Raw genomic sequence first — 56,104 nt, forward strand, 5'->3', positions numbered from 1 at the left:
GTGAATTTTTTGCGGCGCGCCTCGGCTTGTTTTGAGGATGATTAACGCCCAGGGCGCCGCCGCGTAGCATCTCGTTGCAAAGGTTCTCTCATTTTGCCCTCGTGAAGACAGGGTCGGGTCACGCCTTTTCCAGAGCGTCATCCCGTTGCTTCCGCTGCGCAATCTTGCCGCTCGCCGACCTTGCCCACGCCTGCTGCTCAGGCCTTGTGCGACGCAAAAACCTTGCGTGCCGCTCTTGTAATTTGCCGGCCGGTTTGCGATGTCAGCCCGTGATTTATTTGATGCGAGGACGGCATGGGCAAACGGATCGAGAGCTTTCGCGACATCGGCGGACTTTATGATGTTGCGCTCTGCGATGTCTGGGGTGTGCTCCATAACGGCGTCACGGCCTACAAGGAGGCCTCGATCGCGCTCGAAGCGGCCCGCGGCGAAGGCCTTGCGGTCGTCCTCATCACCAATTCTCCGCGCGTCGCTCCGAAGGTCGTCGAGCAGCTGCGGGCGATCGGTGTTCCCGACAGCGTTTACGATCGCATCATCACCTCGGGCGATGTGACACGCAAGCTGATTGCCGAGGGGCCGAAGAAGGTGTTCCTGCTCGGCCCGGAGCGCGATATCGGCATCCTCGAAGGCTTGGACGTTCAGCGCGTCGAAGCCGGCGAAGCGGAAAGCATCGTCTGCACCGGCTTTTTCGATGACGAAACTGAAACGCCTGACGATTACACCGAAATGCTGACGGCCTGGTCGGCCCGCAAGGTGCCGCTGATCTGCGCCAATCCGGATCTCGTCGTCGAGCGTGGCCATCGCATGATCCCCTGCGCCGGCGCCATGGCCGCCTATTATGAGCGGCTCGGCGGCCAGACGCGCATCGCCGGCAAGCCGCACCAGCCGATCTACGATGCAGCGATCGCGGCGGCCCGCGAGGTGAAAAGCGAGTTTCCGCTGTCACGCGTGGTGGCAATCGGTGATGGTATGCCGACCGACGTGCGCGGCGCACTCGATTACGGCCTCGATCTTCTTTATATCAGCCATGGCATCCACGCCCGCGAATATGTCGTCGAAGGGCATACGGATGAGGCCGCTCTCGGCGCCTTCCTGGCGCGCGAACAGGCCTCGCCGAAATGGTGGATGCCGCGCCTTGTCTGAGGAGAGTGGCAGTCGATGACCGTTTTCCACCGCAACGAAACCCGCGAGCCGCTTCCCGATGCGTTGAAGGACGGCGTGGTCGCCATCGGCAATTTCGACGGCGTGCACCGTGGCCATCAATCGGTGCTGACGCGTGCGCTGGAGATCGCCAGGGAGCGCGGCATTCCGGCTCTGGTGCTGACTTTCGAGCCCCATCCGCGCACCGTCTTCAAGCCGGATCATCCCGTCTTCCGCCTGACGCCTGCGCCTTTGCGAGCGCGGCTGCTGGAAGCGCTCGGCTTCAACGCCGTCATCGAATATCCTTTCGATCGCACTTTCTCGCAGCGCTCGGCGGATGAATTCGTGCATTCGATCCTGATCGACTGGCTGCACGCGTCGGAAGTCGTCACTGGCTTCGATTTTCATTTTGGCCATGATCGTCAGGGAGGCCCCGCCTTCCTCATGAATGCTGGCAGCCATAACGGCTTCGGCGTGACGCTGATCGATGCCTTCCGCGACGAAAACACGGAGGTCATCTCGTCGAGCCGCATACGCACACTGCTTGCGGAAGGCGATGTCGCCCAAGCCGCCGGTCTGCTCGGCTATCGCTATACCGTCCAGGCCCCTGTCATCGGCGGTGAGAAGCTGGGCCGCACGCTCGGCTTCCCTACGGCAAACATGCAGTTGCCACCCGAGACATCGCTGAGGGCAGGCATCTATGCTGTTCGCTTCCGAACTGCAGATGGCATCATCCGGGATGGCGTCGCCAGTTATGGCCGGCGTCCGACGGTAACGGACAACGGGGCGCCGCTGCTGGAAACCTTCGTCTTCGATTTCAGCGGCGATCTCTACGGACAGGTCTGTTCGGTCTCCTTCTTCGGTTATCTCCGCCCCGAACTGAAGTTCGACGGTCTCGATCCGCTGGTCGCGCAGATCCGCAAGGATGAGGACGAGGCACGTGCGCTGCTTGCCGGTGTCCAGCCGCTTAGCGAGCTCGACCGGGTCATCGCCTTTTCCTGATTTCGTTGGAAACGATTACGTGCGGGGATTGCGGCGACGCAATATCTTTTTGCCTTGAGCGACTGGAAAGATGTTGCAATACCTACATCGTAGGGCGCGAGTCGCAGCGCCCGTTTTCCGAAAGGCGAATGGGATGGATAAACGTTTCGGAACGGCGGCCTGCTGGCTGCTCGTCATTCCTTATATTGGTTTGCTTTGGGTGCCCTTCTACAACAGCCACGATCCGGTGCTGTTGGGTTTCCCTTTCTTCTACTGGTATCAGCTGGCCTGGGTGCCGATCACCGCTGTTCTGACCTGGATCGCCTATCGGAGCATGCGCCATGATGACTGATATCGATCCGACAGCTCTTGCCGTCTTCATATTCTTCCTGGCCCTCGTGACCGTGATGGGCTTTGTCGCTGCCCGCTGGCGTAGGCCGAAGACCCTTGCCCATATCGACGAATGGGGCCTTGGCGGCCGCACCTTCGGTACCTGGATCACCTGGTTCCTCGTTGGCGGCGATTTTTATACGGCCTATACGGTCATTGCCGTCCCGGCGTTGGTCTACACGGTCGGCGCCTATGGCTTCTTCGCGCTGCCCTATACGATCGTCGTCTATCCGTTCGTCTTCATGGTCATGCCGCTTCTTTGGAGGCGAGCGAAGGATCATGGTTACGTCACGGCCGGCGATATCGTCCACGGCCAATACGGCTCGCGGGCGCTGGAACTGGCGGTCGCTCTGACGGGCGTTATCGCCACGATGCCCTATATCGCCCTACAGCTCGTCGGCATGACGGCGGTGTTCAAGGCCTTGGGGCTCCACGGCGAATTGCCGCTCGCTGTCGCCTTTATCATCCTGGCGCTTTATACCTATTCGGCCGGCCTTCGCGCTCCGGCGCTGATCGCCTTCGTCAAAGACATCATGATCTACATTGTGGTGATCGCGGCCATCGCGCTCATTCCGGCGAAACTCGGTGGCTATGCCAATGTCTTTGCCGCGGCTGATGCGGATTTCAAAGCCAAGGGGGCGGGTAGTCTGCTGCTTGGCGGCAACCAGTATGTCGCCTACGCGACGTTGGCGCTCGGCTCGGCGCTGGCGGCGTTCATGTATCCGCATACGCTGACCGGCATCTTCGCGTCCAACAGCGGCAATACCATCCGCAAGAATGCGGTGCTGCTGCCGGCCTACACTCTGCTGCTGGGCCTACTGGCGCTGCTCGGCTATATGGGCCACGCGGCAAATCTGAAGCTGGACAGCGCCAATGACGTGGTGCCTGCACTGTTCCAGACCCTATTCTCCAGCTGGTTTGCTGGCTTCGCCTTCGCGGCCATCGCTATCGGAGCGCTTGTCCCTGCAGCCGTGATGAGCATTGGCGCTGCCAATCTCTTCACCCGCAATTTCTGGAAGGCCTATGTCGATCCGCAGGTTTCCGATGCCGGCGAGGCGAAGGTCGCCAAGATGACCTCGCTTGTCGTCAAGGTCGGCGCGCTTCTCGTCATCATTTTCCTGCCGACGCAGTTCGCGCTCGATCTCCAGCTTTTGGGCGGCATCTGGATCCTGCAGACGCTGCCGGCTCTGGTCTTCGGTCTCTATACCAAGTGGTTCCGTGCACCGGCACTGCTCGCCGGCTGGTTCGTCGGCTTCTTTGGCGGCACCTATCTCGTATGGGATGCTGGCTGGAAGCCGCTGCACATGGTTCCGCTCGGCGAAGCCGGCTTCACCGTCTATACGGGGCTGCTGGCGCTTCTCGCCAATATCGTCGTGGCCGTTATCGTCAATGCGGTCGTGCCGGCACGGGCAGCAGCACGAGCCTGATTAGATAGACCCTCAAATTGGCCGCGGACGGAAACGTCCGCGGCTTTTCTATGGATTGGCGCAACTGTTTCCTCTTCCTTTCCCTGGAAAAAACGCCTATGAACCGGCGACCATGACCCAATTTCGGCTGAGCCACGCGATACGAATTATTGGCCCGGCCTTCCGCGCGCTTTAAGCTGCCGGAAGGTCCGGGTTTTTGGCGTCTCGCTCAAGAGATGCTTTCCGCCGCCGAAAAATCCCCGTATGGCTGCGCCAGTTGAGGCGCAAGACGCCCGAGACACCGAGGCAATTGTCACGACTATGACCGATACCGCTGAAAAGATGGATTACTCCAAGACCCTTTACCTGCCGGAAACTGATTTTCCGATGCGCGCCGGACTGCCGCAGAAGGAGCCGGAGCTGGTGAAGCGCTGGGAGGAGATGAGCCTCTATAAGAAGCTGCGCGCCTCCGCCGCTGGCCGTGAAAAGTTTGTGCTGCATGATGGCCCGCCCTATGCCAACGGCCACATCCACATCGGCCATGCGCTGAACAAGATCCTCAAGGACGTCATCACCCGCTCGTTCCAGATGCGCGGCTATGACAGCAATTACGTTCCGGGCTGGGACTGCCATGGCCTGCCGATCGAATGGAAGATCGAGGAGAAATATCGCGAGAAGGGCAAGAACAAGGACGAGGTCCCGGTGAACGAGTTTCGCCAGGAATGCCGCGACTTTGCCGCCGGCTGGATCAAGATCCAGTCCGAGGAATTCAAGCGCTTGGGCATCACGGGCGATTTCGACAATCCCTATCTGACCATGAACTTCCATGCGGAATCCCGCATCGCCGGCGAGCTTTTGAAGATCGCCCGTACCGGTCAGCTTTATCGTGGCTCCAAGCCGGTCATGTGGTCGGTGGTCGAGCGGACGGCGCTGGCCGAAGCCGAAGTCGAATATGCCGACGTCGAGAGCGATATGATCTGGGTAAAGTTCCCGGTGGCTGAAGGCCCGGCGCATCTCGCCGGCACCTTTGTGGTCATCTGGACGACCACCCCCTGGACGATCCCCGGCAATCGCGCGATCGCATACTCCTCGCGCGTGTCCTACGGACTCTATGAGGTCACGGAAGCTGCCAATGATTTCGGCCCGCGCCCGGGCGAGAAGCTGATCTTCGCCGACAAGCTCGCCGAGGAATCCTTCGCCAAGGCAAAGCTGCAATACAAGCGCCTCGGCGACGTGACCGCTGCCGATCTGGCCGCACTCACCTGTGCTCATCCGCTCGCCTCGCTCGGCTATGGTTTCAAGGTGCCACTGCTCGATGGTGACCACGTCACCGATGATGCCGGCACGGGTTTCGTGCACACGGCGCCCAGCCACGGCCGCGAAGACTTTGACGCCTGGACGTCGCATGCCCGCGATCTTGAAAAGCGCGGCATCTCCTCCGCTATCCCGTTCCCCGTTGATGACGCTGGCTTCTACACCGCGGACGCCCCCGGCTTCGAAGGCGGCCGCGTCATGGACGACAACGGCAAGAAGGGCAATGCCAACGACCTCGTCATCAAGGCGCTGATCGAGACGAACACGCTCTTTGCGCGCGGCAGGCTGAAGCATTCCTATCCGCACTCCTGGCGCTCGAAGAAGCCGGTCATCTTCCGCAACACGCCGCAATGGTTCGTCTACATGGACAAGGACTTTGCCGACGGTTCGACGCTGCGCTCGCGCGCCCTGAAGGCGATCGATGACACCCGCTTCGTGCCGGCTGCCGGCCAGAACCGCCTGCGCGCCATGATCGAGCAGCGCCCGGATTGGGTCCTGTCGCGCCAGCGCGCCTGGGGTGTGCCGATCGCGATCTTCGTCGACGAGCAGGGCAACATCCTACAGGACGATGGCGTCAACGCGCGCATCCTCGAAGCTTTCGAGCAGGAGGGCGCCGATGCCTGGTTCGCGGAAGGCGCGCGCGAGCGCTTCCTCGGCGAAAAGGCCAACGAGCCCTGGACACAGGTCATGGATATCCTCGACGTCTGGTTCGACTCGGGCTCGACGCATACCTTCACGCTGGAAGACCGCCCGGATCTGAAATGGCCGGCCGACGTCTATCTCGAGGGCTCCGACCAGCATCGTGGCTGGTTCCATTCGTCGCTGCTCGAAAGTGCTGCGACCCGTGGCCGCGCGCCTTATGACACCGTCGTCACGCACGGCTTCACCATGGATGAGCAGGGCCGCAAGCAGTCGAAGTCACTCGGCAACGTCGTTGCCCCGCAGGACGTCATGAAGGACGCCGGCGCCGATATCCTGCGCCTCTGGGTTATGACGACGGACTATTGGGAAGACCAGCGCCTGGGCAAGGCCATCATCCAGACCAATGTCGATGCCTATCGCAAGCTGCGCAACACCATCCGCTGGATGCTCGGCACGCTGGCGCACGACAAGGGCGAGGTGATCGCCTATGCCCACATGCCGGAGCTGGAGCGGCTGATGCTGCACCGTCTCGCCGAGCTCGACGAACTGGTACGGGAAAGCTACGACGCCTTCGACTTCAAGCGCATCGCCCGCGCCCTGATCGATTTCGCCAATGTCGAGCTTTCGGCCTTCTACTTCGACGTCCGCAAGGATGCGCTTTACTGCGATGCGCCGTCGAGCCTGCGGCGCCGCGCCTCGCTGGCCGTCATCCGCACGATCTTCGACTGCATGGTGACGTGGCTGGCGCCGATGCTGCCTTTCACCACGGAAGAGGCATGGCTGTCGCGCAATCCGTCTGCGGTCTCGGTTCATCTCGAGCAGTTCGTCACCATTCCCGTCGAGTGGAAGAACGAGGCGCTGGCCGAGAAGTGGAAGAAGATCCGCGCCGTGCGCAGCGTCGTCACCGGCGCGCTGGAAATCGAGCGCAAGGATAAGCGGATCGGCTCCTCTTTGGAAGCTGCTCCGGTCGTCTACGTCGCCGATCCCGAGCTGCTGAAGGTGCTCGAGGGCCAGGACTTCTCGGAAATCTGCATCACCTCCGATATCACCATCCTGGGTGAGCAGGGCCCTGCGGATGCCTTCCGCCTCGACGACGATGCCAAGGTCAGTGTCGTGCCGAAGCTCGCGGAGGGCCGAAAGTGCGCCCGTTCCTGGCGCATCACGACGGATGTCGGCTCCGATCCGGAATACCCGGATGTCTCGGCGCGTGACGCCGCGGCACTGCGCGAACTTGCCGCTGTCAACTGAAGAAAATTGCCGGATGAATTGCCTTTGCGGCGTTCATCCGGTAAAAGCTGCCTGAAAATGGCCAGAATTTTACGGCAGTTGCCGTTGAATGGGGTCATATTGCGTTTATTCCGGCATGGCTGGGAAGGGTTTTCATGAGAGCGATGCATAAGGTTCGTGTCGGCGTCAGCTTGGCGGCACTTGTGGTTGGCTGCGGCGCCATGTCCGGTTGCCTTAGCAGCCCGACTTACGGCACCGACAAGACGGCCGGCGTCCAGCTCCTGGATGACCTCGGCGACATCGCCTCCGTTTCGGCCGCAACGCCGAAGGACAAGGGTGTGAAGTATCCGAACCGCCCCGGTCTCGTTGTTGCCGGAAGCAAAGACACTCTGACCGCTCCACAGCAGTCCCTGGCAAGCAAGGACAACCCGGCCTGGCTCGAATCGCCGGAAGACGCCCGCAAGCGCCTTGCCGCGGAAGCCGACGAGAAGAAGAACGACGTCAACTATCGTTCGCCGCTGGCTCAGGCCGACAGCGCCAAGAATCACATGAGCGAAGCGCAGCAGACGGCAGCCTATCGGGCCGCGCGCCAGGATCAGGCCGGCAGCTATATCGATCAGCGCCGTTACCTCATCGACCCGCCGCAGCAATATCGTCAGGTTGCCGACCAGGCGGCCCTCAACGATCTCGGTACGCCCGAGTCGAAGAAGGAAAAGAAGCGCAAGAAGGACGCCGAGGCCGCGCAGCAGACCAGCAACAGCAGCTGGTGGAAGCCTTTCCAATAAAAGCCCTCGAGGCGGCGGCATCAAAACCGCCGCTTTTCAGTCTTCGAAGCGTTTCGCTTGAAAGAAACCTCTGAGGATGTCGGCGGATGCGGTCTCGCCGAGGCCGGAATAGACCTCCGGCGCATGATGGCAGGTAGGCTGGCGATAGAAGCGCACGCCATTGTCGACACCGCCGCCTTTGGGATCCTCGGCGCCATAGTAGAGACGTCGGATGCGCGCGAACGAAATGGCCGCCGCGCACATGGTGCAGGGTTCCAGCGTCACATAGAGATCGGCGCCCGCAAGACGTTCCTGGCCCAATTCCTCGCAGGCCAGGCGGATGGCGACGATTTCGGCGTGGGCGGTGATGTCGTTGAGCTCGCGGGTACGGTTGCCGGCAGTGGCGATGACCTTGCTGTCGAGCACGACAACGGCGCCGATCGGCACTTCGCCGCGCTCTCCGGCACCGCGCGCTTCGGTCAAAGCAAGCTCCATGAATTGATTTGTAGCCGCCATTCAAGTTTTTCCACTTAACCGCAAGGGCGTGACCTGATAGGAACACGCGTTAAAAATTCAGGCAAACAACAAATGACGATGAATGACAAGCCCAAGCGGCCTGGGTCTAAACCCTTCGCTGGCGACAAGAAGACGATAAAGCGCGATGGCGCGAAGCCTGCGAAGGTCGCAACCGTCAAGGCTGCGGATGAAACCGCAGTCGAGGATGGAAAGGCCGAGCGCATTTCCAAGGTGATGGCGCGCGCTGGTGTGGCCTCGCGCCGCGATATCGAGCGCATGATCCTCGATGGCCGCGTCAAGCTGAACGGCGTGCTCCTTGATACGCCGGTGGTCAACGTGACCCTGACTGATAAGATCGAGGTCGACGGCGTACCGATCCGCGGCATCGAGCGCACCCGCCTGTGGCTCTATCACAAGCCGGCCGGCCTGGTGACCACCAACGCCGATCCTGAAGGACGCCCGACCGTTTTCGATAATCTGCCGGAAGAGCTGCCGCGCGTCATGTCGATCGGCCGCCTCGATATCAACACCGAGGGCTTGCTGCTGCTGACCAATGACGGCGGCCTTGCCCGTGTTCTGGAATTGCCGACGACCGGCTGGCTGCGCCGTTATCGCGTGCGCGCCCATGGTGAGATCGATCAGGAAGCGCTCGACAAGCTGAAGGAAGGCATTGCCGTCGACGGCGTGCTCTATGGCTCGATCGACGCGACGCTCGACCGCACCCAGGGATCCAACGTCTGGATCACCATGGGCTTGCGCGAAGGCAAGAACCGCGAAATCAAGAACGTGCTCGGCGCGCTTGGCCTCGAGGTCAACCGCCTGATCCGCATCTCCTATGGCCCGTTCCAGCTCGGCGAGCTGCCGGAAGGCCATGTGCTCGAGGTACGCGGCCGCACGTTGCGCGACCAGCTCGGCCCGCGCCTGGTCGAGGATGCCAAGGCGAATTTCGATGCGCCGCTTTACAACGCCCCGGCCATCGCCGAGCCCGAAGAGGCGGATGCCAAGCCGGCGCGGACGGCCCCGGTTCGCGCGGGCAAGGAAGAGCGCCCGCGTCGGGAGCGCCCCGAGGATAAGCGCGAGCGTGCGCTCAGCCGTCTCGATACCAAACGCGATGCCAAGCGCGACGATCGTCGCGAGGGCGGCCGCGATGGTGGGCACAAGGACGATGACCGTCAGAAGCGCCAGCCGCTCGGCCCGCGCCGCAGCGCCAATGTCTGGATGGCGCCCGGCGCCCGCCCGCTCGGCGAAAAGGCAGCCGCGAAGGCGGCCAAGAATGCAAAGACCGCCTCCCGGCGCGGCGAGCCCGAACGCCCGCAGCGTAGCGGCTTCGACCGTCCGGACGAAGGCCCGCGCGTTCGCATCAATCGCGTCGACGAGGGCGATGGCGAGTGGATCCGTTCGAGCGAGGAAGCTCCGCGTCGCTCGCGTGGCGATGATGAAGGTTTTGATCGCAAGCGTTCGCGCGGCGACCGTCCGCAGGGTGACCGTCCCGCTCGTGGGGATCGTCCGTTTGGCGATCGTCCGCGTGGTGAACGTGGTTCGCGGCCAGAGGGTGGCGATCGTCCCCGTGGGAAATCTTTCCAGGGGGAAGCCCGCTCCGAGCGCTCCTTCGGAGATCGGCCCGCGCGTGGCGATCGGCCTTTCGGCGATAAGCCCCGTGGTGACCGGCGTCCGCGCGCCGAGGGAGACGAGCGTCCGCGCAGCAAGTCTTTCGGCGGCGAGCGCCCGCAGGGGGATCGTCCGCCGCGCGATCGGCCGTTTGGTGATCGTCCGTCCCGGGGCGACCGGCCCTTCGGTGACCGTCCGCAAGGCGAGCGTTCCTTCGGTGATCGTCCGGCCGGCAAGCCCTTTGGCAAGAAGCCAGGCGGCGGCAAATCCTTTGGCGGCAAGCCCGGCGGAAAGCCCGGTGGTTCGCGCGGCTTTGGCGGCAAGCCCAGCGGTGCAAGTCGCCCCTCTGGCGGTCCGCGCGGCGGTTCCGGTCGGGGTGGCCCCGGCAGGGGCGGTCCCAAGGGCGGCAGGGGCTGACGCGCGGTGAGGATCGTCGGCGGTGAGTTTCGCGGTCGCTCGCTTGCAACGCCGAAGTCGAACGACATTCGTCCGACGGCGGATCGCACGCGCGAAAGCCTGTTCAACATTCTGAACCATGCCTATCCCGAAGCTATCGACGGCACGCGGATGATGGATGTGTTTGCCGGCACCGGCGCCGTCGGGCTGGAGGCAGCCTCGCGCGGCTGCCGGCATGTGCTCTTCGTGGAAAGCAGCGTCGAGGGCAGGGGCCTCCTTTGGGAAAACATCGAGGCGCTCAGCCTGCACGGCCGCACGCGCATGCTGCGCCGTGACGCGACGGATCTCGGCAGTGTCGGCAATCTCGAGCCCTTCGATTTTCTCTTCGCCGACCCGCCATATGGCAAGGGGCTGGGCGAGAAGGCTTTCGCGGCCGCTGCCGCCGGTGGCTGGCTGGTGCCGGGCGCTTTGGCGATCCTCGAGGAGCGCGCCGATGTTACAGTTGCTGCGCCGTCGGATTTCCTGTTTCTGGAGGAGCGAACCTTCGGTGACAGCAAGATGCATTTCTTCCGTTACCAGCCGCTGGCGGCCTGACGGAGGAAGGAGAACAATATGGGCGATTATGCTGATTTCGTCGGCAGCGACTATCCGCTCGCCGCTTCCGGCACGCCGAGCGTCGCAGTCGCCTTCGGCTGCGGCGGTGCGCGCGGTCTCGCCCATATTCATATCATAGAGGCGCTGGACGAGCTCGGTATCCGCCCCGTCGCCATAGCAGGCTCCTCCATCGGCTCGATCATGGGCGCGGCCATGGCCGTCGGCATGAGTGGCGCTGAGATCCGCGACTATACGCTGGCAACCGTCGGCAATCGCCCGGCCGTTCTCAACAAGATCTGGAGCCTGCGGCCAGTCAGTATGCGTAGCATCCGCTTCGGTCAATTCAATCTCGAACGCATTCTGCGCACCTTCCTGCCGCCGGCCATTCCGGAAAGCTTTTCCGAGCTGCACATCCCGCTGAAGGTGGTCACGACCGATTATTACGACCAGGCGGAGGTTGTCATCGAGAAGGGCGAGCTTTTCCCCGTGCTCGCCGCCTCTGCCGCCATTCCCGCCGTGTTCATGCCGGTCAAGCTTGGAGACCGCGTGATGATCGACGGCGGCATTATGAATCCGGTTCCCTATGAACATCTGGCCGGGCTTGCCGATATCATCATCGGCATCGACGTCGTCGGCGGGCCGGAAGGCAGCGGCCGACAGGTTCCGAACCGCATCGAGAGCCTGTTCGGTGCCGGCCAGCTGACCATGCAGTCCAACATTGCCTTGAAGCTGCGCCTGCAGGCGCCGCAAATCTTCCTGCGCCCTGCCGTCGGCCGCACTGGCGTCCTCGATTTCCTGAAGGCACGCGATATCCTCGCCATGTCGGCCGGCGTGAAGGACGAGCTGAAATTCGCCCTCGACCGGGTGATGACAGCGAAGAACTAAGTATTCGCCGATAAGTTGATGCCAGTCCGTACAAACAAGACCGCTAAACCCGCTCCGGCTCCTCCTGCGGCAAGGCAACAAGATCGTCTGCATCGCTGTAGGTGTCGACTGCACGCTTCGGCTTGACCAACGGCTCCGGCTTGACGGGGCGCGAGTAGAGCATGTCGGTGCCGGCTTGCAGCCCCTCGCTGACCTGCAGCACGAGCCGTTGCTCATCGCGTTTGCGGATATCCTCGCCGATCTCATAGGCTTCCGCCTCGCTGACGCCGAGCGCCTCCAGCGTACGGCGGCCGAAGAGCAGGCCGGATTCCAGCGTCTCGCGCAGCTCATAATCCACGCCCTTGTGACGCAGTTCGATCGAATGAATGCGATCGTAGGAGCGCACGAAGATGCGCGCGTGCGGATAATCCGTCTGCACGAGTTCGACGATCTTGTCGGTCACCTCGCGCAGATGCGTGCTGACGACGACGATCTTGGCGCGATCGATGCCGGCGGAGCGCAGCACGTCCTTCCGTGTGCCGTCACCGAAATAGATCCGGAAGCCGAAGCTCGATGCCTGGCGGATGCGATCGGCGGAGAAATCGATGACGGTCACGTCGCGGCCGCTGGCAAGCAGGATCTGCGCGGCAATCTGGCCAAAACGCGAAAAGCCGATCATCAGCACGTCGGAGCCGGCACCCTCGAAATCCTCGTCCAGCTCTTCCTGCGTGTCGCCCTTCACCAGCCGCTTCGCCAGCGCGGAACTCAGCGGCGTCAGCGCCATCGACAGTGTCACGATGGCGATCAGCGTCGATGCCGTATTGGCGGAGAAAAGCCCGCCGCTGGCGCTGGCGGCGCTGAAGAGCACGAAGCCGAATTCGCCGCCCTGCGGCAAGAGGCCGGCAATACGCACGGCATCGTTATGCGGGGAGCCTGTGACGCGGCAGAGTGCATAGATCACGATCGCCTTGATGAACATCATCACCGGAACAGCGAGCACGATCAGCACCCAGTTGTCGAGGATCACGTCGAGTTTCAGCGACAGACCGACGGCGATGAAGAAAATCGCAAGCAGCACGCCACGGAAGGGCTCGATATCCGCTTCCAGCTCATGTCGATAGGAGGATTCGGCCAGCATTACGCCGGAGAGAAAGGCACCCATCGCCATGGAGAGGCCGGCAAGCTGCATCAGCGTTGCCGATCCCATGACCACAAAGAGGGCGGCTGCAATCATCGCCTCGCGGGCGCCGGTGCGAGCGATCACCTGGAACAGCGGCGTCAGCAGATAGCGGCCGGCGATAACCATTGGCGCCACCGCACCGACGGCGATTGCCAGGCTCGGCAGGGGATTGGCGGTTTCCTGCGCGCCGTCGAGCACGGTGATCAGCGCCAGCAGCGGCACGATGGCGAGATCCTGCAGCAGCAGCATCGAGAAGGAGCGCTGACCGTATTTCGTGTTGACGTCGCCTTGCTGTTCGAGGATCTGCATCGCGAAGGCAGTCGAGGAAAGCGCCAGGCCGAAGCCGATGATGATGCTGCCCTTCCAGCCCGCAATGCCGCCGAAATAGGCTGCCACCATCAGCGCAAGTCCGCTGAGAACTACCTGTGCCGTGCCGAGGCCGAAAATATCCCGGCGCATCTGCCAGAGGCGGGACGGCTTCAGTTCCAGCCCGATGATGAAGAGCAGGAAGACCACGCCGAGTTCGGCAACCGCAAGCACGGCCTCGCTGTCACTGATGCTGTGCAGGATCGGGCCGATCACCACGCCGGCGGCGAGATAGCCGAGCACCGTGCCAAGCCCCAGTTTCTTGAAGATGGGCGCCGTGACGACGGCGCCTCCGAGCAGCAGCAGGGTTTCGGTGAAAAGCGTATTGGGGGCGGACATCGTCTGTTTCTTTCCGTGGGGCAGGCGGTGTTGCGACGCGCGGCCATCATAAACAACCATGCGTGAAGAGATTAGAACAAGAATCGGCTTTGCCGCCCTTGATGCTTTATGTAGTGCACAATAAATGGAACGCGAAGGAAAGGCCAAGTCATGACCTCTGAAATCGATTCCGCCGCTCTGCTTTCCCGCGCCAGCCAGTTGATCGACCTCGCCCGGAAAGCCGGTGCGGATGCGGCCGATGCCGTTGTGGTGCGGTCGCGTGCCCATTCCGTCAGCGTCCGCCTCGGCAAGGTTGAGGGTACCGAATCCTCCGAGAGCGACGATTTTTCGCTGAGGGTCTTCGTCGGCAACCGCGTCGCCAGCGTTTCGGCCAATCCCGGCTTCGATCTGAATGCTCTTGCCGAGCGCGCGGTAGCCATGGCCAAGGTTTCGCCGGAAGATCCCTTCGCCTGCCTTGCCGATGAGGCGGATCTCGCCAAGAGCTATCCCGATCTCGAACTGTTCGATCCGACCGAAGTCTCCACGGAGCAGCTACGCGAAGCGGCGCTTGCGACCGAGGCGGCAGCTCTTGCCGTTTCCGGCGTCACCAACTCTTCCGGGGGCGGCGCCTCGGCCGGCATGGGCGGTCTTGTGCTCGTCACTTCGCATGGTTTTTCCGGCCACTATATGGGCTCGCGCTTCGGGCGTTCCGTCAGCGTCATTGCCGGCGAAGGCACAGGCATGGAGCGCGACTATGATTTCGACAGCCGTCTCTATTTTGCCGATCTCGATGCAGCTGAGGAGATCGGCCGCCGCGCCGGCGAGCGGGTGGTCAAACGCCTCAATCCGCGGCAGGTTCCGACCGGCAAGAATGTCACCGTCGTTTTCGATCCCCGTGTCGCCCGCGGCTTCGTCGGCCATATCGCCGGCGCCATCAATGGCGCGTCTGTCGCCCGCAAGACCAGCTTCCTGCGCGACAAGATGGGCCAGCAGGTGCTGAAATCAGGCCTTTCGATCACGGACGATCCGCTGATCGTGCGCGGGCCATCCTCGCGCCCCTTCGACGGCGAAGGCGTGTCTGGCAAGCGGCTCGTCATGATCGAGGACGGTGTGCTGAAGTCCTGGTTCCTGTCCACCGCGACGGCGCGAGAAATTGGCGGCGGGCTGAAGACCAATGGTCGCGGTGTCCGCGGCGGCACGTCCGTATCGCCTGCTTCCACCAACCTAGCGCTGGAACCCGGCGATATTTCGCCCGAGGAACTGATCCGCAACATCGGTACGGGCTTCTATGTCACCGAGCTAATCGGCCAGGGCGTCAATATGATCACCGGCGAGTATAGCCGTGGCGCCACCGGCTTCTGGATCGAAAACGGAGAATTGACCTTCGCGGTTTCGGAGGTAACCATCGCTTCCAACCTGAAGGACATGTTCATGCGCGTGACGCCGGCGAACGACATCGACCGAGATTTCGGCATCGCTGCTCCGACGCTTGCTATTGAGGGCATGACGCTCGCGGGCCGCTGAAAACGAGCGGAGATTGGAATTCGTCAATGATCGATAGCAAGGCCGGCCAATTGAGCGACGTGGACCTGATCGTGGGTGCCGCGCTCGAGGCGGGCAAGATCGCTCTCGGTTTCTTCCGGCAATCGCCGGAAGTCTGGTGGAAGAATAACGGCCAGTCCCCGGTCAGCGCCGCGGATTTTGCCGCGAACGAAAGCCTGGCCGCCACGCTTCGTACCGCAAGGCCCGATTATGGCTGGCTTTCCGAGGAAACCGATGATGACGCCGAGCGTCTGAAGCACGCGACCGTCTTCGTCGTCGATCCGATCGACGGCACCAGGGGTTTTCTCTCTGGCCTGGATCTATGGTGCGTCAGCGTTGCCGTCGTCACTGACGGTCGGCCGGTGGCGGGTGTCCTCTACGCGCCGGCGCTGGACGAGCTCTTCGTGGCGACGGCTGGCGGGCAGGCCTTGAAGAACGGCGAGCCGATCAGCGTTTCCCAGAGGGTCGGCGACGATATCAATCGTCTTGCGACCGGCGAGGAGATGCTGAAGGGCTTCGACCCGGATTTTCGCAAGACGGTCGAGCGGGTGAAGCACGTGCCGTCGCTCGCCTATCGCCTTGCCATGGTGGCGGACGGCAGGCTTGAGGGAACAATCGTCAAACGTAACTCCCACGACTGGGATCTCGCCGCCGCCGACCTTATTTTGGAGCGTGCCGGGGGCGCCCTTGTCGATCTTTCCGGCAAGGCATTGCGCTACAACCGCGCCGAAGTATCCCATGACGAACTTTGTGGTGCGTCGGCAGCACAATTACCGGAGTTTCTCCATCAACTATCGAACCGACGAGACGGTTGACCTTTCCGTCAAAATCCCGCAGATGAAGGACGGAGGGGGACGACAGTAGAAAGAGACGAAAATGACTGATACCAGCGGCAAAAAGCAGCTCCTGCACCTTGTCTTCGGCGGTGAATTGGAAAACCTCGAAGAGGTCCAGTTCCGCAATCTCAATGAGCTCGATATCGTCGGTATGTATCCCGATTATGCGAGCGCGCTGGTGGCGTGGAAGTCCAAGGCACAGCAGACTGTCGACAATGCCCATATGCGTTATTTCATTGTCCACCTGCATCGTTTGTTGGATCCGCAGGAAAAAGCGGCATCCTGAGGTCGCATTACTCCGAATTTTGCATTTGATATCTCCATCCGGGAAAGCGTTGTCGCTTTAAATCCGGCCATGAAGCAGTATCTTTGACACAATAAGAACGAAAATTCGGCTGCTTATTCGGCCGCGTGGTTATCGGGATTTGGCATAGATGATGATCAGCTGGGATGGGAGGCGGTCGAAATGAGTAGCCTCAGGGCGCGTCTTGCCTTGAGCGCCTATCGTTTCGGCGGAATTGCCGTTTATCCGTTCATCGGGCCTTATCTCGCCGTTCGCGCGGCGAAGGGCAAGGAAGATGGCTCCCGCAGGCTGGAGCGCTCGGGTTATGCTAGCGCCAACCGCCCGCAGGGACCGCTGGTCTGGTTCCATGCCGCAAGCGTCGGCGAAACCTCGGCCGTCATTCCGCTGATCCGAGAAATCCGTCGTCGCGATATCCATGTCATCCTGACGACGGGCACGATCACCTCTGCCAAGGTCGCGCATCAGCGGCTTGGCGACGAGGTAATCCATCAATACGTTCCGCTTGATCTCAAGCCTGCCATCAAGCGGTTCCTCGATTATTGGCAGCCCGATTGTGCCATTTTCGCCGAATCCGAGATCTGGCCGACAACGATCATGGAGCTTGGCCGCAAGCGCATTCCGCAGATCCTCGTCAACGCCCGCATGTCGGATCGATCCTTCGCGCGCTGGAGCCGGCATCCCTCGCTTGCCGAGGCGCTGTTCGAAAATCTGGCGCTGGTCGTGGCACAGTCCGACCTCGATGCCGAGCGCTTTCGTGATCTCGGCGCCCTGCAGGTTCTCAAATCAGGCAATCTCAAGGTGGATACGGACGCGCCGTCCTATGACGCGCCGACGCTTGCCGGTTACATGAAACAGGTCGGAGACCGCAAGACCTGGGCAGCTGTCTCCACCTTCGAGGGCGAGGAGGGTGCTGCCGCCTCCGTCCATTCGATGCTCAAGGAGCACAACGGCCAGCTCACCATCATCGTGCCGCGCCATCCCGAGCGCTGCGATGCGATCGAGGCGATGCTGGTCGAACAGGGCCTGAAAGTGGCGCGCCGCACCCGCAACGACATCCTTTCGCCCGATGTCGATGTCTTCCTCGGCGATACGATCGGCGAGATGGGGCTTTACCTGCGGATGACCGAAGTCGCTTTCATGGGCAAATCGCTATTCAACGAAGGCGGCCAGAACCCGCTTGAGCCGGCTATGCTCGGCTGCGCGATCCTGACGGGCGGCCATGTCCAGAATTTCCGTGACTCCTATCAATTGCTCGCCCGCCGCGGCAGCGCCCGCATGGTGCGCGATACCGAGATGCTGGCGCGCGGCGTGCATTATTTGCTCACTAACGACACGGCACGACGCGGTATGATCGACGCCGGCTTCGCAGCCGTGCATGAAATGCGAGGCGCGCTGGCCGCAACGGTCAAAGGCCTGGAGCCCTATATCAATCCGCTTTCGGTCAAGGCGCGGCTGATGCCGAAGACAATGGCGAACGGATAAGAAGGGAAGGATATGACAGCGGCGAAGCTGGGAGCGATTGCGGGTATTCTTTTCGACAAGGACGGCACGTTGCTCGACTATGATCAGAGCTGGTTGCCGGTCAATCGCGAGCTTGCCAGGATCGCTGCTCAGGACGATCCCATTCTTGCCGATCATCTTCTCTCCGCCTGCGGCATGGACCCGATCACCGGCCACATCGTGCCGGATAGCCTGCTTGCGGCAGGTAACACCCGGCAGATTTCCGAGGGCCTGGTGGCTGCCGGCTCGAAAGTGGATGTCGCGGAGCTGGTGGAAAAACTCGACGCGCTTTTTGCGCATGCGGCCGATTTCTCCTCGCCTGTCACCGATCTCGCTGCCTTCTTCCAGCGCCTGCATGAGCGTGGCTACAAGCTTGGCGTTGCCTCCAGCGACAATGAGCGCTCCATCCGTCAGACCGCGCGCCGCTTCGGCTTCATCGACTATATCGATTACATCGCCGGCTATGATAGCGGCTTCGGCACGAAGCCGGAGCCGGGCATGGTGCTCGGCTTCTACGCGGCGACCGGTCTTTCGCCGGCACAGGTCGCTGTCGTCGGCGACAACAATCACGACCTCCATATGGGGCGCAACGCCGGTGTCGGCCTGACTGTCGGCGTGCTGACAGGCACCGGCTCGCGCGAAACGCTGACAGCCGCATCGGATTATTGCCTCAACGACATTACCGAGCTTGAAAGCCTGCTCATGCCTGTGGCGCAATCGGCCTGATCCCGGCAATGGCTTGCTTTTTCATGCAATCTGCCCTTTCTTGCCGGTTGGTCGCAGGCACAGGAATAGGGCTGGATTAGACGCATGGTATCGGAAGCCCCACCTTTCTGGTGGCGAAAGCCGGATTGGCGTGCCTGGGGGCTCTCACCCTTTTCCTTCCTATATGGCCGTATCGCCGGGCATCGCATGGTGCATGGCAAACGCGCCCCCGTGCCAGTGCCGGTCATCTGCGTCGGCAATTTTACGGTCGGCGGTGCCGGCAAGACGCCGACGGCGCTTGCGCTTGCCCAGGCCGCGAAGGCGAAGGGGCTGAAGCCGGGGTTCCTCAGCCGCGGCTATGGCGGCTCGCTCGACGTCACGACGGTCGTCGATCCCTCGCATCATCATGCCACGGCCGTCGGCGATGAGCCGCTGCTGCTTGCCCGCGAGGCGCTGACAGTCATTGCCCGTCGCCGTGCCGATGGTGCAGAAAGGCTCGTACGCGAGGGGGCTGATCTCATCATCATGGATGACGGCTTCCAGAGCGCGCAGATTGCGATCGACTATGCCCTTGTGGTGGTCGATGCCGGCAGGGGCATCGGCAATGGCCACCTGGTTCCAGGCGGTCCCGTGCGTGCGCCGCTGCGCACGCAGCTCCTCTATGCATCCGGCCTGCTGAAAGTCGGTGAAGGCACCGCCGCCGATCGCGTTGTGCGTCTTGCGGCAAGGGCGGGGAAGCCTTTCTTTTCAGCGAGCGTCAGAGTGCGTGGGCATGAGGATTTGCGCGGACGTAAGGTACTTGCCTTCGCCGGCATCGCCGATCCCGCCAAGTTCTTCCGCACGGTCGAGACGCTGGGGGCTGAGATCGCCGTCCGGCGCAGCTTCGGAGATCACGAACATCCCGGCGAAGACGACGTCTCCGACATGCTCGACATAGCCGCGCGCGAAGGGCTGGAGATCGTCACCACGTCGAAGGACTACGTGCGCCTGATCGGCCATCATGGCCGCGCCGACGAACTGCTGCAGCGCTGTAGGGTGATCGAGATCGATATGGTCTTTGACGATCCCCAGGCCCCAGCCCTGATTATCGACAGGGCCATTGCAGCCGCACGAGAGCGGCGCTTGGGGGAAAAGCGCAATAGCAAAGCGGCCTAGGGCCATGTCTCGTTATTCAGCGAGAGAAATCAGCGCTTTTGATTGGGTAGTGCGCCGGCGCGCTTTTCGGCTTCGAGCGAAGTGATGACGTCGGCATAGGGCTCCTGCCGGGCAACGCTCCAATAGCGCAGCTCATCGAGTGCAATATGCTTGCCGGTCATGGCGCAGACGACATAGGAACCCGGCATCAGGATCTGGAAATCGCCGTCGAGGTAGCGAATCTTCGCCTCGCGATTTCCATGTCCCTCGAAAAGATTCATCTGGTGCCGTCCTTGATCTGTCCTATCCGTTTGCCATACCGCACTACAGCGCCATGCGTCAAATATGACGCGTAAAGATCGCTGCAGCAGGCGCGACTTCCAGCCTATTTCTCGGAAAAGTTCCTTTTGGAAATAGCTTAGGTCAGCTGCGCCCGAACAGCCGCTCGATGTCTGTGAGCTTCAATTCTATATAGGTCGGCCTGCCGTGATTGCATTGTCCGGAGCCCGGCGTCGCCTCCATCTGGCGCAAAAGCGCGTTCATCTCTTCCGGGCGCAGACGTCGGCCGGACCGTACCGAACCGTGGCAGGCCATGGTCGCGGCCACATATTCCAGCTTCGCGGCAAGGCCTGACGCCGTATCCCATTCGGCGATCTCGTCGGCCAGTTGCCGAACCAGGCCCTGCGCGTCGACCTCGCCGAGCATGGCCGGCGTCTCCCTAACGGCGACTGCGCCCGGCCCGAAGCGTTCGATGGCGAGGCCGAGTTCGCCGAGCTCTTCGGCAAACGCCATCAGCCGGTCGCAATCCTCCTCGGGCAGGTCGACGATCTCGGGAATGAGCAGCACCTGCGAGGGCAGCCGCTTCGAATGCAGGGCCTTGCGCATAGCTTCGAACACCAGCCGCTCGTGGGCGGCGTGCTGATCGACGATGACGAGCCCGTTTTCCGTCTGAGCGACGATGTAGTTCTCGTGCAATTGCGCTCGCGCGGCACCCAGCGGAAAGCGCGCCGGCTCCTGGGCTCGCATTGCTTCCACCGGGGGCGCCACTTCGGCGCGCGCGGTGGGCATGGCAAGGCCGTCGAAGGCGGCCTGCGGTCTTTCGGCAAATCCGTAGCCCGCCGGTGCCGCTGCTCGCTCATAGGGACGAGATGGCGAAGTTTCCGCCGTCCAAGGAGCCGCTGCCGGCGAGGGGCGCCAACCCGATTGGAAGCCGGAGCGGCCAGCGCTAAACGCCCGCAGCATGCCGTCCGCGCCGGTGGTGGCCGCACGATCGCCCTCGCGCGCCAGTGCCTCGCGCACAGCCCCGACGATCAGGCCGCGCACGAGACCGGGATCGCGGAAGCGCACATCGGATTTCGCCGGATGCACGTTGACGTCGACCAGCGCGGGATCGAGCCTCAAGGAAAGGACGGCGACGGGATAACGTCCGGAGGGAATGGTTTCGGCATAGGCGCCGCGGATTGCCGAAAGGATCAGTTTGTCCTGCACCGGCCGTCCGTTGACGAAGGCATATTGATGCGCGGAGTTGCCACGGTTGAAGGTGGGCACGCCGGCAAAACCGCTGAGGCTCACATCCTCTCGCACCGCATCGAGCGCGATGGCATTGTCCTTGAAATCGGCACCCAGTATCTGCGCCATGCGGGCGAGATGATCATCGCCGGTCGCTGGAAATTCGAGCGTCGAGCGGTCGCTGCCCGACAGCACGAAGCGCACGCGCGGAAAGGCGATCGCCATGCGCTTGACGACTTCGGTGATCGCGGCCGCTTCCGCCTTCTCCGTCTTCAGGAATTTGAGGCGCGCCGGCGTCGCGAAGAACAGGTCGCGTACCTCGACGATCGTGCCCGGATTGGCGGCGGCTGGGCGCAGGTGCAGAACCTTGCCGCCGGCAACTGCGATCTCGGCGCCACCGGCCGCACCCACCCTGCGGCTTGCGATCGAAAGCTTCGCCACCGAGCCGATGGAGGGCAGGGCCTCGCCGCGAAAGCCGAGGGTTCGAATGTCTTCCAGTGTCTCGGAAATCTTAGAGGTACAGTGGCGCCGGACCGCGAGTTCGAGGTCGGCTTCTTCCATGCCCGAGCCGTTGTCGGTCACTCTCAACAACGCCTTGCCGCCGCCTGCGGTGGCGATCTCGATGCGGGTCGCACCGGCATCGAGCGCATTTTCGATCAGCTCCTTGGCCGCGCTTGCCGGGCGCTCGATGACTTCGCCGGCGGCGATCTGGTTGATCAGGGTCTCGGAAAGTTGCTTGATGGCCATGGCTGCATTCTCGTGGATTCGCGCCGGTGTGGAAAGAGGAAAGGCGATCCGCACGCGCTTACCCACTCGTTTCCCACCCGTGCTTTGTTGAGAAATTTAATCAATGTTTAAGGGAATGATGACAGGTTGCCGAGACAGAACTTGAAATGACCGCAGGTGGCGCGTTTCGTGCATGCTGACGGCTCTCGATGGCAGGTTGGTGGCCATCAGTCAAAATGGAGCCAGGTGCCATCTGCTTCAAGTGTCAAGGCCAGCATGCAACTTCCATGAATTTGCCTTGCAGAGCGAATGCCGCTTTGTCGATTTGCCGTGTTGTGAAACTGGTTGAGTGTAGGAATCCGACGAATGACTGCCGAGATTGAAAAGGCAGCTTTGGCAATGACGACGGCTGATGCGCCTTTCGGCGGCAGTCTGCAGACGATGTTCTTCGATGCCCTTTGCGATGGTCTTTCCAGCGCCTTTTTCGCCTATGACAAGAACGACCTATTGCTGTTTGCCAGCCGTCAGGTTCTGAACTTTTTCCCGATTGCCCCTGATTTCCTGCAACCCTCGACGCGACTGCGCGATTTTCTGGGTGCCGTCTTTGATAGCGGTGTACGTTATCAACGCAACCAGAGCAAAATGGCTGCCAGCCGTGACGATTGGATATCGCAGCGCATAGCTTCGCATTGGCGTGAGCGCTTCGAGACCACCGAGCATTTTGCCGACGACCGCTGGGTGCGCGTCCTCAACCGGCGGCTATCCTCGGGTATCGGTTTCTGCATTATCGCCGATGTGTCCGAAGCCAGGAAACGGGAAGAGCAATGGCGCGTTGATATGGAGCGCGTGCAGCTGACCGAGGATATTCTCGACAATCTGCCCTTTCCGGTTTTCGTCAAGGACCAGAATCTCGTCTATGTCGCGGTCAACCGGGCATTCTGCGACAAGTACCAGACGGCGGCGGACGAAGTGCGCGGCCGCAAGAGCATCGATATCTTCTCCACCGACCTCGCCAATCGCTTTCATGAGAGCGACCGGCATGTGATCGAGACCGGCGAAATGTCGATTTCCCGGCAGCGCCAGATTGCGCGTGACGGCGTCGAGCGCGACATCGTCACCCGCAAGCAGCGCATCGGCAAGCCCGGCCGCTATTTCCTGGTCAGCACCATGCAGGACCTGCCCAAGGATGGCGGCGACTTCGACGAGTTCGCGCTGGCATCGAGCATCCGGGAAAACAGCGATCGCTCCTATCGCCGCGCCTATGTTCCGATGGTTGCGCTGCAGACCATTTCTCGCCGTCCGGCCGCCATGGAAACCTTCGTTCCGGAGAATTTCAACGGCCGCAAGGTGCTCGTCGTCACACCGGATTTCGCTGCCGAAACGGCGGCTCTGAAGACGCTCGAGAAATATGGCTTCGAAGCCTGCGTCGTTCACAACGAGAATGAAGAGGCGGCTTTTCTGGACGTGGCGAGCGCGCATGGCGTCAAGATCGACCTGGTCATCGTCGACAACCAGCTTGGCAAGCGCGGGATTGAGCTGGCCGAACGGCAGAACCTTACCGCGCTGTCGTTGGACGGATCGCAGCTTGCAACCGAGCTTGCCTTCCTGATCGCGCGTCATTTCAATCGCAACATCCGTGGCGAACTGGGCGAGATCGTCGAACCCGGGCTTGCATCCGAATGGCGGCGTGCGGCCGGTGAGGAGCGCCGGGCGCAAATCCTGGTCGCTGAAGACAATGACATCAATCAGATCGTCTTCTCGCAGATCCTCGAAGGGTTGGGATACAGCTATGTGATTGCCGCAAGCGGTGATGAGGCGGTGCGCCTGTGGCAGGAGCATCGTCCGGAACTGATCCTGATGGACATCTCGCTGCCGGGGCTGAACGGTTTTGAATCCACCCGGCTGATCCGCGGCGCGGAAAAAGGCAGCGGCACCCATACGCCGATCATCGGCGTCCTGACTCAGGCTTTCGAGCGGGACCGCAAGGAATGCGCCGAGGTCGGCATGGACGACGTCATTCTAAAGCCGGTAAGCCCCGACATCATCGAGACCGTCTTCCAGAAATACATGCGCGGTGCCCTGAAGGCGCAAAATAGATAAATGCTACAATGATATCACCACCGACGGCAACTTATCGCCGGTGCCGAATGACCGTCTCCTCGGCATCCTTTGTTAAGACTTCCCCGGCATGCTTTTCCCCCGGGTGGAGAAAAGGTCGGAACCAAATATGAAGTCGACTGAGATGCTGCCGGGACCAGCCAGTCAAGAACCGCAGGCAATTGCCTATACCGACCCGCTCACGGGGCTCGGCAATCGATATCGCATGCGTGAACGCGCGCGTGCGCTTTCGCGCGAACGTGCCGACGATCCCGCACCCTTTACGATCGGGATCGTCAATCTCGATGCCTTCAAGCCGATCAACGACCTGTTCGGCGTCGAAGCGGGTGACGAGATCCTCTGTCAGGTTGCCCATCGCCTCAAGGCTTGCATACCCGATGGCGCGCTAGTGACACGTCATGACGGCGATGAGTTCGCCTTTGTGCTGCCGCTTGTCTTCGAACGGGTCGGTGCTGAGAAATTCGGACAGATGATCCGCGAAGTGCTGTCGGCGCCCTATGATCTCGGCGATCGCAATGTCCGCCTTTCCGCCTCCTTCGGCTTCGCCATCCATCCTTTCGCCGGAGAGGAGTTCGATGATCTCCTGAAAAATGCGGATACGGCGCTCTATCGCTCCAAGCGTCGCGGCCGCGGCCAGATCACCGTCTATTCCCGGGAGATTGCACAGGAAATGAGGCGGGCGACGCAGCTTGAGCAGGCGCTGCGCAATGCCATCATTTCCGATTCCATAGACGTGCACTTCCAGCCGATCGTCTCGCTTGCCAACAACATGGTTCTCGGTTTCGAGGCCCTGGCGCGCTGGAACGATCCGGATCTCGGTTTCGTCTCCCCCGCTGTTTTCGTGCCGCTTGCCGAAGAGAGAGGCTTCATCGACGCGCTGTCCGAAACCCTGCTGCGAAAAGCAGCGGAGGCGGCACTCTCATGGCCGCGCGAATTGTTCCTGTCCTTCAATCTCTCCTCAGCGCAGCTGATGGACCCCGGCACGAGCAGCAGCATTCTCGCGATCCTGACGCGCGCTGGCCTAGACCCGCATCGTCTAGAACTCGAAATTACCGAAACCGCGGTGATGAGCTCAGCCGAGACGGCCCATCGCATTATCACCGACCTGCGTGCGGTCGGCGTGCGCATCTCTTTGGATGATTTTGGCACCGGCCAATCCAGCCTTGGGCGTTTGCGCGAGTTCATCTTCGACAAGGTGAAAATTGACCGGGCGTTCGTCTCGCGCATGAATTCGGATAGGGCTTCCGAACATATCATCAAGGCTGTTCTTGCCATGTGCGAAGGACTTGATCTGCGTGTTGTCGCGGAAGGTATCGAGGACCACGCCGAAGCGGCGAAGCTGAAGGCGCTGGGCTGCGCCATGGGGCAGGGCTATTATTTCGGAAAACCGGTCGACGGCGCTGCAACGCTTCGTTACCTGCAGACCCATTATTTCGATCTCAGCCACGAACGCGAAATCGCTTGAGTTTGAAAAAGGTCAAAAAAAGCGGCGATCCGTAAGGGTCGCCGCTTCTGTATTTCGCCAGACTTCGTCGATATTTACTTGTTGGTGGTCGACGAAGTCGTCGTGTTGTCGGTTGCCGGCATTGTCGACGTTCCGGACGATTGAGCCGCCTTTTCGGAAGCCTGCATCGAGAGGGTCTTGAACTCCGGTGCAGCCTTCAGGGAATCGGCCGTTTCAGTCGTCGTCAGCTTCACCGTCCCGTCCTGAGGGTTTTGGGTGGCGCTGATCTTATCGAAAGGAACGGCGACGTTTTTCTGGCCCAAGCCAAGGAAGCCGCCGACACCGACGATGGCGGCAACGACGCCGCCCTGCTTCTGCAGGATCAGGTCGTTGATGCTGCCGATGCTTTCATTCTGACCGTTATAGACCGACTGGCCCATATAGGTCTTGGCGCTGATCTGATCCGCGGATTGTGTGGTCAGATAGCCAGCTTGGCCGCCCGTTGCGGGGGCAGGAGCCTGAGCACTTTTCTGTGCTGCCGAGCTATCAGGTTTGGTGACGCCTGGCGTTGCCGGTGCGCTTTGCGTCACCGGCGCGTTATTGCCTGCGCCGCCGTTCGAGGGCTGTTGCGCCTGGGCAAAAGCCATGGGTGAAAGCACGGACGCCGTAGCAAAGATGGCGCCTGCGGCAACGGAAGTGAAGAGTTTCCCAGTCATCGTGAACCTACCTTTCATTCTGATGGGCATGCTTCGTCATACGCGCATGCTTACCAGCGCGAGTGGAACTTTTGTGATGCCGGCCGTTATCGGACCGGTCCTAGAGGCAATGGCTCAGGGAGGTTTTGGTTCCGTCAAAAGTTGCAGAAAGTTGCGTCGCGCAGCTCGGAAACAAAAGGAATATGTTGGGGAATCAATAGATACCGCGGCAAAAGACAACCGGAAAGATTATTAGGATCGCAGAGAACGATCGAGCTCAGATTTCAATTTGTTTCGAGGCCGAACGTGTCTTGCGGCCTGCCTGACGCGTCAAAATAATACCGCCCTCAGCCTGATCGGCTGAAGGCGGCTTTCAATCAAAGCTTGTATGGAGGGTCGAAAACGCCCTTCACCGTCAGGCCAAGCTCCAGAAGAGCACCAGCCTGCGGCTGCATCGAGCGGGCCTCTTCATCCAGCCCTTCCCAGGCGGTCGTCACGGCCAGCCGGTCCGCATTCTTGCCGATGAAGGCGGGGCAGGATGGCTGCATCGCAGGTACGCGATAGCGCTCGATGCGCAGGCCGTCCGGGCTGTATTTGTCGACGAAGCCGGAGCCCCAGCGCGCGTTCCAGATATAGCCGTCGGCATCGCAGACCGAGCCGTCTAGGCCGCCTGGATCTTCCATGCTGTCGACCATGACGATCGGCTCGCCCGCCGGAAGCCCCGTCTCGGGATCCACGAGCACGCGCATGAGCTGGCTGACGCGGGTATCGGTGAAATATCCGATCGTGCCATCGGGCGAGAAGCAGATGGAATTCGGAATGCTGATCTGGTCGAAGATCTTGGTCACCTTGCCGCCGGCGACATGATAGATCGCGCCTGCCTGCATCTCGGCGCGCTTGCCCATGGTGCCGATCCAGAGCGATCCGGAAATATGCGTGCGTCCGTCATTGGAGCGGTTTTCGGGCTTGTCGGCTTCAATGGCCGCATAGAAGCTCAATTCGCCAGTTGCGATATCGCGCAGGAAGAGGCCCTGTTCGGTCGCGATCATCTGTCGTTCCGCATCGACACGTGCCAGCACGCTCGCCATCATCGGCAGCTCGTGAACCTGCTTCTTGCCGGTCGGCAGGTGCAATTCGTGCAATTCCTTGCCGAGGATGTTGAACCACCAGACTGTATCCGTATCAGGGTCGTAGGTTGGGCCTTCGCCGAGGACGGAGGAGGTGTTGCAGAGAATATTCCCCTGAAAATCATGAATATCGGTCATAGATCAGGCTCCTACGGCTGCATCATAGGCATAAATGGTCATCTTGGCGCGTTCGGCAACCTCCGCTGCCGTCATTGCCGGCTTGTAGAGGCTGGTGCCGAGACCGAAAGCGAGGATGCCTGCCTTGGTGTAATCGGCAAAATTCTTGTCCGAAACGCCACCCACCGCGGCGATAACGAGTTCCGGCGGCAGCACTGCGCGAATGGCCGTGATGCCGGAGGCGCCAAGCACGCCGGCGGGGAAGAATTTAAGCCCGGTGGCGCCGGCGCGCGCGGCCGAAAGCGCTTCCGTGGCGGTGAAGACGCCGGGCATCGTCACCATGCCTTTGTCGCGGGCGCGGCTGATGACCGCAGGCTCCACATTCGGTGTCACCAGGAGCTTGCCGCCGGCGCCATCAAGCCTGTCGACATCTTCGACCGTCAGCACCGTGCCGGCGCCGATCAGGCAATCGGCCGGCGCCATCTTGGCAGCGATTTCTATGGAGCGGAACGGCTCCGGCGAATTCAGCGGGATTTCAATTGCCGTGAAGCCTGTTTCGATCAGCGTGCCGACAATGTCAGCCGTTTCCTCGGGCTTGATGCCGCGAAGAATGGCAATGAGCGGGCGCTTCATGGGCGGAAAGGGGGTGCGAGTTGTCATCAGCTTTTACTTTCTTTCTTGAACCAGATCGCTTCGGCCGCAGCGGAAAGTCCGCGACGGACGGCGGCATCGGCGTCGATCGTCTTAAAGGGGAGGGAGAGGGAGCGGAACGCGTCTTCGTAGAGCGCCTGGAGGCGGCCGGAGGCGACGAGCGTGATGGCCGCATTCTGCCCCGCAGAGGCGCGCGCGCCGGCGATTTCTGCGCCGATCAGTGTGCCCGATATGAGCGCCTGCGCTCCGGCTGCCGTCAGTCCGTTCAGAAGCTGGCCGGAGCGAGCCGTGAACAGCAGATTGGTGAGGAGCGCCGGCTTATCCAGGGCCGTCTTGAGGGCGATCTCGAATGTCTTCGTGTCGGCCGGCATGTCTGCAGTACTGGCAACCGCATGCGATAGGATGCTATGCTTGGTAATGACGTCGAAAAGCTCGCCCGTCATGAAGGTGGAAAAGCCTGTCACCTGACCATCCAGCACGCGCACCCATTTCGAATGGGTTCCTGGCATGCAGACGAGTTGTTCGCCCTTGGCGTCGGCGGCAACCGTGCCGAGCAGCTGCGTTTCCTCGCCGCGCATGACGTCAGGCACCTGTTGGCTGCGTTGCGCCAGGCCAGGCAGGATACGGATATCGCGGGATTGCCCGGGCACGGAGACAGCCGCGGTGAGAATTGCGGCAAGGGAAGTCGGCGTATCGATATAGCCGGCTTCCACCCAGCCTTGGCGCGCGCCGGCCATGCCGCAGATGATGACGGGAATGGCGTCCGGCGCCGATACGGCGTCGAGATGTGCCTGCAGGACCTTGTCAAAGCCGGTTTGCGCGGCCGTGGTCATGCCTTCGCCGCTGCGGCGTTCCGCGAGAATGCTGCCGTCTTCGCCGATCAGCCACAGCCGGAAACTGCTGGTGCCCCAGTCCACGGCGACATATGCCGGTTTCGTCATGTGAAATGCTCCAAGTCTTGCGTCAGAAATCTTGAGATTAGAAAATACCGCCATCGACAGTGATGGCTTGTCCGGTCATGGCGCCGGAGCAGTCCGAAGCCAGAAAGAGCACTGGACCGACCAGATCCTCGGGGCTCAGCACGCGCTTCAGGCATTGCCGGTCCATCATCTTCGCCATGCCGTCCTCCGTCAGCCAGAGGTCGAGCTGGCGCTGTGTGACGATCATTCCAGGCAGAACGGCGTTGACGCGGATATTCTCCGGCCCGAAGCGTCCGGCAAAGCTCTTGGTCAGCCCGATGATGCCGGACTTTGCGGTCGCGTAGGATGATAGAAGCGGCGGGTTCATCTTGAAGACGATCGAGGAGAAGTTGATGATCGCGCCGCCGCCGGCTGCGCGCATGCCCGGTGCCGCCGCCTGTGAGACGAAGAAGACTTGCTTCAGATTGATCGCCTGATTGTTGTCCCAATATTCTTCGGTCGTGGTGTCGATGTCGTGCCGGTCGTCCCAACCCGCGTTGTTGACGAGGACCCGGATCGCCCCGAGATCGGCCTCGACGGCTGCAACCGTGCTTTTGATCGCGCCGACATCGCGCAGGTCGGCATGGTAGAAGGCAACGGGATGGGCGGATTGATCCGAAAGCTTGGCCGCAAGCGCCTTGCTGGCTTCCTCGGCTATATCAATGAAGGCAACTTTCGCCCCCTGACGGGCAAAAGCCTCCACAAGGCTTGCGCCGATGCCGGAGCCTCCGCCGGTGACGAGAACCGTGCGATCTTTCAGATCGGGAAATTGCGCCTGACTATCGGCCAAGATGTCTCCTCCCAAGATCAATGAAAAGTTCCATTATTCGGAACATAATTTGACTATATGGAATTATCGGACTACCCTTGCACAGTGTCAAGGACAGTGCGGTTGTGCCAGAGATAAATGAATGAGTATGGGTCTGGGTTCAGAGGCGGGAAAAAATAAAAGGCATCGCGATCGGGAAACGGGGACGCTCGGAAAGCTCGTCTCCCTGCTTGATCTCGTCGCACTGGCTGATGGGCCTATGCGCTTTACCGACATTCTCTCGCTTTCCGATCAGCCGCGCGGCTCGCTGCATCGGCAATTGTCGCATCTTGTCGAGGAGGGGTTGCTGGAGGTCGACCGCGACGGGCGCTATCGGATCGGTTTGCGGCTCTTGACCCTTGCCTCGCGCAGTTGGGCGCGCAACGAGTTTCGGGCGATTGCCGAGCCGCATCTTCACCGTTTGCAGGAGGTGACGGGTGAAACCGTGCATCTCGGCGTCCTGCGGGGCGCGGAGGTGATCTATCTCGACAAGGTGGAGGGTCAGCAATCCGTGCGGATGTATTCGCAGGTCGGCAATGCTTCTCCCGCCTATTGTACCGGTGTCGGCAAGGCGGCGCTTTCTGCGCTCGACGACGCCGAGCTTGCAGAGAGAATCTCAGGTCTCGAATATCGCCCCTACACAGAGCATACCCTTCGCTCCCCCTCGGAACTGCTCTCCGATATCTCGCAAATCCGGGCGCGCGGCTACGCCTTCGATCTTGAGGAGCACGAAAACGGTATCTGCTGCGTCGCTGCGCCGATCCGCTCCGATGATGGTCATATGCTTGCCGGAGTCTCGGTGACCGGCCCGGCCTATCGCGTCACGCAGCAGAGGCTGCAGGCATGGGCGCCACGGGTGGTCGTTGCCGCTGATTCGATCATGATGGACATGCGCAACCGCATGGGCCCCAAACGCTGATCCCAGCAGATCTGGCGCAACGACTGCGGGAATTCCGGGGATTTAATGCTGCCGGCGCGGGATCTTAGCGCAATTGCTCGTTTATCTTGAATTTTACCGTTGAGATATGGCAAAGAACTGCCATTATCTTCAGGTGATTGCTGAAGCCGTCGAGGATTTAGCGAGATGACGAGGGGGAGATAATAGTAACGGGCGTCGACGCAATCATGATTTTGGAAAACTTATATTTTGCCGAGCGGCCGATAGTGGCGCCGGGACGTTAATCGTGAAGGGCAGCGAGCGGAAGCTTCGTATTTTTGCCCTCTTTTACATAAAGAAGACTGATGATGGCGGCATTGGTACAAGCAGGAATGTCCCCTCGCGACGAGGATCTGATCGAGGAAATCACCAGGCTTAAGACGCAGTTCGATGTGTTCCGTTTCATGAAGGGATTGACGGAGGCCTACCGGTGCCGCGCCTTCATGGTCCTTAATCTTCCGCCGATCACATCCTCCGACCTGCAAAGCAGTTCGGTAATCAACAACTGGCCGGCCGAGCTGCTGTCGATCTACGATCAGGAGAGCCTGCTGTCGACCAGTTCCGTGTTGCTGCGTCTGCGCGCCTCCACGCTGCCTTTTCTTTATGACGTGGTGGCAAATCCCAATCGCGAAGAAAACAAATCGCAGCTTGCCGTGGCTTTGTTTGAGCGTTTCCGCATGACGCGTTTCGCTTATTTCCCGACCCATGATGCCTCGGGTCTTCGCGGCGCTGTTTCTTTGGCTGGCGATCGCGAACACTTTTCGCCGCAGGAGATCAAGGATCTCTTTTATATTGCGGTTCACGTGTTCGACCGGCTTGCCGAGATTCGCAGCTTGGATGTTCGCGTCGTCGATACGCTTACCGACCGTGAAATCGATTGCCTGAATTGGACGGCCGCTGGAAAGACCAGCGCCGAAATCGCCGAAATCCTCTCCCTGTCGGAGCATACGGTCAATCACTACCTCAATCGCGCAACCAAGAAGCTCGACACTGTCAACCGCACGCAAGCCGTCGCCAAGGCCCTGCGTGTCGGATTGATAAAATAGTGAGGCCTCCCATTGCGGCGATGTCATGATACGGCGGTGATGGGAATTTGCGCAGCATGTGAATAATTTTTGTGCGCTGCAAATAAAATATGATGAAGTCTGCAGCGACCATCCGCTCTCCGGTTCCAGGTGCGATTCAGATAACGTGCTGAAGACTCGTCGCTTTCCGGATTTTTGGAAACTGGCACGCTTCCTGCTTCTTAGGAAACAGAGGTCCAGAGGGGACTTTGATAACAGCGCCGATGAAAACGTGCGCGGATCAAGCGACCGCCGCCGACACCTTCGCCATAGCTTCTCCCGGCGAAGGGATCGGCGGCGGTTGTTACTTATTTGGCACGCTGATTAGGTTCCGACGCAGTTTCGAGACGATTTTCGCGCCGTTGCCCTATATATTTCAAATGAATGATCTATGTCGGCCCGCGGCCATGTCTTCCCGAATTGGGAGAGCGTTGCGGCTGGTAAGGGTTTTTCTTTATGGACCCGGCGGACCTGCCGGCCGCAACGAAGACGTTTTTATCGACGGCGTCCCGAATTTCGTTTGGCGAAGCCACGCCTCTCCACTATCTAAGCCAGAATGATTTCGGAAAGCGCCCACCTATGCCGCGCTGCCGAAAAGATTCTGCAGTGAGGATGAAATGGCAGACATCACCAAGGAACAGGTGCTGGAAACGTTGAAGACGGTTCGAGGCCCGGACCTGGAGCACAATATCGTCGAGCTCGGCATGGTTTCCGATGTCTTCATTTCCGACGGCAAGGTCTATTTTTCCATCACCGTTCCCGCCGAGCGTGCCAAGGAGTTGGAGCCGCTACGGCTTGCGGCCGAGCGTGTCATTAAGGACATGCCCGGCGTCAAGGGCGCCCTGGTCGCGCTGACGGCCGACAAGAAGGCTGGCGCTCCAGCGCCCAGGCCCGCGCCTGCACAGGCTGCCCCGCACGCCCATTCCCATCCTCATCAACACGCGCCGCAACAGCCGCCGCGCGCCGCCAAGATCGGCGTTCCGGGTGTCAAGGCCATCATCGCCGTTGCCTCGGGCAAAGGGGGCGTCGGCAAATCGACGACAGCGGTCAACTTGGCTCTCGGCCTACTCGCCAATGGCCTGCGCGTCGGTATTCTGGATGCCGATATCTACGGGCCTTCGATGCCACGCCTCCTGAAGATTTCCGGACGCCCGACTCAGATCGATGGGCGCATCATCAATCCCATGGAGAATTATGGCCTCAAGGTCATGTCGATGGGTTTCCTCGTTGAGGAGGAAACCGCGATGATCTGGCGGGGGCCGATGGTGCAATCCGCGCTGCTGCAGATGCTGCGCGAGGTCGCCTGGGGCGAGCTCGACGTGCTTGTTGTCGATATGCCGCCCGGCACCGGCGACGTGCAGCTCACCATGGCGCAGCAGGTGCCGCTTGCCGGTGCCGTCATCGTCTCGACGCCGCAGGATTTGGCGCTGATCGATGCGCGCAAGGGCCTCAACATGTTCCGCAAGGTTGAGGTTCCGGTCCTCGGCATCGTCGAGAATATGAGCTACTTCATCGCCCCCGATACCGGCACGCGCTATGATATCTTCGGCCATGGCGGCGCTCGCAAGGAGGCGGAGCGCATCGGCGTGCCTTTCCTCGGCGAAGTGCCGCTGACCATGGGCATTCGCGAGACCTCGGATGCGGGAACGCCGCTTGTCGCCGCCGAGCCGAACGGGGTGGTTGCAAAGATCTATCGCGAAATCGCGGCTAATGTCTGGAAGCAAGTCGCGGATAGTCCACAGCGCGCGGCACCGGCGATCGTATTTGAATAATTCACCAGGACGGATCTGCTTTCCCTGTGGCGGCGGATTGTCTTGTCGGCATCCTGTGCTATGACTTCGCAGGATTGGCCAAACTGCGGCGAAGCATGCGATGAAGAGGTTGTGACTTGATTCTTTGCGAGCTTTGCTGCATATGCGCCGCCTGCGTGGAACTGGTCGGTCGTTTCCGATGACCAATCTCCGCCAAATGGTGGTTTTATTTCGGCCGCGCAGGCGTCTTCGCCCGGACGGACGAGGGATTGGTACAGCAGCGCAATGGAACATGAACACGGATTCCCGGCCGGACGGGCGGGATATGACCGGGGGTTTATGAGCTTTTTTTGTCGGCCATTGGTGAGATCGCAGCGGGCGCGGACAACGCGCTCTGATCCCGCCTGCATCTATGCCGCCGCAGGAGCGCGCAGTTGATAACTGCCTATTGCTCAGGTTCGAAGCCGCTCGAGCTTCCCGATCTCTCGGCGACCGATCGGCTGCCCGACGATGCCGTGTGGATCGACATGGTCGATCCGTCGCGCGAAGAGGAAGCCAATATCGAGCGGCTGCTTGGGCTCGAAGTGCCGACGCGTGAGGATATGAAGGATATAGAGCCCTCGAGCCGGCTCTATATCGAGGACGGCTCGGTCTTTTTGACGGCCTCGCTTCTTTGCAAGGCCGATACCAGCCTGCCGATGTTGACCGATGTCGCGTTTATCCTGGCGGGACACCGGCTGATCACTATTCGCTATGCCCAGCCGAAGTCTTTCGCTCTCTTCATTGCTGCCCTTCCGCGTATCCCGCAGGAGCGACGCACTGGCGTGGCGCTCCTGGCGAAGCTGCTTGAAACGATCGCCGATCGGACCGCCGAGGTCCTTGAACAGACGGTTGCCGGTGTCGATATATTGTCGGTGCATGTATTTGGCGATCGCGTGAAGAAGGTCCGCCGGCCGGGGAACTATCTTGAGGAAAAGCTCAAGGACATAGCGCGCTATCACCGTATGCTCAGCAAGATACGTGACAGTCTGAGTTCGCTGTCGCGCCTGCTGACCTTCCTTCAAGCTATCCCCGCCATGCAGCAGGACCACGAAGCCAAAGACCTCTGCCGCAATGTTTCGAGGGATGTTCAATCTCTTTCCGAGCATGCGTCCTTCGTCGCGGGCAATATCACCTTCTTGCTCGATGCATCGCTGGGGCTGATCAACATTGAGCAGAACGCCATCATCAAGATCTTCTCGATCGCTTCCGTGGTGTTCCTGCCGCCGACGCTTGTCGCCTCCGTCTATGGCATGAATTTCGAACATATGCCCGAATTGCATTTTGCCTTCGGCTACCCTGCATCGCTGTTGTTGATGGTGGTTTCCGCCATCGTTCCGTTTTTCTTTTTTCGCTGGAAAGGCTGGCTCTGAGAGTCTAGTGATCCTGAATGTCTAACGAAACCCATCATTCTCCCGACGGGAAAATGGACGCTCGCAAGCTCGCCTACCTCGCCCTCGGTTCGGTCGGCGTTGTTTATGGCGATATCGGTACGAGCCCGCTCTATGCCTTTCGCGAAGCATTGAAGCCGGTGGCCGCGGACGGCCTGACGCGCGGCGAAGTCATCAGCGTCGTCTCGCTGATGTTCTGGACGCTGACGATCATCGTCACGATCAAATATGTCCTTTTTCTGCTCCGCGCGGACAATGACGGCGAAGGCGGCACGCTCTCGCTCCTGGCGCTGTTGATGAAGACGGCGAACGGCCATACCGCCATCCTGATGTTGCTGGGATTGCTGGGTGCTGCGCTTTTCCTCGGCGACGCGATGATTACGCCGGCGCTTTCGGTCCTTTCAGCCGTCGAAGGCCTGAAGCTCGTGACCCCGCAATTGTCGGATTATATCGTGCCGATATCGGTGGCCATTCTGGCATTGCTTTTTGCGATCCAGTCGCATGGTACCGGTGCCGTTGCCCGTTTCTTCGGCCCGATCACCGCGCTGTGGTTCATCGTCATGGGTCTTGTCGGCATCATGCACATTTCTGATGATTACAGCATTCTGGCAGCGCTCAATCCCTGGTATGCGGTGACCTTTCTGATGCGCGAGGGTTTCCTCGGCGTCGTCGTTCTCGGTGCCGTGTTCCTGACGGTCACGGGCGCGGAAGCGCTCTATGCCGACCTCGGCCATTTCGGCCGCCGCCCGATCCAGTGGGCCTGGTTCGTGCTGGTGTTTCCGTCGCTTACCTTGAACTACTTCGGCCAGGGCGCGCTGGTGCTGCGTGACCCCATGGCCATGTCGGACCCGTTCTTCCTGATGTTTCCGCACTGGGCGATCCTGCCGGTGGTCATTCTTGCCACGATGGCGACGATCATCGCCAGCCAGGCCGTCATCACGGGTGCTTTCTCGCTCACACGCCAGGCGATTCATCTCGGCTTCCTGCCGCGCATGGAAATCCTCTTCACCTCCGAGACCAATACCGGGCAGATCTTCCTGCCGTCGGTCAACACGGTCCTGTTCTTTGGCGTCATCTTCCTGGTGCTGGCTTTCAAGACCTCGGATGCGCTGGCGACCGCCTATGGCATCTCAGTGACCGGCGCGATGGTCGTTACCTCGATCATGGCCTTTGAATTCGTCCGCGTCCGTTGGAACTGGACGCTGCCGATGGCGGTTGCCGTGCTCACGCCGCTCTTGCTGCTGGAATTCGTCTTCCTGGGCGCGAACCTCCTGAAGATCCACGATGGCGGCTACGTGCCGGTGATGATCGCGACGGCCTTTACCGTCATCATGTGGACCTGGCGCCGCGGCACCGCGATCCTCATGGAAAAGACACGCCATACCGATATCCCGCTGTCGTCCTTCGTCAGTTCGATCGAGCGCAAGAGCGATCATTCGCCCGCGCATGTGCCAGGTACCGCGATCTTCCTGACGAGCGATCCGGAATCCGCTCCCGCCGCGCTGCTGCACAATCTGAAGCACAATCACGTCCTGCACGACAAGAACGTCATCCTGACGATCCGCACCATCAACAAGCCGCGCGTCGCCCAGGAGGATCGTTATACCGTCGAGAAGGTTTCGGACCGCTTTTCGCGCGTCGAGCTGCGCTTCGGCTTCATGGAATCGCAGAATGTCTCGCAGGCGCTTGCGACCCTGCGCAAGACCGGCCTGAAGTTCGACATCATGTCGACCTCCTTCTATCTCGGCCGCCGCAAGCTGGTGCCGGATGCGAAATCGGGCATGCCGCATTGGCAGGACCGGCTTTATATCGCCCTCGCCAACGCCGCGACCGATCCCTCGGACTACTTCCGACTGCCGGCCAATCGCGTGGTGGAGCTGGGATCGCACGTCATCATTTGACACGAATATTCTTGCTGGTTGTTCAAAGGCCCGGTGGATATCCGCCGGGTCTTTGTTTTCGGTTCACCGCCTGCATGACCATAGATTCGCCCAAATTAACCATCCATCAAGGTTAATGGGAGATTATTCCGGCTCCTGGTTTCGAGTGCCGTTTGGAGTCCGGTGTTGTCTCGCTCGCGTTATGTCAGCCGCAAGTCGCGGTTCCTGCCACAAAATTGGACCTCTCCAGTCGTCTTCGGGCTCTGTGCCTGGCTTATTTTTCCGTCGACCGCCGCCTATGGCGATCTTGCGGGCCTGCTTGCGGGTATCGATAGGGAAGGCGCCAACTGGCGCATGGTGATGACAGACTCGCCGGCCGGCTCCACCCACCAGGCGGAACTGGCTTTCGGGGATGTCAGGACCTCTGCCGCCGTTGGAGAGGGCGGTCTGGTGTTGCCGGACGGACGCCGCGTCGCGTTCCAGTCCGAGGCCAAGGGCAGCGATCCCCGGCCCGATGAGGACCGCATCAACCGGCAGGACAAGAAGGGCAGAGTGGTGGCCATCACGCCGATGCTGCCGCCGAAGGATTTTTCCGCGGGCTCGGTGCTGCAGCGCCAGAGCATGCTGTTTCGGCCGGAATCCGCGACCGGCGAGCGCACCGCCTTCCTGAAGCCGCAGCTCGGCGGCAAGGAAATCCAGATTGCCACGGCCTTCTATAAGAAAGAACCGCCGAAGCTGGACGAGAGCGTGCCGGCCTATATCGCCAATCTGGTCACCAACCAGAATGCCGATGTTCTGGCCGCCGCCTATGCCTCGCCGGCGCCGGATTATGCCCGAGTCTCGCCCTTCGATTCCATTCTCGCCAAGGATCAGGACGACGAGGGGCGCTTCGTGCCACAAATCGGCCCGAAGGATCATGCCTGGGCCGCCAATGTCCTGCCGCCATCGGTCTTCTCCTCCGACGAGCAGCAATGTCTTGCGACCGGCATCTATTTCGAGGCGCGCGGCGAGTCCGTGAAAGGACAGGCCGCTGTCGCCCAGGTCATTCTCAACCGTGTCCGTAATCCCGCCTATCCAAAGACCATCTGCGGCGTCGTCTATCAGAATGAGGATTGGACCAATGCTTGCCAGTTCTCCTTCGCCTGTGACAACGTCAAGGAGCGCGTCAATTCGCCAGAACACTGGCGTATTGCCCGCCAGGTCGCCATGGCGGTCACAGCCGGCAAGATCTGGCTGCCGGAAGTCGGTTCCGCCACTCACTATCATGCTGTCTATGTTCGGCCGAAATGGGCTGCCGAAATGGTGAAGGTTGGCCGCATAGGCATGCACATCTTCTACAGGACCTATGGCGGCGGTTGGAGCTGAGGCGGCCGGTTCCGGCAGATTGACACGGCGGCTAGGGCCACTTCCCCCGGCAAAAAAGCCGCAGGAAAGCATGGGCTGAAGAGGATTCTTCCGCTCAGTTTTCGGTCAATATGGCTCTTTCGGTCTAAACTCATGATTTAATTGGGCTAATTTATGGCTGGACAGATGGTGTCTACGCCTTGACTATACTTTTTCCTAAAACTATGTTGCGCGCGACTTCAAAACGGGCCGAAAGGTGGCGAAACCTGCTGTTCGTTTACGCGTTGACCGGGGTAAAGGGATTGCGCGCAACGAATAAAGGGGAGGATGCCACCATGACGGATGACCGCGACGAGGGTCTGGAACAGCGGCGAGCGCAGCTGGGAGCCGAATTGGCGAACAAGCGCGCTGCGGTGAGAGAGGATGAACGCGAGGAGGTTCACGCCGAGGAAAGCCGCAAGGGCTACGCTCAGGCGATGAAGCTTTCCAGTGAGTTCATTGCTGCAATCATCGTTGGAGCCGTTCTGGGCTATGTCTTGGACCGTTTTCTCGGTACGACGCCGTGGGGCATGATTATTTTGCTGCTTCTCGGATTCTGTGCCGGCGTGCTGAATGTGCTGCGCTCTGCAGGCAAGGTGGCGACACCGGAGCCGCAGGGACGTGAGCCTGGTAAGAAATGAGCGGAAGCGACGCAGCGGCGTTGTTTCCAGATAAGAAGCATCTGCTCGGTGGAGCGGAATAATGAAAGAGAACAAGCGGTGGCAAACGATCCTACCCATCAGTTCCTGATCTTTAAGATTATCCCGATCGATATCGGTGGAATTGATTTTTCGTTCACCAATGCTTCGCTGTTCATGGTTGCCTCGGCAGTGCTGTCCGCGGGCTTTCTGTATTTTGCCAGCGCGCCGCGCGCCGTTGTCCCGACGCGCTCGCAGTCCGTTGCGGAAATGGCCTATGAGTTCATCGCCTCGATGTTGAAAGAGGGGGCGGGAACGAAGGGAATGAAATTCTTCCCGTTGGTCTTCTCTCTCTTCATGTTCGTCCTGACGGCGAACCTGCTCGGCCTCGTTCCTTACTTCTACACCGTCACGAGCCAGATCATCGTCACGCTGGCGCTCGCACTGCTCGTTATCTTCACCGTTATTTTCTACGGTTTGATCAAGCATGGCTTCGGCTTCTTCAAGATCTTCGTTCCTGAAGGTGTTCCGGGAGTTCTCTTGCCGCTGGTGGTGGCGATCGAGATCATCTCCTTCCTCTCCCGCCCGGTTTCACTCTCTGTTCGTCTTTTCGCCAACATGCTGGCCGGTCATATCACGCTCAAGGTATTCGCAGGCTTTGTCGCCTCGCTCGGAGCCCTCGGCGCGCTTGGTATCGGCGGGGCCGTTCTTCCTCTTATCATGACCGTCGCCCTCACCGGTCTCGAGTTCCTTGTCGCCTTCCTTCAGGCTTACGTCTTTGCGGTGCTGACTTGCATGTACCTCAACGACGCAATCCATCCGGGCGGCCACTAAGGATAAAGACATTGGCGTCTAACGGCGTCAGTCATTCACCGCACAACCATTTCAAAGGAGTTCAACATGGACGCGGAAGCAGCAAAGTTCATCGGCGCAGGTTTGGCTTGCTTTGGTATGGCCGGCACGGCTCTCGGCCTCGGCAATATCTTCGGCAGCTACCTGTCCGGCGCACTGCGCAACCCGTCGGCTGCTGACAGCCAGTTCGGCCGTCTGGTATTCGGCTTCGCCGTTACGGAAGCTCTGGGCATCTTCTCGCTGCTCGTCGCTCTCCTCCTGCTCTTCGCCGTCTGATATCAGCGGCGTCATAGATCACGGTTCGCGAGCAGCGAGCCGTGATTCTTTGTATTTGCAGACCACCTGGAGGTGAGCATGTTTGTGACCCCGGCATATGCTGAAGAAGCACCGCCGGCCGCCGGAGCGGTGCACACGGAAACGGGTGCGCCGAATGAAGGCCATCACGGCGGCGTATTCCCGCCGTTTGACCATACGACGTATCCGTCACAGCTGCTTTGGCTGGTGATCACCTTCGTCATCTTCTACGTGGCCATGCAGAAGATCGTTATTCCGCGCGTCGGCACCATTCTGGAAAGCCGGCACGACCGGATCGCCCAGGATATCGAGGAAGCCTCGCGTCTGAAGGCTGAAGCCGACGCCGCCGTCGCGACCTATGAAAGCGAATTGGCCGCTGCGCGCGCCAAGGCAAATTCCATCGGCGCTACCGCCCGCGATGCCGCCAAGGCCAAGGCCGAAGAGGATCGCAAGGCAATCGAGGCGAGCCTGGCTGAGAAGCTCAAGGCCGCAGAAGGCCGCATTGCTGAAATCAAGGCGAAAGCCTTCGGTGATGTCGGTGCAATTGCCGAAGAGACGGCCGGTGCCGTCGTCGAGCAGTTGGTCGGAAATGTCGCCGGCAAGGCCGATGTCGCCTCTGCGGTTGCGGCAGCTGCCGCAAAGCAGGAGGGTTGATCCATGGAATTTTCTTTCGACAACACCTTCTTCGCGTTTGTCAGCCTCCTCATCTTCCTCGGCCTGATCGTTTACCTGAAGGTTCCGGGCATGATGGCAAAGTCGCTGGACGACCGCGCCGATCAGATCCGCAACGAGCTGGCGGAAGCCAAGCGCCTGCGCGAAGAGGCCCAGCACCTGCTGGCCGAATATCAGCGCAAGCGCAAGGAAGCCGAGGCTGAAGCAGCACATATCGTTGCCGCAGCCGAGCGCGAAGCGGAAATGCTGACGACCGAGGCGCGCAAGAAGACCGAGGAGTTCGTCGCCAACCGCACGGCTCTGTCCGAGCAGAAGATCAAGCAGGCCGAAGCCGATGCAATGAAGGCGGTCCGCTCCGCTGCCGTCGATCTGGCAATCGCCGCTGCTGAATCGGTGCTAGCCAAGAAGGCTGACGGCAGTGTTCAGTCCGGCCTCTTCAGCGACGCCGTCAAGGAAGTGAAGACCCGGCTGAACTAAGCCTTGGAACTAGCGAAATTCGAAAGAGCCCTGCTTCGGCGGGGCTTTTTTTGTTTCATGCTCAGTCATGATTGATCATCGCTGCAATGGGAGGCAAGATCACTGCATGAGAGGAGAGTGGATGCAGTCAACGACTGGCAGCGAACCGTTTCGTCAAGACGATCTCATCGTGAGACCAGCGGCTACCTGGACACCGGGCGTCCACGCCTTGCTGGCTGCGCTACATCGGCATGGCTTCGATGCAGCTCCGCGTCCGGCTGGATATGACGAGGTCTGGGAACGGGTAACCTATCTGCCCGGAGATACCGGCGATCTCGATGGCCACGCCGCTATGCGCGGCGAAAAGGCGCTGGGGTCGGCTGCGTCGCTGCTGCGTCGCTATCACGATTGCTCCGCCCTGTTCGCAAAAAGCCTTGCGGCCAGCTACGCATGGCAACTGTCGGCCCGCTCGCCCTGCGAGGTCATCTGCCATGGGGATTTTGCCCCCTACAATGTCGTCCTGAACGATGGCGAAGTGACGGGTATCATCGATTTCGAGGCTGCGCATCCCGGTCCGCGAATGTGGGATCTGGCCTATGCCGTCTATCGCTGGGCGCCGCTGTCCTCCGGCGTCGCTATCAAGGAAATGGACACTCTTGCCGCCCAACTCGGTCGCGCCCGTATCTTTGTCGATGCTTATGGCCTGTCCATTAACGAGCGCCTTTCATTGCCTGATGTCATTATCGCGCGGCTTGAAGCTCTATTGGCTTTCATGGAGCAGGAGGCCGCCCGCGGCATCGAGAGATATCGCCGGAATCTCCAGCAAGGACATGATCGCATCTACCGGGAAGACATCGCCTATATCAGAAAATGCTCGACTGAAATCGTCGCCGGACTGACGGGCTGAGTTTCAAACGGCCTCTTTGCGCAGCGGGCGGAAGCTCATGCGATGCAGGGAGCAGGGGCCATGCTCTTCAATGCCAGCGCGATGCTGAGGAGTGCCATAGCCGGCATGGGCTGCGAAACCATAGGCTGGAAAGACAATACCCGCGCGCGCCATCATCCGGTCGCGGGTCACTTTGGCGACGATCGATGCGGCAGCGATGGAGAATGAGCGCGCGTCTCCCTTGACGACGGCCTTTCCCGGGCATGCAAGCCCGGCTGGCACATCGAGCCCATCGGTCAGCACATAGCTTGCCGGCACGGCAAGTCCGCAAATGGCACGGCGCATCGCATCGAGGCTTGCCTTGCGGATATCGGTCGTGTCGATACGACCGGCACTCGACGAGGCGATAGAGACCGTTGCTGTTGCGAGAATCTCCACGAACAGCTCTTCGCGCCTGGCCGCGGTCAGCTGTTTGGAATCGTTGAGCCCTTGCGGGATCCGCTCAGGGTCGAGAATAACGGCGGCGGCGACCACCGGTCCAGCAAGCGGGCCCCGGCCAGCCTCATCGGCTCCGGCGACAGGCCAATGGCCGGCCCGGCGCGCAATCAGCTCCAGCTCAAACGTGGGAACGAGCGGGGCATCCTCGAAAAGCATTGGAGAATCGGGTGATGTGCTGCGTGTCATGCGGCGAAGCTCGCACACCACCCGATCTCCTGCAAGCCCCCGGTGGATCAGGGCGGCGAACCGGGGGGCTTTTCCAGCGGGGTCAGGGAAAACCCGCAGGGAATATCAAAGCAGCGACAACTGGACGCCGCTGCCATCTGGCGGCACGAACAGATCGTCGCGCAAAGCGATATTGCGGCGCGTAAGCTCGAGCCGGCGCGTCGCCATTTCGAAGCGGCGGCTGATCTGCCAGGCATAAGGTCCGGCACCCTTCATGCGCTTGCCGAACTCCGCATCGTAATCCTTGCCGCCGCGCATCGAGCGGATCAGCGACATGACGTGGCGATAGCGATCCGGATAATGCTGCAGCAGCCAATCGCGAAAGAGGGGGCTCACCTCCAGCGGCAGCCGCAAAATGACATAGCTTGCCTCCTGCGCGCCGGCCGCCTTGCCCGCATCGAGAATGCGCTCGATTTCATGATCGTTGAGGGCAGGGATAATCGGCGCCACCATGATCGCGGTGCGGATGCCGGCCTCGTTCAAAGCCTGGATCGCTTCCAGCCGCCGTGGCGGCGTCGCCGCCCGGGGCTCCATGGTGCGCGCGAGCTTCCGGTCGAGTGTCGTCACCGATATTCCCACCCGCACTAGGTTCTTGGCGGCCATCTCCTTCAGAATGTCGATATCGCGCATGACCAGCGCCGATTTGGTGACGATAGCAACGGGATGGTTCGCCCGGTTCAGCACTTCGAGGATCTGGCGCATAATCCGCCATTCCTTCTCGATCGGCTGGTAGGGATCGGTATTCGTCCCTATGGCGATAACGCGCGGCTTGTAGCCGGGCTTTGCCAATTCGCGCTCCAGCAGTTTGGCCGCATCCGGCTTGGCAAACAGCTTCGATTCGAAATCCAGCCCCGCCGAAAGGCCCATATAGGCATGCGTCGGCCGCGCGAAGCAGTAGATGCAGCCGTGCTCGCAGCCGCGATAAGGGTTGATCGATCGATCGAAGGGTATGTCGGGCGATTCGTTACGGGTAATGGCCGTGCGCGGCTTCTCCACCTGCACTTCGGTTTTGAAAGGCGGCAGCTCCTCCCAGCTCTGCCAGCCGTCGTCGAAAGCCTCGCGCTGCTGCGGCTCGAACCGGCCGCTCGGGTTCAATCCGGCCCCGCGTCCGCGCCGACGCTCGACGTCGACCCTGAGACCGGAATCGGCGATCAAAGCGTTGGCAACGTCTGCCGTATTGGCTGGCGCGAAAGCGGCCTGCCCTGCAAGGGACTGCTCGTTCATCGGTAGCTCCAGGGCGGCTTATGCCATCGCACGCCGCATCTAAGATGATTAAATTCCTATCCGACAAATGAGAACATTGCAAGAACAAAAATCCGAAATCACCATTTTCCACCTCGTTGAGAGGAGGTATTTGGCGATACCGGCGGTGAGCGTTTCCGGCGGCATATGATGCTTTTCTTAAACGTTTGGAGCCGAAGGTTGGGTGCTGGCAATAAATTATGCGCCGCTCTATAAATGGGCAATGTTGACGGTCATCATCGAATGCCAGGATCACGAACCCGAACTGGCGCAGACATTGGCGGCATTGGTGGCAGGCGCGGTCGAGGGGCTGGTCAGCGACGTGGTCGTGCTCGATCACGGTTCGAGTGATGGCACATCGAAAGTCGCAGATGCCGCCGGCTGCCGCTTTTACTCGCAGTGGGATATCAAGGACATATTGCGGGCGGCCCGCGGCGAATGGCTGTTGCTGGTCGAGCCGGGCGCGCGGCCGCAAGCGGGCTGGATCGACGAGGTCGCCGAATATGTCTCCCTGAACAAAGGCCCGGCGCGGTTTACGGCGTCGCGCGGCTATCGGCGCCCCTTTCTGAAGCGGATCGGCCGCCGTTCGCCGCCATTGGAGTTGGGCCTGCTGCTTTCGAAACACCAGGCCATCGCCATCGCCAGGTCGGGCATGCAGCTCGCGGAATTTGCCAAGGGCCAGAAGGGCCGGAGGCTTTCAAGCGAACTCATTCCCTCCTGGGTGGCGCGCGCGGCGCGATAGGGCCTAGAACATTTCCGCTTTCCTTCGGATCGCGAAAACGCTCTATCTTCTTGTTTTTACGCAGCTCCGGACGCAAAACCGCTTCGCACTTTTGCTGGAGCTGCTCTAGCGTTCCGCAGATTCCATTTGTAAACGCCGCAATAGCTGCGATAATTCGTGTGTGGCGGCACCTTACGCGTGTCGCGTTGGTGACCGACCATGAAGATGCCGATATCAGGCGGAACTGGTCAGCGGAATTCTCCTTTTTCGCCGGGATTTCGGCGAAAGGAGGTGCGTTATGAAACGCACGATGCTCTACCGCCTCATGGCAACTCTCTTCGTTGCAAGTGCAATTCTTTTCCCCGGCAATGCCGCCGCTCAGGTAACCTTGGCCTGCGCCAAGCGCGTCGATATCGTCGCGTTTCTTGGCGACCATCTTTCGGAAAAGCTTTCGGCTGTCGGCAAGCTCGATCAAAGCACGATCGTTGAGATCTATGCTGCTGAGAGCGGCAACTGGACACTGCTGATGAGCGACGTATCCGGCCGGAGCTGCATCATACTCAGCGGCGATTCCTGGGAATCAATTCCCATCCTGCCGAAGGCATGACCGCCACGCAATATCGCAGCGAGCAGAAGACCTACCTCGAGCCGGCGCCGCGCTTTAGATGCTCGTCGAGGCGCGGCATGATCTCCACGAAATTGCAGGGCATGTGGCGATAGTCGAGCTGCGCCTTCAAGATGCCATCCCAAGCATCCTTGCAGGCACCGGGAGAGCCCGGCAGCACGAAGATGAACGTGGCATTGGCCACACCGCCTGTCGCCCGTGACTGGATCGTCGCCGTGCCGATCTTGTCATAGGAGATGCGATGGAAGACTTCCGAAAACCCATCCATCCGCTTCTCAAACAATGGCTCCAACGCTTCCGGCGTAACATCGCGGCCGGTAAAGCCCGTGCCGCCGGTAGTGATCACGACATCGACCGCATCATCCTTGGTCCAGGCTTCCACCTGCGCGCGGATGCGCTCCCTGTCATCCGGAACGATGGCGCGGGCAGCAAGCCTGTGGCCGGCTTCCGCAATGCGGGCAATCAGCGTATCGCCCGATTTGTCGTCGGCGAGCGTGCGCGTATCGGAAACGGTCAGCACGGCGATGCCGACGGGAATGAAGGATCTTTCGTTGACTGGACCTGCCATCATGCCTCTCCCGCGATCGTCTCCGTTACCTGGAAATACCAGTCCGGCTTCTGTCTGTGAAGCGAGGCGGCGGCTTTCTTCGCCCGTTCGGCATCGGCGAAGATGCCGAAACAGGAGGCGCCCGAGCCGGACATGCGCGTCAGGATCGGGGATTCGCTTTCGATCAGGCCGGAAAGCACGCCAATCTCGCCGCAGATCGAGCGCGCCGGCGGTTCGAGATCGTTGCGCAGGGCCTTGATCGTGTCGATCCATTCGCCTTGACCCTGCGGCATTTGCGACGGAAACAGCAATGGCGGATTATCTTTGCGCGACAGTTGGCGGAACACGTCGGGCGTGGAGACGCCGACGAGCGGATTGCCGAGAACCATCGGAAAAGAAGGAAAGGAAGGCAGCAAATCTATCGCCTCGCCAATTCCACGCGCAATCAGCGGTCGGCTCGAAAGACACATCGGTACATCGGCGCCAAGCTTCAGGGCGATCGTTTTGAGGGTGCCTTCAGGCAGGCTGAGGCGCCAGAGCCGCATGAGCCCCCGCAATGCCGCCGCCGCATCCGCCGAACCGCCGCCGATGCCCGATGCGATTGGCAGGTTTTTTTCCAGATGAATATGGACGGCGGGAGCATCGAGACCGGACGAATTGGCTGCCTGGCGCAAGAGATCGCGCGCCTTGAGCACGAGATTGTCGCCAGCCTCGGCATCGGCGGAAAGCAACGGGCCGAACCGTCCCGAAAGGCTGAAATCGTCATCCGCACTTGCGCGAAAGAAAAGACGATCGCCGTGGCGGGCAAAGCTGACGAGCATGTCCAGCAGATGATAGCCATCGGCGCGGCGGCCGGTGACGTGTAGCGCAAGATTGATCTTTGCGGGCGCTTCTTCCGTAAGGTCGAAATCACCCGCTGCCAAGATCGTGCTCATGGAAGTCTTAGGACTTCTTGTCGACCGGCGCCGGAGCGTTCGTGTCGGGCGAGGGGGCGGGCGCTGGATCGGGCTGCTTGCTCTTGTCGACGGTCTTTGGATCGTTGTCGAGTGGCGGCAAGCCCTTCTCGACCTTCTCCTTGATCTTCGGAATATCGGCCTCTTCCGGCTTCGAGGCGAGCGCCCGATTCCACTGATAGACGGCTTCGAGCTTGCGGTTGACGCGCCAGTAGGCGTCACCGAGGTGGTCATTGATCGTCGGATCGCCCGCCTTGAGCTGTGCCGCCCGCTCCAGTTCGCTCACGGCATCGTCGAAACGGTTGAGGCGGAAATAGGCCCAGCCAAGCGAATCGACGATATAGCCGTCGTCCGGCCTGAGATCGACGGCCTTCTTGATCATGTTCAGACCCTGGTCGAGGTTCATGTTCATGTCGACCCAGGAATAGCCGAGATAGTTCAGCACCTGCGGCTGATCCGGATTGAGCTCAAGCGCCCTCTTGAAGTTCGGCTCGGCATCCGCCCACTTCTTCAGCCGCTCATAGGCAATGCCGCGCTGGAAGAACACCGCCCAGTCGCTGCGCTTCGGCACGGGGCCGATGATCTGTACGGCCTTATCGTAATTGTCGGCCATGGCCTGGAAGTCCTTGGCATCCGAAAGGACGCTGCCATAGGCGAGATAGCTGCGGACATCGTTGGGATCGGAATCGATCAGCGCCTTCAGATGCTTGCGTGCATCGTCGACTTTACCTGCCTGGGCGAGCGCAAGGCCGAGCTGCAGCTCGGAGATGCGGGCCATTGGCGAGTCATCGGGCACCTTCTTGTAGAAGCCGATCGCACGATCGGTCTGCTCCTGCTTTTCGGCCAGCCCGCCGAGCAGCACCAGCGTATCGGCCGCTTTGGGGTCGAGAGAATTGGCAATCTGCAGATAGAGCGAGACGACATCCTCGGCCCCGTCGCGGTTCAGCGCGGCACCGATGGTGAAGAGAACGGCGGCCGCACCCTCGCTGGCATTGGTGACCTGCTGGTTCGGCGTATCACCCTTGCTGATGCTGTCGCGCAGCGCATTCAACGGAGCATAATTGCTGACGAGATTGTCGCCGACGGAGATTGCATCCAGGGCCTTCTGCTTGTCGCCGGCCTTGGCTTCGAGACGCGCAAGCGCCATGACGGCGCGCATGAACGTATCGGGAGCCGTCGCTCCGCCCGTCTTGTCGAGGATCGCATCGTTGAGGTGCGAGCGTGCCGATTTCAGGTCGCCCATCGTCAGTGCTATGGCGCCGGCATGATAGTTCTTGAAGATGTTGAACCAATCCGGGCCCTTCATCTTGTCGATCATCGAGATGGCTTCCTTGCCCCGGCCGGATCCGGCGCGAGCCCAGGCGGCGAGCAGATTGGTCATCATCCGGTCGAGATCGTTCGGACCGTTATACTTGAGGATTTCCTGGGCGGTACGGTATTCGTGACGGCGAATGGCATCCATGCCGCGTACGATGGTGGTCACGCGTTCGACGGAAGGGTCGCTCTTCAGCTCGTTGGCGTATTTGACGCCTTCTTCCAGATTGCCGTTCAGCAACAGCGAGATCATCAGCCGCTGGCGGATCTCCGGATTGCTCGGGTCGATCATCAGCGCCTTTTTGTAGAGCGCGATGGCAGTATTGTAGTCGTGATCGACATCGGCGGTGCGGGCGGCGAGGAAAGCGCCTGCGAAGGTATCGACACTATCCGTATCGAAGGCGACCGGGGCGCTGGCCTCCGGTGCTGTCGCCGGCTTATCATCAGCGCGCGCGACATTCAGGGCGGACACCGAAAGGACCGCCGCCAAGGCTACGCCCGAGAGGAAACGGATGGCAAGTCTCTGCCGCATTAGAAAGCCTTTCATCAAGGGACAGCCGGCGAAGACCGCCGGCGGCATAAAGCGTTCGTGTCAACTGATTCACAACAGGATGGCTTTTTTGAAGCGGCCCTGCAACAAATTCAGGCCGCCGCCATCAATTAACGCGTTCGATGCAGAAATCGATCACTTCCAGAAGTGCCGATTTCCAAGGCGTTTCCGGCAGGGGTGCCAGGGCGTCGCGCGCGATGGTGCCGTAATGGACGGCACGGGCAATTGTGTCGGCCAGCGCGCCATATTTCGTGATCAGGCCGAGAGCCTTCTCGAGATTCTCGTCGCTGTTGTTGCCGGTTTCGATGGCCTCGCGCCAGAAGGCGCGCTCCTTCTCCGTGCCGCGGCGATAGGCGAGAATCACCGGCAGTGTGATCTTGCCCTCGCGGAAATCGTCGCCGACATTCTTGCCGAGATCGGCGGCCTTGCCGCCGTAGTCGAGCGCGTCGTCGACGAGCTGGAAGGCGAGGCCGAGATTGGTGCCGTAGGACTTCAGCGCATTGCGCTCCGCCTTGCCGGCATTGGCGACGATCGGGCCGACTTCAGCTGCAGCGGCAAAGAGCGCTGCGGTCTTGGCGCGGATGACCGAGAGATAATCGTCTTCCGTTGTCTCCATGTTCTTGGAAACGGAAAGTTGCAGCACCTCGCCTTCGGCGATGACGCAGGCGGCCGAAGAGAGCACGTCGAGCGCTTCGAGCGAGCCGACTTCCACCATCATGCGGAAAGCTTGGCCGAGCAGGAAATCCCCGACCAGCACGCTTGCCTGATTGCCCCAGATCATCCGGGCGGTGGACTTGCCGCGACGCAGATCGCTTTCATCGACCACATCGTCATGCAGCAGCGTCGCCGTATGGAGGAATTCGACCGATGTCGCGAGCTTGATGTGATTGTCGCCCTGATAGCTGTAAAGAGCGGCAGACGCGATGGTCAGCATCGGCCGCAAACGCTTGCCGCCAGAGGAAATGAGGTGCTCCGCAACCTCCGGGATCATCTGCACATCAGAGCCGGCCTTGGACAGGATGAGCTGATTGACGCGTTCCATATCCGCCTTGGTCAGGTCCACCAACGGCTTGATGGATGCCAGTTTATTCTTGCTTTCTTCCAGCGGTATCACGACGCCCAACGATCCGGACTCCTGTTCATTTTCTGCAAAGCACAATAAGAAGGGGCGAAACGGGCGGCAAGAGGCGAATTGTCTCGTCGCGTAAATTTGACAGGAATTCTAAGGCCTATGCACGAGTTGATCCGTACCAATGACCCGGTCCTTCTCTCATTCGCTGAGAGCCTGATGAAGGATGCGGGAATTCATTGCTTCATTGCGGACCAGGCCATGAGCATTCTGGAAGGCTCCCTCGGGATGCTGCCGCGCCGCTTTCTGGTGGAGGAAGAGCGTGCCGATCTGGCCCGGCGTATCCTGATCGATGCCGGCCTCGGCGACGAGTTGCGCCCGGCCCGGTCCTGAGGTCCGCCATGACTGAAAGCCCTTCCGAAACCATTGATGCCTTCCACCGCGGCGCCTTCCATGTCGTGCAACCGAAGGGCAGGGGGCACCGCTCCGGCATGGATGCCATGCTGCTGGCAGCGCTTGTCGCAGATGAGCGCGCGATCCGGGTGGCGGATCTCGGTGCGGGCGCCGGAGCCGCCGGAATGGCCGTGGCCTCGAGACTCGACCGGGCGGAGGTCGTGCTGTTCGAGCGCTCGTCCGATATGGCCGAGTTCGCGCGCAAGAGCATCCTGCTGCCGGAAAATGCCCGTTTTGCCAACCGCGTCTCGGTCATCGAAGCCGATGTCACGCTGACCGGCAAGGATCGCAACGAGGCGGGTCTTGTCGACGACAGCTTCCACCACGTCATCATGAACCCGCCCTTCAACGATGCCAGTGACAGGCTGACACCGGACGCGCTGAAAGCCGAAGCGCATGCCATGACCGACGGGCTGTTCGAACGGTGGATCCGCACGGCAGGCGCGATCATGATCCCGGGCGGCCAGCTCTCGCTGATCGCCCGGCCAGAATCGATCGGCGAGATCATCGCCGCCTGCGGCCGCCGCTTCGGCGGCATTGAAATCACGCCGATCCATCCCCGCGAGGGTGAGAGTGCGGTGCGCATTCTGGTGACGGCAATCAAGGGTTCGAGGGCCAGACTGGCGCTTCGGGCGCCATTGATCATGCATGGCGAGGGAACGCATAAATTCACCGATTTCGTCGATGATATGAACAACGGCCGCACTTCGTATCCGCGCCGCTAGCCATTCGGCGCGCTCAGCATCAGAGCATCAAATACGATCCGCAATATTGCGTTTGGCGTTTCCGTGCATACATCACGGGGCAGCAAACATCATGATTCAGGGATGACGAATGGTTGGGTTCTTGAGACGCATGCTTCCGAAGCGCTTCCGCAAGGAGGAGGTGATCGTCCCCGTCGTCCGTCTGAGCGGCGTCATCTCTTCCGGTGGTGGTCCGCTGCGGCAATCGCTTAATCTGGCGGGCTCATCCCAGGCTCTTGAAAAAGCTTTCGGCATGAAGACGGCGCCGGCTGTCGCCATTATCGTCAATTCGCCGGGCGGCTCTCCGGTGCAGTCGCGGATGATTTACAATCGCATACGCGATCTGGCCGCCGAGAAAGATAAGAAGGTCCTGGTCTTCGTTGAGGATGTCGCAGCCTCTGGAGGTTACATGATCGCGCTGGCGGGAGACGAGATCATTGCCGATGCCACCTCGATCGTCGGTTCGATCGGCGTCGTCTCCGGCGGGTTCGGTTTTCCGGAGTTGTTGAAGAAGATCGGCGTCGAACGCCGCGTCTACACAGCCGGTGCGAACAAGGTGATCCTCGATCCGTTCCAGCCGGAGAGGGAAAAGGACATCGAATATCTGAAGAGCCTGCAGCTCGAAATCCACAAGGTCTTCATCGACATGGTGCTCGAGCGTCGCACAGGAAAGCTCTCGGCGGACGAAACGGTATTCTCCGGCCTGTTCTGGACCGGCAGCCGTGGGCTGGAGCTTGGCCTGATCGACGGCCTGGGAGACATGCGTCAGGAATTGAGGAAGCGCTTCGGCGACAAGGTCAAGCCAACGCTGATCACCACGCCGCGCAGCCTTTTCGGCCGCAAGGCTCCCGGCATTTCGCTTGGCGGCATGGATGGCCTCGGCGCCGGGATTGCATCCGGGCTTGCGGAAGCAGCAGAGGAAAAGGCATTGTGGGGCCGGTACGGATTGTAGGCGGGAGCGCTGGCTAATGTCCCGGATCATCTTCTTCATCATCGCCGTCGGCGGGATTTGGTTCCTGTATCGGCGTTTCGTCCGCGATGCCCAGCGGCTCGCCGAAAAATCCCGCCGCGCCGAAACGGAACGCCGTACCGGCGCCATGGGAACGCTGGTCAAGGATCCAAAGACCGGCGAGTATCGTGTGAAGCGGGAGGATGAATAAACCCATGTGCCTCGGCGAGGCAGGCTGCAGCGCCGTTTATGCTGCAAAGCCTTGACCCATTCGCCACGCCGTGGCACCTGTCCGCCAAACAATTCGCTAGCGGAAGAAATCAATTCCCATGACTGCCAACGTGCCCGACCATATGAACCCGAAGCGCTCCTTTCAGGCGCTGATCCTGACGCTGCACAATTATTGGGCCGACAAGGGTTGTGCGGTTCTGCAGCCCTACGACATGGAAGTCGGCGCTGGCACGTTCCATCCGGCCACTACGCTGCGTTCGCTCGGGCCGAAGCCTTGGCGGGCCGCCTATGTCCAGCCCTCCCGCCGCCCCTCCGACGGTCGCTACGGTGAGAACCCGAACCGTCTGCAGCACTATTATCAGTACCAGGTCATCTTGAAGCCCAATCCTCCGAATCTGCAGGAGCTCTATCTCGGCTCGCTGAAGGCGATCGGCCTCGATCCGCTGCTGCATGACATCCGCTTCGTCGAGGACGATTGGGAAAGCCCGACGCTTGGTGCTTGGGGTCTCGGCTGGGAATGCTGGTGCGACGGCATGGAAGTCTCGCAGTTCACCTATTTCCAGCAGGTTTGCGGCATCGAATGCGCACCCGTCGCCGGTGAGCTGACCTACGGTCTGGAGCGTCTTGCGACCTATGTTCAGGGCGTCGACAGCGTCTATGACCTGAATTTCAACGGCCTCGAAGGTGAAGACAAGATCACCTACGGCGACGTCTTCCTCCAGGCCGAGCAGGAATATTCCCGGCATAATTTCGAATATGCCAATACCGAGATGCTGCACCGCCATTTCATCGATGCCGAGAAGGAATGTCAGGCATTACTGGCAGCCGGCGCGCCCGGCGACAGTGAAAATCATCGCCTGCACAAATGCGTCTTTCCGGCTTACGACCAGTGCATCAAGGCGAGCCACGTCTTCAATCTGCTCGACGCCCGCGGCGTCATCTCGGTCACGGAACGTCAGAGCTACATCCTGCGCGTGCGCACGCTGGCCAAAGCTTGTGGCGAAGCCTTTCTGCTGACGGATGCCGGCGGCGTCAACTGGAATCAGCAGGCCGCCTAAGGCAAGCTTCCCCGGGATTGGGCATCGCTACAGCCTATCTTGGCTCTGCGCCGCCGTTAAAGCCGGGTGACATTGGCGTGAAATCTGCCTAGTGTCCCTTGGGTTGCAGTCGCCACGGGGGATTTCAGATGCTTGTTCTTCTCGCGATCATAGTGCTGGCCGCGCTCTATGTCGTCTTCATTTACAACGGGCTCGTTCGTGCACGACAAGTCGCAGAAGAGGCATGGTCCGGTATCGACGTGCAGTTGAAGCGCCGCGCCGATCTCATTCCCAATCTGGTCGAGACGGTCAAAGGCTATGCCGGTCATGAAAACAAGACGTTGGTCGAGGTGACCCAGGCTCGTGCCGCAGCGCAGGCCGTGCCCGCTGGCGATGTCGCCGGCCGTGCCGCCGCCGAAGGCGTTCTCAGTCAGGCGCTTGGCCGCCTGATGGTCGTTTCTGAATCCTATCCCGACCTGAAGGCCAATACGGGCTTCGTCGAGCTGCAGCAATCGCTGGAGACGACGGAAAACGAAATCCAGATGTCACGCCGCTACTACAACGGTGCCGCACGCGATCTGAACGTCAAGGTCGAAACCTTCCCGAACAATCTCATCGCCGGCCCCTTCGGCTTCGTGAAGAAGGCCTATTTCGAGATTACCAACGAAGCGGACCGCGCTGTTCCCACGGTAAAGTTCTGAGATTTCCGCTATCGGTTTTTCATGCGAGGCGGTAAAGGATGCCGACCGCCGGCCATCGGCCGCTTTCCTGACTGACCAAAGAGAATGATGATGGGTAGAGCCAAACTCACGATTATCCCGCCGGGCAAGCCCTTGACCGGACGAGCCATGCCGCCGGGATCGAAGTCGATCACCAACCGGGCACTGCTGCTGGCGGGCCTTGCCAAGGGCACAAGCCGGCTGACCGGCGCGTTGAAGAGCGACGATACCCGCTATATGGCCGAAGCGCTGCGCGCCATGGGCGTCATCATCGACGAGCCCGACGATACAACCTTCATCGTGACCGGCAGCGGCAAGCTGCAGGCGCCGGCTGCACCGCTTTTCCTCGGCAATGCCGGAACGGCGACACGCTTCCTGACGGCAGCTGCGGCGCTGGTCGACGGCAAGGTCATCGTCGATGGCGACGCCCATATGCGCAAGCGGCCGATCGGCCCGCTCGTCGACGCGCTGCGTTCGCTCGGCATCGATGCCTCCACCGAAACCGGCTGCCCGCCCGTCACCATCAACGGCACCGGCCGCTTCGAGGCAAGCCGCGTGCAGATCGATGGCGGCCTGTCCAGCCAGTATGTTTCGGCCCTGTTGATGATGGCGGCCGGCGGCGACCGCGCTGTCGATGTCGAACTGCTCGGCGAGCATATTGGTGCTCTCGGCTATATCGATCTGACGGTTGCTGCCATGCGCGCTTTCGGCGCCAAGGTGGAGCGTGTGAGCCCGGTTGCCTGGCGCGTCGAGCCCACCGGCTATCATGCCGCCGACTTCGTGATCGAGCCCGATGCCTCCGCCGCGACCTATCTCTGGGCGGCCGAAGTGCTTGGTGGTGGCAAGATTGATCTCGGCACGCCGGCAGAACAGTTCTCGCAACCTGATGCGAAAGCCTATGACGTGATCTCGAAGTTTCCGCATCTGCCCGCCGTCATTGACGGCTCGCAGATGCAGGATGCTATCCCGACGCTTGCCGTTCTCGCCGCCTTCAATGAAACGCCGGTGCGCTTCGTCGGCATCGAGAACCTGCGCGTCAAGGAATGCGATCGCATCCGCGCCTTGTCGAGCGGCCTGTCCCGCATCGTGCCGAACCTCGGGACTGAAGAGGGCGATGATCTCATCGTCGCATCCGATCCGAGCCTCGCCGGCAAAGTGCTGCCGGCAGAAATCGACAGCTTTGCCGATCACCGCATCGCCATGAGCTTTGCGCTCGCCGGCCTGAAGATCGGCGGCATCACTATTCTCGACCCCGATTGCGTTGCCAAGACCTTCCCGTCCTACTGGAACGTGCTGGCGTCCCTTGGTGTCGCTTACGAAGACTGACGCTCCGCCATCTCAAGGGAGGCTGAGCGCAGGCATGTTCCTGACGTGAAGCGGCGCCGGCAACGGCGTCGCGGCCATCCTTTGGGGGAGTGATGACACGGCTCTGCGGGTTCTTCCTGGCTTTGTGCCTGCTGCTTTGTGCAACGGCGGTGACGGCAGCCGAACTCATCACGAACTTCGATCAAGCGATCGCGCTGCATCGTGACGGCTCCATGCGCGTCGTCGAGACGATCTCCGTCAATGCCGAGGGCCAAAGCATCCGCCGCGGCATCTTCCGGGATTTCCCGCTGACGATGACCGATGCCGGTGGCCGCGAGATCGAGGTGGATTTCAAGGTCGTATCCGTCGAGCGCGATGGGCAGCCGGAGGATTGGCACAGCGAACGTATCAAGGGCGGCGAGCGTATCTATATCGGCAACGCCGATCGTATCCTGAACCCAGGCTCGCACATATTCCGCCTCACCTACGACACCAATCGTCAAATGCGCTATTTCGGCGATCATGACGAGCTTTATTGGAACGTGACGGGCAACGGCTGGCTGTTCCCTATCCTCAATGCGAAGGCAACAGTCACCTTGCCCGATGGCGTGCAGCCGCAGCAGTTTGCCTTCTTTACGGGGCAGCTCGGCGCTACCGACAAGAATGCAAGTGCGAGCCAACAGGGCAATATCGTTACCTTCGCAACGACCAGGCCGCTTGCAGTGGCTGAAGGCCTGACGATCGCCATCAAGCTGGCCAAAGGAGCGATCACACCGCCGAGCGACAGCCAGCAATGGGG

At 60.7% G+C, this 56,104-nt stretch carries 54 protein-coding genes (1 of these 54 running past the window's edge); 39 read left to right on the plus strand and 15 right to left on the minus strand.

Annotated elements, in window-relative coordinates; all coding sequences use genetic code 11:
- Positions 1 to 294 precede the first annotated feature (294 nt).
- The 6 genes from AC13QE_RS24385 (at position 295) to AC13QE_RS24410 (ending at position 7,885) form a co-directional block, all read left to right on the plus strand.
- Positions 295 to 1,143, plus strand: coding sequence for a TIGR01459 family HAD-type hydrolase (locus tag AC13QE_RS24385; RefSeq protein ID WP_488485601.1), 849 nt, complete (start codon positions 295 to 297; stop codon positions 1,141 to 1,143).
- 15 nt (positions 1,144 to 1,158) lie between these two features.
- Positions 1,159 to 2,142, plus strand: a complete 984-nt coding sequence (locus AC13QE_RS24390) for a bifunctional riboflavin kinase/FAD synthetase (RefSeq protein ID WP_488485602.1) — start codon at positions 1,159 to 1,161, stop codon at positions 2,140 to 2,142.
- Between the two features lie 133 nt (positions 2,143 to 2,275).
- Complete coding sequence (locus AC13QE_RS24395; protein WP_034508488.1) at positions 2,276 to 2,473, plus strand: DUF3311 domain-containing protein; 198 nt, start codon at positions 2,276 to 2,278, stop codon at positions 2,471 to 2,473.
- Positions 2,463 to 3,938, plus strand: coding sequence for a monocarboxylate uptake permease MctP (gene mctP, locus AC13QE_RS24400; RefSeq protein ID WP_488485603.1), 1,476 nt, complete (start codon positions 2,463 to 2,465; stop codon positions 3,936 to 3,938). Before AC13QE_RS24395 ends, mctP begins: the two co-directional genes overlap by 11 nt.
- Before the next feature lie 300 nt (positions 3,939 to 4,238).
- The gene (gene ileS / locus AC13QE_RS24405; RefSeq protein ID WP_488485604.1) at positions 4,239 to 7,121 is read left to right on the plus strand and encodes an isoleucine--tRNA ligase; all 2,883 of its coding nucleotides are present in this window, start codon (positions 4,239 to 4,241) and stop codon (positions 7,119 to 7,121) included.
- Between the two features lie 134 nt (positions 7,122 to 7,255).
- Positions 7,256 to 7,885, plus strand: a complete 630-nt coding sequence (locus tag AC13QE_RS24410) for a hypothetical protein (RefSeq protein WP_112335401.1) — start codon at positions 7,256 to 7,258, stop codon at positions 7,883 to 7,885.
- 36 nt (positions 7,886 to 7,921) lie between these two features.
- Here the strand turns inward: AC13QE_RS24410 and AC13QE_RS24415 are convergent, their stop codons facing one another.
- Entirely contained in the window at positions 7,922 to 8,380 is a 459-nt protein-coding gene (locus AC13QE_RS24415) for a nucleoside deaminase (RefSeq protein WP_488485605.1), read from the minus strand.
- A 72-nt stretch (positions 8,381 to 8,452) separates the two neighbouring features.
- On the opposite strand from AC13QE_RS24415, the gene AC13QE_RS24420 reads away from it, so the two are divergent.
- From AC13QE_RS24420 to AC13QE_RS24430, 3 genes are read left to right on the plus strand one after another with little or no spacing between them, the layout of a single operon-like run.
- Positions 8,453 to 10,405: a pseudouridine synthase gene (locus AC13QE_RS24420; RefSeq protein ID WP_488485606.1), complete on the plus strand. Its 1,953-nt coding sequence runs from the start codon at positions 8,453 to 8,455 to the stop codon at positions 10,403 to 10,405.
- A 6-nt stretch (positions 10,406 to 10,411) separates the two neighbouring features.
- Entirely contained in the window at positions 10,412 to 10,978 is a 567-nt protein-coding gene (gene rsmD, locus AC13QE_RS24425; protein ID WP_132715935.1) for a 16S rRNA (guanine(966)-N(2))-methyltransferase RsmD, read from the plus strand.
- Positions 10,979 to 10,996: 18 nt separating this feature from the next.
- Positions 10,997 to 11,863: a patatin-like phospholipase family protein gene (locus AC13QE_RS24430; RefSeq protein WP_112335405.1), complete on the plus strand. Its 867-nt coding sequence runs from the start codon at positions 10,997 to 10,999 to the stop codon at positions 11,861 to 11,863.
- Positions 11,864 to 11,906: 43 nt separating this feature from the next.
- Here the strand turns inward: AC13QE_RS24430 and AC13QE_RS24435 are convergent, their stop codons facing one another.
- On the minus strand, positions 11,907 to 13,727 hold the full coding sequence (locus AC13QE_RS24435) for a monovalent cation:proton antiporter-2 (CPA2) family protein (protein ID WP_488485607.1): 1,821 nt from the start codon (positions 13,725 to 13,727) through the stop codon (positions 11,907 to 11,909).
- Between the two features lie 150 nt (positions 13,728 to 13,877).
- On the opposite strand from AC13QE_RS24435, the gene AC13QE_RS24440 reads away from it, so the two are divergent.
- The 6 genes from AC13QE_RS24440 to lpxK all read left to right on the plus strand — a co-directional run bounded on the left by AC13QE_RS24440 (position 13,878) and on the right by lpxK (position 19,748).
- A complete protein-coding gene (locus tag AC13QE_RS24440) occupies positions 13,878 to 15,230 on the plus strand; it encodes a TldD/PmbA family protein (protein WP_488485608.1) in 1,353 nt (450 codons plus the stop codon).
- Between the two features lie 26 nt (positions 15,231 to 15,256).
- Positions 15,257 to 16,063, plus strand: a complete 807-nt coding sequence (locus tag AC13QE_RS24445; RefSeq protein WP_488485609.1) for a 3'(2'),5'-bisphosphate nucleotidase CysQ — start codon at positions 15,257 to 15,259, stop codon at positions 16,061 to 16,063.
- 61 nt (positions 16,064 to 16,124) lie between these two features.
- A complete protein-coding gene (locus tag AC13QE_RS24450) occupies positions 16,125 to 16,370 on the plus strand; it encodes a DUF4170 domain-containing protein (RefSeq protein ID WP_015338950.1) in 246 nt (81 codons plus the stop codon).
- 180 nt (positions 16,371 to 16,550) lie between these two features.
- Positions 16,551 to 17,870: a lipid IV(A) 3-deoxy-D-manno-octulosonic acid transferase gene (gene waaA / locus AC13QE_RS24455; RefSeq protein WP_488485610.1), complete on the plus strand. Its 1,320-nt coding sequence runs from the start codon at positions 16,551 to 16,553 to the stop codon at positions 17,868 to 17,870.
- A 12-nt stretch (positions 17,871 to 17,882) separates the two neighbouring features.
- On the plus strand, positions 17,883 to 18,614 hold the full coding sequence (locus AC13QE_RS24460) for an HAD family hydrolase (protein ID WP_132715941.1): 732 nt from the start codon (positions 17,883 to 17,885) through the stop codon (positions 18,612 to 18,614).
- Positions 18,615 to 18,698: 84 nt separating this feature from the next.
- The gene (lpxK, locus tag AC13QE_RS24465; protein WP_488485611.1) at positions 18,699 to 19,748 is read left to right on the plus strand and encodes a tetraacyldisaccharide 4'-kinase; all 1,050 of its coding nucleotides are present in this window, start codon (positions 18,699 to 18,701) and stop codon (positions 19,746 to 19,748) included.
- A gap of 29 nt (positions 19,749 to 19,777) precedes the next feature.
- Here the strand turns inward: lpxK and AC13QE_RS24470 are convergent, their stop codons facing one another.
- Both AC13QE_RS24470 and mutL read right to left on the minus strand, forming a co-directional pair.
- Positions 19,778 to 20,008 carry a DUF2093 domain-containing protein gene (locus tag AC13QE_RS24470; protein WP_015338954.1) on the minus strand — a complete coding sequence of 77 codons (231 nt, stop codon included), beginning with the start codon at positions 20,006 to 20,008 and terminating at the stop codon, positions 19,778 to 19,780.
- A gap of 142 nt (positions 20,009 to 20,150) precedes the next feature.
- Positions 20,151 to 21,983, minus strand: coding sequence for a DNA mismatch repair endonuclease MutL (gene mutL / locus AC13QE_RS24475; protein ID WP_488485612.1), 1,833 nt, complete (start codon positions 21,981 to 21,983; stop codon positions 20,151 to 20,153).
- 345 nt (positions 21,984 to 22,328) lie between these two features.
- Between mutL and AC13QE_RS24480 the strand changes: the two genes are divergently transcribed.
- Entirely contained in the window at positions 22,329 to 24,062 is a 1,734-nt protein-coding gene (locus AC13QE_RS24480) for a response regulator (protein ID WP_488485613.1), read from the plus strand.
- Between the two features lie 127 nt (positions 24,063 to 24,189).
- The gene (locus tag AC13QE_RS24485) at positions 24,190 to 25,545 is read left to right on the plus strand and encodes an EAL domain-containing protein (protein WP_132715945.1); all 1,356 of its coding nucleotides are present in this window, start codon (positions 24,190 to 24,192) and stop codon (positions 25,543 to 25,545) included.
- A gap of 74 nt (positions 25,546 to 25,619) precedes the next feature.
- Here the strand turns inward: AC13QE_RS24485 and AC13QE_RS24490 are convergent, their stop codons facing one another.
- The 5 genes from AC13QE_RS24490 to AC13QE_RS24510 form a co-directional block, all read right to left on the minus strand.
- Positions 25,620 to 26,240 carry a PRC-barrel domain-containing protein gene (locus tag AC13QE_RS24490; protein ID WP_488485614.1) on the minus strand — a complete coding sequence of 207 codons (621 nt, stop codon included), beginning with the start codon at positions 26,238 to 26,240 and terminating at the stop codon, positions 25,620 to 25,622.
- 356 nt (positions 26,241 to 26,596) lie between these two features.
- The gene (locus AC13QE_RS24495; RefSeq protein ID WP_112335417.1) at positions 26,597 to 27,484 is read right to left on the minus strand and encodes an SMP-30/gluconolactonase/LRE family protein; all 888 of its coding nucleotides are present in this window, start codon (positions 27,482 to 27,484) and stop codon (positions 26,597 to 26,599) included.
- A 3-nt stretch (positions 27,485 to 27,487) separates the two neighbouring features.
- A complete protein-coding gene (locus AC13QE_RS24500) occupies positions 27,488 to 28,123 on the minus strand; it encodes a 2-dehydro-3-deoxy-6-phosphogalactonate aldolase (RefSeq protein WP_488485615.1) in 636 nt (211 codons plus the stop codon).
- Positions 28,123 to 29,055, minus strand: a complete 933-nt coding sequence (locus AC13QE_RS24505; protein WP_488485616.1) for a 2-dehydro-3-deoxygalactonokinase — start codon at positions 29,053 to 29,055, stop codon at positions 28,123 to 28,125. Before AC13QE_RS24505 ends, AC13QE_RS24500 begins: the two co-directional genes overlap by 1 nt.
- A gap of 37 nt (positions 29,056 to 29,092) precedes the next feature.
- On the minus strand, positions 29,093 to 29,863 hold the full coding sequence (locus AC13QE_RS24510) for an SDR family NAD(P)-dependent oxidoreductase (protein WP_488485617.1): 771 nt from the start codon (positions 29,861 to 29,863) through the stop codon (positions 29,093 to 29,095).
- Positions 29,864 to 29,990: 127 nt separating this feature from the next.
- Between AC13QE_RS24510 and AC13QE_RS24515 the strand changes: the two genes are divergently transcribed.
- From AC13QE_RS24515 to AC13QE_RS24570, 12 genes are all read left to right on the plus strand, one after another.
- Positions 29,991 to 30,800: an IclR family transcriptional regulator gene (locus tag AC13QE_RS24515; protein WP_488485640.1), complete on the plus strand. Its 810-nt coding sequence runs from the start codon at positions 29,991 to 29,993 to the stop codon at positions 30,798 to 30,800.
- Between the two features lie 323 nt (positions 30,801 to 31,123).
- Positions 31,124 to 31,864, plus strand: a complete 741-nt coding sequence (locus AC13QE_RS24520; protein ID WP_488485618.1) for a helix-turn-helix transcriptional regulator — start codon at positions 31,124 to 31,126, stop codon at positions 31,862 to 31,864.
- Between the two features lie 635 nt (positions 31,865 to 32,499).
- On the plus strand, positions 32,500 to 33,654 hold the full coding sequence (apbC, locus tag AC13QE_RS24525; protein ID WP_488485619.1) for an iron-sulfur cluster carrier protein ApbC: 1,155 nt from the start codon (positions 32,500 to 32,502) through the stop codon (positions 33,652 to 33,654).
- Between the two features lie 413 nt (positions 33,655 to 34,067).
- Entirely contained in the window at positions 34,068 to 35,045 is a 978-nt protein-coding gene (locus AC13QE_RS24530) for a magnesium transporter CorA family protein (RefSeq protein ID WP_488485620.1), read from the plus strand.
- Positions 35,046 to 35,098: 53 nt separating this feature from the next.
- Complete coding sequence (locus AC13QE_RS24535) at positions 35,099 to 36,964, plus strand: potassium transporter Kup (RefSeq protein WP_015338967.1); 1,866 nt, start codon at positions 35,099 to 35,101, stop codon at positions 36,962 to 36,964.
- 165 nt (positions 36,965 to 37,129) lie between these two features.
- Positions 37,130 to 38,308, plus strand: a complete 1,179-nt coding sequence (locus AC13QE_RS24540) for a cell wall hydrolase (protein WP_488485621.1) — start codon at positions 37,130 to 37,132, stop codon at positions 38,306 to 38,308.
- A 314-nt stretch (positions 38,309 to 38,622) separates the two neighbouring features.
- On the plus strand, positions 38,623 to 38,967 hold the full coding sequence (locus tag AC13QE_RS24545; protein WP_488485622.1) for an AtpZ/AtpI family protein: 345 nt from the start codon (positions 38,623 to 38,625) through the stop codon (positions 38,965 to 38,967).
- 78 nt (positions 38,968 to 39,045) lie between these two features.
- Entirely contained in the window at positions 39,046 to 39,798 is a 753-nt protein-coding gene (locus AC13QE_RS24550) for a F0F1 ATP synthase subunit A (RefSeq protein ID WP_112335429.1), read from the plus strand.
- A 66-nt stretch (positions 39,799 to 39,864) separates the two neighbouring features.
- Positions 39,865 to 40,092, plus strand: coding sequence for a F0F1 ATP synthase subunit C (locus tag AC13QE_RS24555; protein ID WP_015338972.1), 228 nt, complete (start codon positions 39,865 to 39,867; stop codon positions 40,090 to 40,092).
- A gap of 78 nt (positions 40,093 to 40,170) precedes the next feature.
- Positions 40,171 to 40,764 (plus strand): F0F1 ATP synthase subunit B, encoded by a 594-nt coding sequence (locus AC13QE_RS24560; RefSeq protein WP_015338973.1) that lies wholly within the window; start codon positions 40,171 to 40,173, stop codon positions 40,762 to 40,764.
- Positions 40,765 to 40,767: 3 nt separating this feature from the next.
- A complete protein-coding gene (locus tag AC13QE_RS24565; protein ID WP_132715953.1) occupies positions 40,768 to 41,259 on the plus strand; it encodes a F0F1 ATP synthase subunit B in 492 nt (163 codons plus the stop codon).
- A gap of 121 nt (positions 41,260 to 41,380) precedes the next feature.
- Positions 41,381 to 42,145, plus strand: a complete 765-nt coding sequence (locus AC13QE_RS24570; protein ID WP_488485623.1) for a phosphotransferase enzyme family protein — start codon at positions 41,381 to 41,383, stop codon at positions 42,143 to 42,145.
- Positions 42,146 to 42,148: 3 nt separating this feature from the next.
- On the opposite strand, the gene rnhB is transcribed toward AC13QE_RS24570, so the two are convergent.
- Positions 42,149 to 42,808, minus strand: coding sequence for a ribonuclease HII (gene rnhB, locus AC13QE_RS24575; RefSeq protein WP_488485641.1), 660 nt, complete (start codon positions 42,806 to 42,808; stop codon positions 42,149 to 42,151).
- A gap of 105 nt (positions 42,809 to 42,913) precedes the next feature.
- Entirely contained in the window at positions 42,914 to 44,071 is a 1,158-nt protein-coding gene (locus AC13QE_RS24580; protein WP_488485624.1) for a PA0069 family radical SAM protein, read from the minus strand.
- Between the two features lie 241 nt (positions 44,072 to 44,312).
- Here AC13QE_RS24580 and AC13QE_RS24585 point away from each other — a divergent pair, with 241 nt between their 5' ends.
- Positions 44,313 to 44,831 carry a glycosyltransferase family 2 protein gene (locus AC13QE_RS24585; RefSeq protein ID WP_041677244.1) on the plus strand — a complete coding sequence of 173 codons (519 nt, stop codon included), beginning with the start codon at positions 44,313 to 44,315 and terminating at the stop codon, positions 44,829 to 44,831.
- Between the two features lie 277 nt (positions 44,832 to 45,108).
- Entirely contained in the window at positions 45,109 to 45,417 is a 309-nt protein-coding gene (locus AC13QE_RS24590) for a hypothetical protein (RefSeq protein ID WP_488485625.1), read from the plus strand.
- A gap of 31 nt (positions 45,418 to 45,448) precedes the next feature.
- Here the strand turns inward: AC13QE_RS24590 and moaB are convergent, their stop codons facing one another.
- From moaB to AC13QE_RS24610, 4 genes are all read right to left on the minus strand, one after another.
- On the minus strand, positions 45,449 to 46,003 hold the full coding sequence (gene moaB / locus AC13QE_RS24595) for a molybdenum cofactor biosynthesis protein B (protein WP_488485626.1): 555 nt from the start codon (positions 46,001 to 46,003) through the stop codon (positions 45,449 to 45,451).
- Entirely contained in the window at positions 46,003 to 46,917 is a 915-nt protein-coding gene (locus tag AC13QE_RS24600) for a 4-(cytidine 5'-diphospho)-2-C-methyl-D-erythritol kinase (protein ID WP_488485627.1), read from the minus strand. Before AC13QE_RS24600 ends, moaB begins: the two co-directional genes overlap by 1 nt.
- 7 nt (positions 46,918 to 46,924) lie before the next feature.
- A complete protein-coding gene (locus tag AC13QE_RS24605; protein WP_488485628.1) occupies positions 46,925 to 48,781 on the minus strand; it encodes a tetratricopeptide repeat protein in 1,857 nt (618 codons plus the stop codon).
- 124 nt (positions 48,782 to 48,905) lie between these two features.
- Complete coding sequence (locus tag AC13QE_RS24610) at positions 48,906 to 49,922, minus strand: polyprenyl synthetase family protein (protein WP_112335438.1); 1,017 nt, start codon at positions 49,920 to 49,922, stop codon at positions 48,906 to 48,908.
- Positions 49,923 to 50,030: 108 nt separating this feature from the next.
- Here AC13QE_RS24610 and AC13QE_RS24615 point away from each other — a divergent pair, with 108 nt between their 5' ends.
- From AC13QE_RS24615 to AC13QE_RS24650, 8 genes are all read left to right on the plus strand, one after another.
- The gene (locus AC13QE_RS24615; RefSeq protein WP_015338984.1) at positions 50,031 to 50,261 is read left to right on the plus strand and encodes a putative signal transducing protein; all 231 of its coding nucleotides are present in this window, start codon (positions 50,031 to 50,033) and stop codon (positions 50,259 to 50,261) included.
- A gap of 8 nt (positions 50,262 to 50,269) precedes the next feature.
- Complete coding sequence (locus tag AC13QE_RS24620) at positions 50,270 to 51,046, plus strand: tRNA1(Val) (adenine(37)-N6)-methyltransferase (protein ID WP_488485629.1); 777 nt, start codon at positions 50,270 to 50,272, stop codon at positions 51,044 to 51,046.
- Between the two features lie 109 nt (positions 51,047 to 51,155).
- Positions 51,156 to 52,016, plus strand: a complete 861-nt coding sequence (locus AC13QE_RS24625) for a S49 family peptidase (protein ID WP_488485630.1) — start codon at positions 51,156 to 51,158, stop codon at positions 52,014 to 52,016.
- Positions 52,017 to 52,032: 16 nt separating this feature from the next.
- On the plus strand, positions 52,033 to 52,224 hold the full coding sequence (locus tag AC13QE_RS24630) for a hypothetical protein (protein WP_488485631.1): 192 nt from the start codon (positions 52,033 to 52,035) through the stop codon (positions 52,222 to 52,224).
- A gap of 118 nt (positions 52,225 to 52,342) precedes the next feature.
- Positions 52,343 to 53,302, plus strand: coding sequence for a glycine--tRNA ligase subunit alpha (locus AC13QE_RS24635; RefSeq protein ID WP_047627810.1), 960 nt, complete (start codon positions 52,343 to 52,345; stop codon positions 53,300 to 53,302).
- Between the two features lie 128 nt (positions 53,303 to 53,430).
- On the plus strand, positions 53,431 to 53,982 hold the full coding sequence (locus AC13QE_RS24640; RefSeq protein ID WP_132715962.1) for a LemA family protein: 552 nt from the start codon (positions 53,431 to 53,433) through the stop codon (positions 53,980 to 53,982).
- A gap of 87 nt (positions 53,983 to 54,069) precedes the next feature.
- A complete protein-coding gene (locus tag AC13QE_RS24645; protein ID WP_488485642.1) occupies positions 54,070 to 55,326 on the plus strand; it encodes a 3-phosphoshikimate 1-carboxyvinyltransferase in 1,257 nt (418 codons plus the stop codon).
- A 92-nt stretch (positions 55,327 to 55,418) separates the two neighbouring features.
- Positions 55,419 to 56,104: part of a DUF2207 domain-containing protein coding region (locus AC13QE_RS24650; RefSeq protein ID WP_488485632.1), annotated on the plus strand (this coding region is incomplete at its 3' end). 1,214 nt of the annotated region lie beyond the right edge of the window; the window shows 686 of its 1,900 annotated nt.

Source organism: Martinezella sp. CNPSo 3957 (genome assembly GCF_057784395.1).

What these genes read in the sequence shown, in the direction of transcription:
- AC13QE_RS24385 (WP_488485601.1), top strand. Translation starts at nt 295, where the DNA reads ATGGGCAAACGGATCGAGAGCTTTCGCGACATCGGCGGACTTTATGAT.
- AC13QE_RS24390 (WP_488485602.1), top strand. Translation starts at nt 1,159, where the DNA reads ATGACCGTTTTCCACCGCAACGAAACCCGCGAGCCGCTTCCCGATGCG.
- AC13QE_RS24395 (WP_034508488.1), top strand. Translation starts at nt 2,276, where the DNA reads ATGGATAAACGTTTCGGAACGGCGGCCTGCTGGCTGCTCGTCATTCCT.
- mctP (WP_488485603.1), top strand. Translation starts at nt 2,463, where the DNA reads ATGATGACTGATATCGATCCGACAGCTCTTGCCGTCTTCATATTCTTC.
- ileS (WP_488485604.1), top strand. Translation starts at nt 4,239, where the DNA reads ATGACCGATACCGCTGAAAAGATGGATTACTCCAAGACCCTTTACCTG.
- AC13QE_RS24410 (WP_112335401.1), top strand. Translation starts at nt 7,256, where the DNA reads ATGAGAGCGATGCATAAGGTTCGTGTCGGCGTCAGCTTGGCGGCACTT.
- AC13QE_RS24415 (WP_488485605.1), bottom strand. Translation starts at nt 8,380, where the DNA reads ATGGCGGCTACAAATCAATTCATGGAGCTTGCTTTGACCGAAGCGCGC.
- AC13QE_RS24420 (WP_488485606.1), top strand. Translation starts at nt 8,453, where the DNA reads ATGACGATGAATGACAAGCCCAAGCGGCCTGGGTCTAAACCCTTCGCT.
- AC13QE_RS24430 (WP_112335405.1), top strand. Translation starts at nt 10,997, where the DNA reads ATGGGCGATTATGCTGATTTCGTCGGCAGCGACTATCCGCTCGCCGCT.
- AC13QE_RS24435 (WP_488485607.1), bottom strand. Translation starts at nt 13,727, where the DNA reads ATGTCCGCCCCCAATACGCTTTTCACCGAAACCCTGCTGCTGCTCGGA.
- AC13QE_RS24440 (WP_488485608.1), top strand. Translation starts at nt 13,878, where the DNA reads ATGACCTCTGAAATCGATTCCGCCGCTCTGCTTTCCCGCGCCAGCCAG.
- AC13QE_RS24445 (WP_488485609.1), top strand. Translation starts at nt 15,257, where the DNA reads ATGATCGATAGCAAGGCCGGCCAATTGAGCGACGTGGACCTGATCGTG.
- AC13QE_RS24450 (WP_015338950.1), top strand. Translation starts at nt 16,125, where the DNA reads ATGACTGATACCAGCGGCAAAAAGCAGCTCCTGCACCTTGTCTTCGGC.
- waaA (WP_488485610.1), top strand. Translation starts at nt 16,551, where the DNA reads ATGAGTAGCCTCAGGGCGCGTCTTGCCTTGAGCGCCTATCGTTTCGGC.
- AC13QE_RS24460 (WP_132715941.1), top strand. Translation starts at nt 17,883, where the DNA reads ATGACAGCGGCGAAGCTGGGAGCGATTGCGGGTATTCTTTTCGACAAG.
- lpxK (WP_488485611.1), top strand. Translation starts at nt 18,699, where the DNA reads ATGGTATCGGAAGCCCCACCTTTCTGGTGGCGAAAGCCGGATTGGCGT.
- AC13QE_RS24470 (WP_015338954.1), bottom strand. Translation starts at nt 20,008, where the DNA reads ATGAATCTTTTCGAGGGACATGGAAATCGCGAGGCGAAGATTCGCTAC.
- mutL (WP_488485612.1), bottom strand. Translation starts at nt 21,983, where the DNA reads ATGGCCATCAAGCAACTTTCCGAGACCCTGATCAACCAGATCGCCGCC.
- AC13QE_RS24480 (WP_488485613.1), top strand. Translation starts at nt 22,329, where the DNA reads ATGACTGCCGAGATTGAAAAGGCAGCTTTGGCAATGACGACGGCTGAT.
- AC13QE_RS24485 (WP_132715945.1), top strand. Translation starts at nt 24,190, where the DNA reads ATGAAGTCGACTGAGATGCTGCCGGGACCAGCCAGTCAAGAACCGCAG.
- AC13QE_RS24490 (WP_488485614.1), bottom strand. Translation starts at nt 26,240, where the DNA reads ATGACTGGGAAACTCTTCACTTCCGTTGCCGCAGGCGCCATCTTTGCT.
- AC13QE_RS24495 (WP_112335417.1), bottom strand. Translation starts at nt 27,484, where the DNA reads ATGACCGATATTCATGATTTTCAGGGGAATATTCTCTGCAACACCTCC.
- AC13QE_RS24500 (WP_488485615.1), bottom strand. Translation starts at nt 28,123, where the DNA reads ATGACAACTCGCACCCCCTTTCCGCCCATGAAGCGCCCGCTCATTGCC.
- AC13QE_RS24505 (WP_488485616.1), bottom strand. Translation starts at nt 29,055, where the DNA reads ATGACGAAACCGGCATATGTCGCCGTGGACTGGGGCACCAGCAGTTTC.
- AC13QE_RS24515 (WP_488485640.1), top strand. Translation starts at nt 29,991, where the DNA reads ATGGGTCTGGGTTCAGAGGCGGGAAAAAATAAAAGGCATCGCGATCGG.
- AC13QE_RS24520 (WP_488485618.1), top strand. Translation starts at nt 31,124, where the DNA reads ATGATGGCGGCATTGGTACAAGCAGGAATGTCCCCTCGCGACGAGGAT.
- apbC (WP_488485619.1), top strand. Translation starts at nt 32,500, where the DNA reads ATGGCAGACATCACCAAGGAACAGGTGCTGGAAACGTTGAAGACGGTT.
- AC13QE_RS24535 (WP_015338967.1), top strand. Translation starts at nt 35,099, where the DNA reads ATGGACGCTCGCAAGCTCGCCTACCTCGCCCTCGGTTCGGTCGGCGTT.
- AC13QE_RS24545 (WP_488485622.1), top strand. Translation starts at nt 38,623, where the DNA reads ATGACGGATGACCGCGACGAGGGTCTGGAACAGCGGCGAGCGCAGCTG.
- AC13QE_RS24555 (WP_015338972.1), top strand. Translation starts at nt 39,865, where the DNA reads ATGGACGCGGAAGCAGCAAAGTTCATCGGCGCAGGTTTGGCTTGCTTT.
- AC13QE_RS24560 (WP_015338973.1), top strand. Translation starts at nt 40,171, where the DNA reads ATGTTTGTGACCCCGGCATATGCTGAAGAAGCACCGCCGGCCGCCGGA.
- AC13QE_RS24565 (WP_132715953.1), top strand. Translation starts at nt 40,768, where the DNA reads ATGGAATTTTCTTTCGACAACACCTTCTTCGCGTTTGTCAGCCTCCTC.
- AC13QE_RS24570 (WP_488485623.1), top strand. Translation starts at nt 41,381, where the DNA reads ATGCAGTCAACGACTGGCAGCGAACCGTTTCGTCAAGACGATCTCATC.
- rnhB (WP_488485641.1), bottom strand. Translation starts at nt 42,808, where the DNA reads ATGACACGCAGCACATCACCCGATTCTCCAATGCTTTTCGAGGATGCC.
- AC13QE_RS24580 (WP_488485624.1), bottom strand. Translation starts at nt 44,071, where the DNA reads ATGAACGAGCAGTCCCTTGCAGGGCAGGCCGCTTTCGCGCCAGCCAAT.
- AC13QE_RS24585 (WP_041677244.1), top strand. Translation starts at nt 44,313, where the DNA reads ATGTTGACGGTCATCATCGAATGCCAGGATCACGAACCCGAACTGGCG.
- AC13QE_RS24590 (WP_488485625.1), top strand. Translation starts at nt 45,109, where the DNA reads ATGAAACGCACGATGCTCTACCGCCTCATGGCAACTCTCTTCGTTGCA.
- moaB (WP_488485626.1), bottom strand. Translation starts at nt 46,003, where the DNA reads ATGGCAGGTCCAGTCAACGAAAGATCCTTCATTCCCGTCGGCATCGCC.
- AC13QE_RS24600 (WP_488485627.1), bottom strand. Translation starts at nt 46,917, where the DNA reads ATGAGCACGATCTTGGCAGCGGGTGATTTCGACCTTACGGAAGAAGCG.
- AC13QE_RS24605 (WP_488485628.1), bottom strand. Translation starts at nt 48,781, where the DNA reads ATGCGGCAGAGACTTGCCATCCGTTTCCTCTCGGGCGTAGCCTTGGCG.
- AC13QE_RS24615 (WP_015338984.1), top strand. Translation starts at nt 50,031, where the DNA reads ATGCACGAGTTGATCCGTACCAATGACCCGGTCCTTCTCTCATTCGCT.
- AC13QE_RS24620 (WP_488485629.1), top strand. Translation starts at nt 50,270, where the DNA reads ATGACTGAAAGCCCTTCCGAAACCATTGATGCCTTCCACCGCGGCGCC.
- AC13QE_RS24625 (WP_488485630.1), top strand. Translation starts at nt 51,156, where the DNA reads ATGGTTGGGTTCTTGAGACGCATGCTTCCGAAGCGCTTCCGCAAGGAG.
- AC13QE_RS24630 (WP_488485631.1), top strand. Translation starts at nt 52,033, where the DNA reads ATGTCCCGGATCATCTTCTTCATCATCGCCGTCGGCGGGATTTGGTTC.
- AC13QE_RS24635 (WP_047627810.1), top strand. Translation starts at nt 52,343, where the DNA reads ATGACTGCCAACGTGCCCGACCATATGAACCCGAAGCGCTCCTTTCAG.
- AC13QE_RS24640 (WP_132715962.1), top strand. Translation starts at nt 53,431, where the DNA reads ATGCTTGTTCTTCTCGCGATCATAGTGCTGGCCGCGCTCTATGTCGTC.
- AC13QE_RS24645 (WP_488485642.1), top strand. Translation starts at nt 54,070, where the DNA reads ATGATGGGTAGAGCCAAACTCACGATTATCCCGCCGGGCAAGCCCTTG.